Here is a 57,671-nt window from a genome sequence, read left to right on the forward strand (position 1 = left end):
AGCTTATAACGCAATCAGTACCTTTAAGTTAGAAAAATCGGATGAACATCAAATTACCGTAAAGTATTCTTCCGGAACAGCCAAAGTTGAGTTTGACAGATTGAGTATTGAATTCTTCAACCATTTCAAACATAAGGTCAATAATTTTAAAATCGAAATTGAATACATCACAGATTTGACCATCAAAAAAGAAGTGATGACCAAAAGGAAAATCTTCGAAAAGTTTGTGGAAATCAATCCGCTTCTGAAAGATCTGGATGATTTGATGAGATTCGATTTGACTTAAATTATTTTAAAATGTAATAAAGCCTGTTTCTGAGTTGTCCTAATAACAGAACTATAAATTACCACAAAAATTCAACAATGAGAAGACTGCTTTTTATTATTACATTGATATCAGGAATTTCCGCATTTGCTCAGAAAATTACAACAGAAAACCAAATTTATGCAGCAATGGATGCTCAGGCAGAGTTGTTTTTGAAGAACTCAAAAGCAAATTCTTTCTCCATCGGAATTGTAAAAGACGGAAAGACTTACACCAGACATTACGGCGAAATCGACAAAGGCAAAGGTAACAAAGCGAATAATTCTACATTGTTTGAAATTGCTTCCGTTACCAAATTGTTTACCGGAACTTTGGTGGCAAAAGCTGTTTTGGATGGCAAAATAACATTGGATGACGATATCAGAAAATACATCACTGGTTCTTATCCGAATCTTCAATTCAATGGAACGCCTGTTACAATCAAGGATTTGGTTTCTTTGAAATCCGGTTTCAACAAAGATTTGCCTGACAGAAGTGAAGTTATGAAGGTAAGAAATGACAGTACTGCTTTCAAAGTTGAAAAACTGGAAAAAGCTTATACGAAAGAGCAGTTTTTCAAAGATTTGAAATCAATCAAAGTAGAGACTTTGCCAGGGACGGTTTATAATTATAATAATGGAACTTTGCAATTGACTGCTCATATTTTGGAAAATGTTTACGGAAAAAGTTATGAGACATTATTGAAGGAAAATATTTTAATTCCATTAAAGTTAGATCATACAAAACTTCATATCAGTCAAAATGAAACTATCGCCAATGGTTATGATGGAAACGGTGTTCTGATGCCATTTTTGCCTTACTCGCTTTGGGGTTCTCAAGGTTATTTGAAATCAACTTTAAGTGATTTGACGACATTTTTGAAATTTGAATTAGATAAAAAAAATCCGCTCGTTCAGGAATCACAAAGAGATTTACTCAATAATAAAAATTACTGGAACGCGTATTTTTGGGATGAAGTTACAGTAAATCACAATGGTCGAAATGCCAGAAAACACGGTGGCGCCTTCGGAACACAGAATTTGTTTTGGGTTTTCCCGGATTATAACATCGGTATTTCTGTGATTACAAATCAAGGTGGCGAAAATACCTATGGTAATTTATACAATGCTGTCCAAAATCTGATTGACGATTTGAAACCTTTTGGTCAAAAATTAATCGGAAGAGAAATTGAGAAAAAATGTTTTGAAAATATCGATTCCGGAATTGCTTATTACAAAGAGCTGAAGAAAAACAAACCCCAATTTTACAACTTTTCTGATGAATCTGAACTGAATAATTTGGGCTATAAATTGATGAGAACGGGAGCAGTAGCATCAGCCATCAAACTATTCCAACTGTATGTTTCCGAATTCCCTAACTCTGGAAACGCCTACGACAGTTTGGCTGAATCTTATTTTAATAATAAAGAATACGCGCTTTCCAAACAGAATTATCAGAAGTCTTTGGAACTCAATCCGGGTAATTCCAACGCGAAAGAGATGCTCGTTAAAATTGAGAATGAAACAAAATCAAAATAAAATTTCATTTTAATTTTTTCAGACATTTATCACTAAATGAAAAATTAATTGCACAATCATCGTTCCCATTTCCCATTAATTTATATATTTGTTCAAGATTTCGATGAAAATAGTTGAAATCATCTAATCCAATCAAGCTAAAAAGCCTTTCAGTAAGGCATTAATAAATGGAATCAACTAATTTTCCATATTTCACAACTTCTAGATCTACCGAGTATTTTGGTGGATCATTTAGCTTTTTTGGATCTTATTATAGAAATTTTAGAAACTATTACCGATTTTATTGGTTTAGCTAACTAAATTTCTTTCTCAAAAATCTGTGGAACAATTCAAACTTCCGCAACTCATTTAAAGTTTTTAAACGTTTTTTTGGAAAAGAATTATAAATCAACATTTATAACAGATATACTATTGCATTAATTTAAAATTTATAAAATTAAAAATATGAACCTTAATGAATTAAAAAATGATTGGATTAACGACTTCGCAAATCCAATGATCATAGCAGGACCTTGCAGCGCAGAGAGCGAATCGCAGATGCTTGGAACTGCAAAAAGACTAAAAGAAAGTGGGGCGCAGATTTCCGCTTTCCGTGCTGGAATTTGGAAACCAAGAACCAAACCAAACGGTTTCGAAGGAGTAGGCGTGATCGGTCTTAACTGGCTGAAAAAAGTAAAAGAAGAATATGGTTTCAAAACTGCGACTGAGGTTGCAAATGCACACCACGTTTTTGCAGCGTTGGAAGCAGACGTTGACATCCTTTGGATAGGCGCAAGATCTACTGTTAATCCTTTTACAGTTCAGGAAATTGCTCAGGCTTTGAGGGGAACCAACAAACCGATTTTGGTGAAAAATCCTGTAAATCCGGATTTAGCACTTTGGATTGGCGCTTTGGAGAGATTGTTAGGTCAAGGGATTGAGAATGTTGGCGCCATCCACAGAGGTTTTTCCACTTACCAAAAAACAAAATACAGAAATATCCCGAACTGGCAAATCGCTTTGGATTTCAAAAATCAATTCCCGAATATTCCGTTATTCATAGATCCATCACATATTTGCGGTAACAGAACCGGCTTGGCTGGTGTTGCGCAGGAAGCTTTCAACGTTGGTTACCAGGGGGCAATCATAGAAAGTCACGAAGATCCGGACAACGCCTGGAGCGATGCTTCTCAGCAAATTACGCCGGAAGTTTTGGCAGAAATGATCAATAATCTTCAGATTCGTAATTCAGATATTTCCGGTTATGAAGACGAAATGGGAAAACACAGAACACTCATCAGTGATATGGATTTCCAATTGATCGAATTACTTTCTCAAAGAATGAAGATTTCTGAAAAGATCGGAACTCTGAAAAAGGAAAACAACATCGCGATCTTCCAGCCGGAACGTTGGAAAGTGATCACAGAATATGCGAACCAAAAAGCTTCTGAAACGGGAATGTCTCAGGAATTCATTGAGAAAGTTTTCAAAGCGATCCACGAAGAAAGTATTGAGGTTCAGAATAATATTATGATCGACAGATAATATTTGTGCAGCTATTTCCGCCTTTCGCTCTCAAACCTAAAGAAGTGGCTCGACGAAGTCAATTTTTTTTTGCAGATGATCTGTCTTCAATAGAAAGTAAAATCAAAGCAAAAAAGGATTTCCGCTCAAGTCGGGCTGCAGATTCGAGATAAAAACAAGTTTTGTCAATAAAAACAACCAGGCCTTTCAGAATTTCAAACTCTGAAAGGGTTTTTATTTGTCAACACGATAAAAGCTTTAACTTTGTAAAACATTAAAATCTATTTTTTGAAAGGAATCATCATCAAATCTACAGGAAGCTGGTATCAGGTTTTGGAAGAAACAGACAAAACTGTTTACGAAGCCAGAATCCGGGGTAAATTCAAACTTATAAAAACCAGACTTACAAATCCATTGGCAGTAGGAGATGAAGTAGAATTTTCTTTGGAGCAGGATGATGTAGCTTGGATCACAAAGATATTTCCGAGAAAAAATTACCTTATCAGAAAATCTGTTAACCTCTCTAAAGAAGCACATATTATTGCTTCGAATGTAAATGTTGCCTGCTTTATTTATACTCTGAAATTTCCTGAAACATCCTTAGGATTTTTGGATCGTTTTTTAGCGTGTTGTGAAGCTTATAACATTCCGACTTTGATATTATTCAATAAAATGGATACTTTGAATGACGAGGAAAAGCAAATAGTAGAAAACATTGAAGCGATGTATCAGAACATTGGTTACGACACTTTGAATATTTCATCTTACACCAAACTCAATCTCAATTTTTTGATTGATAAAATTAAAGATAAAACATCTGTCTTCTTCGGACATTCCGGTTGCGGAAAATCAACTTTGGTAAATGCGATGCAGCCGGATCTTCATATCAGAACCGGAGAAATATCAGAATCTCAACTCAAAGGAAAACATACGACGACTTTTGCTCAAATGCATTTTTGGGATTTTGGAGGCTCTGTCATTGATACGCCGGGTGTTCGGGAATTTGCAATGATTGATGTTCAGAAAGAAGAAATTCAGCATTATTTTCCGGAGATTTTCAAAGCGGGTAGGAGTTGCAAATATCACAATTGTATGCACATCAACGAACCAAAATGTGCCGTTCTGAAAGGATTAGAAACCGGAGAACTGGAAGAAACACGATACATCACTTATCTCAAACTGATGGAAGAAGCGGATGAGATGAATCAAATATAAAAAACAAAAAGTCCAGAAAAAATATTTTCAGGACTTTTTACTTTTAAACCAGTGATTATTTGGTCTTTTATTCTTGGCTATTTGCAACTTCATCCACTTTCTCCAAATAATATTTCTTTTGCTCATCGGTTGCGAAAGAGTAGTTGAAAGAATTTTTAACCAAAGTAATAATGTCTTCTTTTGACAAATTCAAAGCTTCCTGAACAGCTTCAAAATTTGCATTCATATAACCTCCAAAATAAGCAGGATCGTCTGAATTAACCGTTGCTTTGATGCCTTTGTCCAATAATTTTTTTAAAGGATGATTGATCATTACATCTGTGTTTCTCAACTCAAGATTGGAAAGTGGGCAAACCGTCAAGGCTAAATCTCTTTTTACGATTTCAGTAACCAGATCTTCGTCTTCCAGACATCTGTTTCCGTGATCGATTCTGGCAACTTTAAGGATATCAATTGCCTCCCAGATATATTCAGTTGGACCTTCTTCGCCGGCGTGAGCGACTGGAATGTAGCCTTCTTTTACGGAAGCTTCGAACACATTTTTGAATTTTGTTGGCGGATTTCCCATTTCGGAGGAATCCAGTCCAACAGCAGTGATGAGATCTTTATAAGGAAGTGATTGTTTCAAAGTTTCAAATGCTGATTCTTCTGACAAATGTCGCAGGTAACTCATTATAAAAAGTGAGTTGATTCCCCACTTTTCTTTGGCGTCAATTCTGGCTTTTTGCAATCCATTAATGACTGTTTCGAAGGTAATTCCACGTTCTGTATGGGTTTGCGGATCGAACATAATCTCTGTATGAATCACATTGTTTTCGTAACATTTTTGATAATAAGCCATCGCCAAATCATAGAAATCCTGCTCGTGGATCAAAACGCCTGCTCCTGCATAATAAATATCCAAAAAATCCTGCAGGCAAGAGAATTGATAAGCTTTTTTGACTTCATCAATCGTTTTGTAAGGAATCTCGATTTGGTTTCTTTGGGCAATTTCGAACATTAATTCGGGTTCAAAACTTCCTTCGATATGTAAATGTAATTCAGCTTTTGGAAGTGCGGCAATAAAATCTTTCATAGTTTTTTGATTTATTCAAATGTAATAAAAAAGGCTTTAGAAAATGATTCTAAAGCCTTAATATAATATAAAAGTTAACTTCTATTTATCTATGGATCCCATTACCTTTTGAGCAAATGAGTTAAGCGCATCTTTTTCGCTCATTCCGTTGTTGACGTTTGCGTGAACTTCCAGCGCTCCGCAAATGTTTGTTATCAATTCTCCTGCAACGTTCAGGTCTTTTTCAGAAACATTTCGAAATTCTGAAAAACTTTCCAAAACTTCCAAAGTCGCTTCCAGATTTTCCGGCGTTTGGTTTTGATAAAACTGTCTTATGATGGGTAATTTCATTTTATATAAATTAAAAAATTAAATGATTAAAAATTAATTAATTCTTTATTTCTGAAAATAATGTAGTTAAGCTATCTGCCTTATTTGTTTGAACCTGGCTTTTCAAATTTCCACCTTCAAATACTGCAAACGTTGGCAAATTGTCAACAGTTGCAAGCTTTCTGCTTTCCGGCAATTTCTCTGCATCTACGTAATAGAAAGGAATCTCATCATTTTCTGAAGCCAGTTTTTTGAATTTTGGTTTCATAATTCTGCAGTTTCCACACCACGTTGCACCATACTGAACCATCACTTTATCATTCTCACTTACAATTTGTTGTAAGTTGTCTTCTGTAAGTTCTATGTACATTTTTGCAATTATTAATGATTAATTATAAATGATAATTGATTATGAAAATCAATTAGTTTTTGCTGAAGTATTCTGCAACGCCGGTTCTGTTGGCATTCATTGCTTCTTTGCCTTCTTCCCAGTTTGCAGGGCACACTTCGCCGTGTTTTTGTACGTGAGCATAAGCATCGATCAAACGAAGATATTCTTTCACATTTCTTCCAAGAGGCATATCATTTACAGATTCGTGGAAGATTTTTCCAGTTTCGTCGATTAGATAAGTTGCTCTGTAAGTTACGTTTGAACCTGTGTAAACCTCGTTTCCTTGTTCATCGTAATCCAAATCCTGATCTACGATTCCAAGGATGTTTGCCAATTGTCTGTGCGTGTCAGCCAAGATTGGGTAAGTTACACCTTCGATACCGCCGTTGTCTTTTGGCGTGTTCAACCAAGCGAAATGAACTTCATTTGTGTCGCAAGATGCACCGATTACAACTGTATTTCTTTTTTGAAATTCCGGTAAAGCTTCTTGGAATGCGTGTAATTCTGTAGGGCAAACAAAAGTGAAATCTTTTGGATACCAGAACAAAATAACTTTTTGCTGATTGTTTAAAGCTTCTTCAAAAACATTGATCTTAAGATCATCACCCATTTCGCTCATTGCATCAATCGCAACATTTGGGAATAATTTACCTACTAATGACATAATATTAAAGTTTAAATTGTTATTTTTTGATAGTGCGAAATTACAAAGATTTTGTGAATTGAATATTAATTATCGATTTATAAAATCTATCGATTTGAAAGATTTGAAACTAACAGTGTTATTCAGGGATTTTTTGATATTGATGTTCTTATTAATAATATTACTAATGATTCAGTTTCAAAATATTACTCGAATTTCAAACAAATAATTAACATTATAATTGAGCAAAGTCAGAATTTTTAAAGATTTTGAAAATAAAAAACACCACTTTCGTGATGTTTTATGATAAATATTTAAAAGAATAATTAAAATTGCTCTACACAATCCTTGATCCTTTTCATTGCTTCTCTCAAATCCTTTTCCGAAGCTGCATAAGAAAAACGGATACATTCCGGACTTCCGAAACTTACACCACCAACACAGCCAACGTGCGCTTTTTCAAGCAAAAACATTGCGAAGTCGTCAGCATCTTTAATTTCAGTTCCATTCAGGTTTTTTCCGATGAAATAAGAAATATCCGGGAAGAAATAGAAAGCACTTTTTGGAAGATTGCATTTAAAACCTTTGATGTCTTTCATCAATTCAAAAACAAGATCACGTCTTTTATGAAATTCTGTGATCATATATTGCAACTCAGAAGGATCCATCTGCAAAGCAGTGATGGAAGCTCTTTGTGCCACAGTATTTGCGCCGCTCGTCATTTGACCCTGAACTTTGTCGCAAGCGCTTGCCAACCATTCCGGACAAGCAGAATATCCGATTCTCCAGCCTGTCATTGCAAATGCTTTACTCATTCCGTTAATTACCGCAGTTTGCTCGTAAACTTGCGGGAAACTTGCGATAGAAACGTGTTCGCCTTCATAATTGATGAATTCGTAGATCTCATCTGAAATGATGGTGACGTGAGGATATTTGGCTACCACATTGGCAATGGCTTCCAGTTCTTCTCTTGTGTAATAACTTCCCGAAGGATTACAAGGCGAACTATATAATAAGGCTTTGGTTTTCGGTGTAATTGCTTTTTCTAATTGTTCAGCTGTAAATTTGAATTCAGTATCAATAGAAGTTTCAATAAATACTGAAGTTCCGCCAACCAGTTTTACCATCTCGTCATAACTTACCCAATAAGGAGCAGGAAGAATCACTTCATCGCCATCATTTACGATAGCCGATAAAACGTTGATGATAGATTGCTTTGCACCGTTGGAAACACAGATTTGATTCGGTTTGTAATCAAGATCGTTATCTCTTTTCAGTTTTGCGGAAATGGCTTGTCTTAATTCCAAAAATCCCGGAACAGGCGAGTAGTGGCTGTAATTTTCATTAATGGCATCAAAGGCAGCTTGTTTGATTTTCTGAGGAACATCGAAGTCCGGTTCTCCCAAAGTCAAGCTTATCACATCGATTCCAGCGGCCTTCATATCTCGCGCTTTGTTGCTCATCACAAAAGTCTGAGAATAACTCAGTCTGTTCAATCTATCAGAAATTTTACTCATAAATACTCTTTTTTAATATATCAGATCAATTTTCACAAATATAATTTTTTAATCTAAAAAAGATAGGCTGTTTTTGAAATATTGTATAGTAATTTTTCAAAAAATGAAATGCTAACCGTTTTCTTGAAATTAATTTAAAAATAAGTATTTATACTCAACGAATAATGTTCATAATTAATTATTTTTGCGAATAATTTTTCTTACAAAAGATCAATTAAAGAAATTAATGGATTTTAGAAGAGACTTTTATAGCACGCATGAATAAAAAATTTACAATTTACCTAGCCGTATTTCTATCGCTTTGTTTTGGTTTTATCAATGCACAGGAACTGAATATTAATCTTCTTGAAAAAGAAATTATAAGATATAACAGGGAGGGAAAACAAATACTATCTCAAAAAAAACTTTCTGATTTATTATTCTCAGGCAATCTCTCCAAAGAAGAAGAGGCTAATGTTCTTTTTTATCTGGCTGCAACATATCGCAGTGTAAACGATTATATGACCTGCATAGATTACCTTAATAAATCCTCCGCTATTGCAAAAGAGCTTCCTAAGCATAATATCCTGCGAATGAAGCTGGATTATGAATATGCTTTTGCCTATTTCGATAATCAGCAATATGATCAATCAAAGAAAGTGATGGACCGCATCGCTGTCCAGAACTATTCTCACATTATTCCGGAAGATCAATCCTATATCCTGATGCAGGAAGGCTATCTTTTTTTAAGAGATCAAAAGTATGATAGAGCAGAACTGAAATATGAGCAGGCTTTTGAAATTATGAAATCGGCAAATTACTGTAATCTTCCTATTGTAATGATAAGAATGATGGATCTCTACAATCAGAAAAAAGATATGATAAAGGTAAAAAGCCTGTATATGCAAAGCCTTAAAATATCGAAAAGCTGTGGCATTTTGAAATATGAGACCTATGCTGCATCTGAAATGGAAAAAATTTACAAAGAAAATAACTTGCTGGAAGAAGCTTATGCTGTTGGATTGAAAGTAGATTCTTTAAGAAAAATTGAAGACCTGGAAAACAAAGTTTCGGAGATGCATGTTATCGACAAAAAATATGTAGAAAGAAAAGAAGCGCTTCTGAACAAGTCTGTTTTTTGGGAAAAAATAGCGGCGACAATTGTTGCTTTTGTTTTATTTTCTCTGATTGGTTATTCTTTTTCCAAAAGTAAAAACCTAAAAATCGAGAAAGAAAGGATGGAAGAAGAAATAGAACAGATCAAACAAGATCTGACTTCCTATTCCGAAAGTTATTATTTCAATGAAAAGTCTGTCAGCTTAGAATCCACAATTATACATTCTGAAAAATTGACAGACCGACAAAAAGCTCTATTGAAACTAATGGCAGAAGGATTGTCTAATAAAGAAATTGCTGAAAAACTATTCATAACGGAGAGTACAGTTAAGTATCATATCAAGAATATTTACAACATACTAGAACTGAAAGACAGGAAGGATTTCTTCAAAAAAATCAGCCTGAACTAATCTACAGACCTACTACATCCTGTAAAACAGGACTGTCCTTAGGGGTGGTTTTTGCCTCTATATCAGCATCCTGACCGTTAGTATAGTTTATTTTTATAAAATTAATAATAATATTGCATTATAATTAACCAATATACAAATTATTTCTTTGATGACCAAATCTTATTTTCAAAGAATATTTCCATAAAATTTTAAAGTTTAAAAATGTGTTTTCTTATCACATGTTAAGATTTGATAGTTAAACAAACGTTTAAATTTGCAATGTTAATTTTTAATTAGATAACAACAGATGAAAAAAAGTTTATTTTTCCTGTTTGCAATATTCATTGCAAACATCTTCTCTGCGCAGACAGAATTGGTAAGATGGAATAATTCAAATTACTCTCCAAGTTTTAATCAAAGTCACATTACAGTTAGCAACCTTACCGCTACAGTTCCTCTTTCTTATGTGCAATATCCATCGATAAGTGGATTCAATGCCTTTCAGACAAACAACTGGCCAACCAAGAACGATCAGGCTTACGACCCAAATAAGTACATACAATTGAAGGTAAGCCCTTCGCAGGGATATAAGCTTAATCTTTCAGAATTTAATTTTAGCTGTGCATCACAGGGCGGTGACGCAAAGATCAGGGTAGATTATTCTATCAACAGTAGTTTTTCCGGTCCTGTAACTGTACTGCCGGAAACAACTATAAACAGCGGTATGTCAAATTTTTCCATCACCAACTTTCCTTCGCCGATTGCAACTGATGGTCAAACACTTTATATCAGAATTTATTTTTATAATACTTGGAATGCTGTTCATTTGTTTCTAAAAGACGGACAGAATTTCGGACCACTTTTTAAAGGTACGGTTGAATCCAGTTCTACAGTTCCTACAGCTTATAACGATGTAGCTAACACGAGTATAAACAATGATATTGACATCAATGTTTTATATAATGATGATTACAGCAACAAAGTTGGGACTATTTCTTTTACGAAACCTGCCCACGGAATTGCTACACTCAATAGTGATAACAGCATCAATTATCTTCCAAATAAAGATTATACGGGAGCAGATTCATTTTCGTACCGTATAACTAATGAATATGGTGTTTCCAACTATGCTACAGTTGCTGTAAATGTTTCTGCACCATCACAGTCGGCACTTATCTGGTGGGATAAAAATACCTATTTTGGAACACCATTCCAGTCATTTATCAATTCTACCGAAATGACGACTAATGGTGGCGTTACAAAGTCAATCGGAAATGAATCGACACCAATATTTATTTTCAGCGGAATTTCGAATCCAAGTTTGGATACTTCTAAGTACGTACAATTTGTATTGGATAATACGAGCACGAAAAAAACTATTGAACCTAAATCTTTCAGCTACATTTCAAGAGGGTACAATCCTGGTAAATATGAGCTGAGATATTCTAAAAATATAGATTTTTCTAATAGCGTAGTTGCAGCATCCGGTACATTTGCTGCCAGCGCTTCTTACAGCACAACCACTCTTAATATTACAGATTTAAAGATTAATCCACAAGAAAAATTATATCTTCGTCTGTATCTTTATGACTGTAACTCAAGTTTAGTAATGCAGTTTTTGCCACAAGGCATCGGACCGGTTATCAATGGTATAGTTTATAACTACGTTTATGCTTCGAACGATACAATATGGCTGGATTCTTCCAACCCGCACTGGAGCAATGGAACACCAACTGCTACGAAAAATGCAATTATAGATACCAACTACAGTACCTCACTATATGGTACTTTTGAAAGCAATAATTTGACAATCAACGCAGGTGCTGCACTTACGGTCAACACAGGTGATTACATTAAAGTTAATGGTCAAATTGTAAATAACGCGGCAGCAGCATCTTTCTCAGTGGAAAATAATGCCAACATTTTACAAACTGGAAACGCTCAGAATATCGGTAATATATCCGTAAAGAAAACGGCCGTAATTCCTAAGATGGGTTATAATTATTGGTCTTCACCAGTGATTGGTCAGAATCTTTACCAATTCTCAGAAGGATACAATCAGGCAGCTACAACTGGTACAGGAACGCCATGGAACAGATTCTATGTTTACAACGAGGCAAATGATTATTTTGTAACCACTATTGCTAATGAAATCACACTTAATAGTACTTCCGTATTAGAACCTGCCAGAGGTTATGCCATCAGAGGAAAGAACAGTTTTCCCGAAACTGTAACTGTTGAGACCACGCCGGCCAAGTTCGAATTTGTAGGTAAACCACAGAATGGGGACGTTGCAACTTATAAACTAAAATGGACAAACGCGGCCCACGGTTACAATATGGTAGGAAATCCATATCCATCTAATATCAATTTTGACAGTTTTTATGAACTGAATAGTAGCAAAATCTACGGTGTTGCTTATTTCTGGACCAATAATGATGGGCAGGTAATGTATCAGCAGGGAAGTACCTACTCCAGTAATAATTATGCAATAGAAACCGCTGTGGGTGGTACTTCTGCAACTTATTTCGGATTTAATAACAGAAAGCCAAACGGTAACATTTCTGTGGGACAAGGATTTATAATCCAGGCAAAACCAGCTGGGAAAAATGAAACTTTAACCTTCAATAATAGTATAAGAACAGCAGATACTGCCAATTATTACAACAAAACTACATCACAGAAAAACAGATTCTGGCTGGAGCTAAAGTCTCCGTCAAACGTCAACAACGAAATACTGATAGGCTACATCGCCAAGGCTACCAATGGATTTGATAATGATTATGATGCAGATTTGCTCTCTATCGGAAGTGATTCTTTTTGGAACGTTCTGGACAGTCACAAACTTGCCATCCAGGCAAAAGATGAAAATTTCACAAACAGTGATAATGTAACGTTAGGTTTCAAAGCTTCTGTTACTGGTAATTATACTATTTCAATTAATGATAAAGAGGGAATCTTTAACTCGGGACAAACTATTTATTTGAAAGACAAATATCTCAACAAGGTATTTAACATCTCAGACAATCCTTATACTTTTTATACAAGTGCAGGACAATATGAAGAGAGATTCGAAATTGTTTACAAATCTCTGGAAACTTTAGGAACAGATAATGCTGTGAAAAAAGGAATCCAGATTTATAAAGATATTCAGAATTTTATTGTTAATTCTCCTAATAATCTGGACGAGGTAAGCCTTTATGATGCTTTGGGAAGATTAATCTTTGAATCCAAAACTTCAAAAAAAGAAGTCTTGATTAATAAAACCAATCTGCCGGACGGAATGTACATCGTCAAAGCAAGATCTGGAAATACAACAATGACTAAGAAAGTTTTGAAATAAAACTTATTCATCAAATTTACAAACCATCAAAATTATTTTTGATGGTTTTTTGTTATTAATACTATTAAAATTCATAATTTCGCTCTATGTCTTTAGAATTAATTTTAAAATATTTTCCCGATATCTCCAGCGAGCAGAAAGATCAGTTCGCAGAACTAGAAATTCTTTACAAAGATTGGAATGAAAAGATCAACGTCATCTCCAGAAAAGATACAGACAGTCTGTACGAAAAGCATATTTTACATTCCTTGGGAATAGCAAAAGTAATGGAGTTTGCAGACAATACAAAAGTTCTGGACATCGGTACCGGAGGAGGTTTTCCCGGGATTCCGCTAGCCATACTTTTTCCAAATACCCAGTTTACGCTTGTAGATAGCATCGGAAAAAAGATCACAGTAGTTAAAGGCGTTGCAGAAAGTCTTGGTCTCAAAAATGTGACAGCGCACCACATGCGAGCTGAACAGCTGAAAGAGAAATTTCATTTCGTAGTCAGCAGAGCCGTGACGCAGATGCCGGTTTTCCTGACCTGGCTGAGAGGCAAATTCGAGAAAGACCAATTCAATCCAAAACACAACGGTGTGATTTATCTAAAAGGCGGAGATCTTGGCGAGGAACTGGCAGGATTGAGATGTGAGATTTTTCAGCTCAAAAATTATTTCGAAGAAGAATTTTTCGACACCAAAAAAGTCGTTTACATATCAAAAGGCAATTTTAACAACTAAATAAAGAAATGATTATGAAGAAAGTATTTATTTTATCAGTGATTTCAGTGTTATCTCTAGCTGCAACATCTTGCAAAGACAATGACGATTATGTAGAGATTACAGATGTTTACGCACAGAAAACCGACAGCGTAACCATTCCGATGGATACAATGACTTTGGGTGTTACACAAGATTTCAAAGTGTATTCTACATTTACCAGAACGTGCGAAGGGATTTACAGTTACGATTATCAATATACCAATGATTCTGTAAGAACGATTGCTAATTTTGGATACAAAACCAACGAAGCCTGTTCAGACGGAACTTATGTTGACGGCAGCCGAATCAGTTTTAAACCTGTAAAAACCGGAACTTACACTTTCAAATTCTTCACTGGAAAAGATGCTGCAGGAGCTAATACTTTCCTAGAGAAAAAAGTGGTGGTGGAATAGTTTTTTGTAGCTAAATCCCGCGTTCTGTTGCAATCTTTTTGCAGAAAGACTTTTCCATTAAGTAGAACTCGAAGATTACGCAAAAAAGGATTTCCACTGCAATCGGGGCTATGGGTTTCGTCGTAAGATTAAGATTTCTAAAAATCAAAACAATCTGCAAAATCTGCGAGAATATATTTTTTATTGCTTTGCTGAGTTTTATCGCTTTGCGACCTTAAAAATATTTTCAGTAATTTCCAAAAAGATTTTTGCGCCTTTGCGTTAAAAATTTACTGCAGTTATCAAATATATTTTCAAAGTCAACGAAAATTAATTAAATTGAGCCTTTACTCCAAAAGGCTTTTTTTATGCAGTTTCTTCAAAGAATCATTTCAGAATTATTAGAAAATCACAAAGATCTCTCGGGTTTGGATATCGTCTTACCTGGAAAGCGTCCAATGGTTTTCATCAAAAGAATCTTGCAGGAAAAGCAATATCAGGGACTTCTTCCAAATTTTGTCACGATAGACGAGCTCATTGCGGAACTTTCAGATGATTTGGAAATCAAAGGAATTGCACTTTGGCTTTTCGCTTACAGAACTTATCAGAAAGTAGATTCTTCCGAAGATTTCTCAGGCTTCCTCAAATGGTTTCCAACATTGCAAAAGGATTGGGACGATATGATGAAATTCTCAGAAAATGACCAAAAAATCCTGGAATGGATGCTGGACGAAGAGCGCATCAAAAATTGGGGCGAAGATCTTGGCGATGATGACAACGCTAGAAAAAGGAACCTCAATTTCTGGCGGAAAATGAATGAGTTTCTGCCACTTTTGAAATCAGATTTAAGGAAAGAAAACCTTGCCACTGCCGGAATGATTTACCAGGAAACCTATTCAAAATTGGAGAAGTTTGCAAAATCCACTCAAAATTATTTTGTCTTTTGCGGTTTCAATGCTTTGTCGCGAGTTGAGGAGCAACTGGTAAGAAAACTCTTGCAATGGAACAAAGCCGAAACCTATTTCCAAGCCGATCAATATTATATTAATGATGAAAGACAGGAATCCGGAAAGTTTCTGAGAGATACGATAAAGTGGAAAGAATTTGATCTTTATAGAAACTTTAATTGGATTGATGATCAATTTTCTCAACTAAAAAATATCAAAACCTATGAAGTTTCCGGAAATATCGTTCAGGCAAAAGTTTTACCCGAAATTCTGAAGAAAATTCCGAAAGAAGAATTGTCAGAAACTGCTTTGGTTTTGCTGGACGAAAATCTTCTGCCAGCTGTTTTAGACAGCTTGACTTCCGTGGAAAGTGTGAATATTACGATGGGTTTTCCTTTAAAAAATCTATCATTCAGCAACGCCATCAAAAAACTGTTTTACCTTCAGAAACAACAAGAGAAAAAGTCTTCCAGCTATTATTACGCCGACGTTTTACCAATATTGGAAGAATTGCCAAATGACGAGATAGACAGTGCAATCATTCAGGAATTCATTGCAAAGATTGAGCAACGCAATATCGTTTATATTTCAAAAAATCTCTTGCAGGAATTGCTGGGAAACCTAAGTTATTTTCAGCTTCTTCAAAAACCGGAATCTACTCAAAACTTTTTGGATTTATTAATCAAATTCTGTTACGAGTTGAAATTCAAAGAACTGGATGATATTCAGTATGAAAATATCGCACATTTTGAGAAAGTTTTCAAAGTCATCAAGAATCAGTTATTGCCTTATAAAATTGAAATCATAATTGAAACTTTAGAGGTTCTGATCAATCAGTTGGTAAATACAGAAAGCATCGATTTTGTGGGCGAACCGTTGGCTGGTTTTCAAATTATGGGATTGTTGGAAACCCGGCTTCTGAACTTCAAAAATATCATTTTACTTTCTGTGAATGAGGGAAAATTGCCATTAGGAAATACGCAAAATACATACATTCCGTTTGATGTCCGCAAAAATTTTGGATTGAATACTTTCCTTGAAAATGATAGCATTTACGCTTATCACTTTTACAGATTGATTCAGGATTCTCAGAATGTCCATCTGCTTTTCAATGCGTTGAGTTCGGGTGTAAACACTGGAGAGAAAAGCCGTTTCATTACGCAATTGGAAATGGAAAGCCCGCATAACATCGAACATATCATCATCGAAAATACATCCGAACCGATCTCTCAGAAATTAATGAAGATTGAAAAAAATGAAGCCGTAATGCAACTTCTGAACGAATGGAAAAACCGCGTTTCTGCTTCACATCTCGTGACTTATCTTTATAATCCAATCGATTTTTACCTCAATCAAATCCTTAAAACAAGGGAAACGAACGAAATCGAAGAGGAACTTTCTCAAAGAAATTATGGAAATCTCGTTCATTACGCATTACAGTTTTTACACGAGCCAATCAAAGGTAAAATATTATCCATTAACGATTTAGAAGATTTACTTGTAAAAGTGGATGAATCGATAGAAGATGCCATCGAAAAGCTAAAACACCAATCCGAATTCTATGAACGCGGAATGAATTTCATCCACAAAGAAATCGCCAAAAGGGTAGTGCGGAACATTGTAGAGTACGATCTGGAATTGGTAAAAAATGGTTCGGCTTTGGAAATCATCGACCTTGAAAAAGAAATCAACTCTGATTTTTATCTTGATAAAAACGGAAAGGACAAAATCAGTTTCTACGGTTTCATCGACAGAATCGACAAACTCGACGGCATCACCAGAGTTATTGATTATAAAACAGCGAAACCGAAAAATCTGACTATTAATCTTGGCAAAAATAAAGAAGAAAAACTTCCGGAATTATTTTTCCGAGACGATTATAAGCAAGCGTTGCAGTTATCAATTTATAAATTCTGCATCACCAATTCTCTGAAAATAAAACCGGAAAATGTAGAAACTGCAATCTGGTCTTTCGCCGAAGTGAATAATGGTCCACAAAATCTTAATTTTATTGATATTGAAGATTCTGAAGTGGAAGATTCTATCAGAAACCTGATTGCAGAAATTTTGAATCCTGAAGTTCCGTTTGAGGAGAAGGAGAAAGTGAGTTGGTAGCAAAAAAGAAGACTTTCCAGTTACAGAAAGTCTTTATTATTACAATGTATTTATTTTTTGTAACAGCATTTTAGCTTTTAAGAAAATTAATCAAAATCTCGTTCAGTTCATCGGCGTGCGTTACATTCAGTCCGTGCGGTGCGCCGGAAATCACGTGGTATTGATTATTTACAATTCCTTTTGCGGCTTGTTCACCGGCAGTTTTTATCGGTACAATTTGATCATCATCGCCGTGAACAATCAATGTGGGCACAGTCACATTTTGAAGTTCCGGACGGAAATCTGTGTTGGCCCAGCTTTCTGCACATTTTATCGTTGCAATAGGAGTGGCTTGGGACGCAATACTCCAGTCATAGTTTAGTTGTGCCTGACTTACGGATTGGGATAAAATTCCGTAATTGTAAAAATTCTTATGGAAACCTTCCAGGAATGTTACACGGTCTTTTTTCAAATTTTTAAGAATTTCGTTCAGGTCTTTTTCCGGAACACCATCTGGATTATCGTCTTTTTGTTTTACCAAAGGAATGATGGATGAGATCAACGCTACTTTATCAACATTGTCTGCGCCATTATTTGTAAGATAACGAACCACTTCTCCGCCACCCATTGAGAATCCGACTAATACAACGTTTTGAAGATCCAAATTTGAAATCAATTCCTCAAGATCTGCAGTCAAACCATTGTAATCATATGCATCCAGAGATGGTTGTGATTTTCCGAATCCTCTTCTGTCATAAGTAATAACCCTGTAGCCGGCATCTAATAATGCGCCGACTTGTGGCTCCCAGGATTTTCCACTCAATGGCCAGCCGTGAATCAAAATAACAGGTTGTCCCTGTCCGAAATCTTCGTAATAAATACTGTAATTTTTGTCAATGTCTTTTGTGATGTAAGGCATAATGGTAATTTTTTATATTAATATTTGAATATCTTTAACCAAACATCACACCATAAAAAAAGGCTTTCTGCTGAGAAAACCTTTTTTATATTTTAATTAACACTACTTCACAATTTCATTATAATAAAGCATTTTGTCATTTTTATCAAAACTAATAATGATGATTTGTCTGTTCTTTGCTTCATCATTATTGAAGAATTTTGCTCTCGGAGCCAGTCCGCCGTTTTCGGACAATGACGGATTCCAGTATAATGTTTCGCGTGTATCTTTCGTTATTTTTTTGTAGGCATCACTTGTGATATCCGGCAATTCAAATTCGATTGATTTATCATAACCTTTAAGAACTAATTTGTTAACCTTTTCCACATTTTTATCTTCTTCAGCAATCATATTTCCACGTCGTGTGTAGATTGCAACGGCATTACCTACCAAACCATCATTTTTTAAAACTTTCACCATTGCAATGCTGCTGATCGGGAGCGAACTGATCATACTTGCGTCTACGGGCATTTCGTCAAGAAACAAACTCGCCTGTGAACCACGGATACTAGGAATGTAATTTCCGGAGCTGTCCATTGTAAAAGTCAATCCGGCAGCGCGACCCTGCAGCCATTGCAATATATTTTGCGAAGTTTGTGCATCCTGGTTTTCATTTACCAGATCAAAAATGGTAGCATTCATACTGCTGAATCGTCCACTTGAAAGTTCCTTGTCAAGTTCTGCTTTTTTATCTACTTTTTTGGCAGTTACTTTTACTTCTTCAATCAATGTTTCTTTGTTAAAATCATCAATTCCCTTATTGTTCTTTCTATTCTGTAGCGCTTTTGCAATTGCCGGATCTTGTACAATATTTTTATCATTTACTAAGCGATAATTGGTAGGTGGCAATGCAGATTTGTACGGAATACTGTTTACCAAAGCTTCGAAACTAATATTCAGGTTATCAGAATCTGAGGATTGGTTTTTGTCTTTATTAAGGTAATAAGAAACCGTCAGAGGTTCATCAAAATAGATATTGTCCAAATAAATAAAACCTTTATCATCCGTAATTACGGGAACAAAGTTTTTATCTGAGTTTTCTGTCTTCAGTAAAAGATTGATATTTTTATTTGGGATAAATCTTCCGTTATTAGTTACTTTTCCTTTAAAGGAGAGGTTTTTCTGCGGTTTGTAATTGAATTCTGGAACTTTACCTGATAAAAGAGATTCCCAGTCATAACGTTTCCATTTTTCTGAGATTAATAAGGCGTCGAGCGCATCCGAATTAGCCGTTTTTTCAAAATATTGCGCCGGATTGTAGATGGAAGAAGTGAAATCTCCGGTCAGCCACTTTATGCTCAGAATTGTGTTTTCATTTGTGTTTTCAGAAGGGTTATTTTCTCTTACCAAAACTGTGTAATTTGAATAATCCTCGTCTGGTTCTATATCAAAACTATTGAAAGCTCTTGGCTCATTATTCAGAGACAAAGCCAAAGTTGGTTCATCAAGATTTAATTTTTTTGGGTTGACGAAAAAGAGCCTTTGTGCTACAGGATTTTGCTTATCGTCAAAAATGGTAATATTTAAAACCGCAGTCTCATCATTACTTACCTTGTTCGGGATATTGCTTGAAGCTTCACTTGTAGTAGTTTTTATATTTGCTCTGTAAACCAATTGATTATTAATGGTTCCAATAATACTGTAGCCTTGCAATCCCTGAGGAAGATCAGTTCCACTTAGTTTATAATTAATACCTTTAGGATCGCCTGCCAATTGAAGATTAATTCCTGAATTTGCTACTGTAGGCAAAGTTATAGTTTGTTTAACGCCTTTATTATCCTCGATAATTGCTTTGTAAGTTTTCCCGGTTTTAGGCGTGATTGTAAATACACTTACATTTTGATCAAGATTTTTAAAAGTTGCTAATTTCTCATTCGGTTTTTCAGAATCTATGACGTAGCCGCTCCAACTCGTTGGCGGAATCCCTTGCGAGTACAATCTGACAGCAACTTTGGTAGGAATATTATCGATGAAAGTTCCGCTTTCCGGAAAAACGTTGGCGGTCCATTTAAGATTTTTATCAAGAACTAATTTCTGTTCAGAATTCGGATTGTAAATCGGAACCTGTTTCACATAGTTGAACTCCTCGGGAAAATTCGCCATCCAGGTTGTATAGGCTCTTATGAAATATATGTCTTCATTCAGAAAATCATTGAGGACGAATGTTCCGTCGCCTTCACCATTTTTCAGATAGACGTTTTTCTTGTCCACCAGATTTTTGTTGTGGTCATACAATTCAACAAAAAGTGTATTAGAAATGGTTGAACGGCCGTAGCCATTGAAGACAAAAGATTTGAAGTAGATATTATCCCCAACAACATATTTGTCTTTATCCAGAAGAAGATAGACTTTTTCCTGCGTATAATTCTGTTCCAGATTCTGGACTGCTTTATCTATTTTGTCCTGAGCCGTAAGCTGTGACATCCCAACAACATAAAGAAAAAAAATGAAGATTTTTTTCATACCAAAAAGCTTATAATTAATTATGATTTATAAATTATGAATGAATAATTTACAATATTTTATTACCATTGAATCACTGCAGCCCGGCTTGAGTGGAAATCCTTTTTTGCGCTGGGAAAAGCGCTAGAAAAAAGATTGGGGACGGAAGACGGATTAAGCTGCCCAAAAATATAATTAAAAGACAAAACCCTCAACATTTGCCGAGGGTTTTATATAATATTTAACACGGATTAGATTCCGTTCACGATTGTATTAAGTGTTTCAGAAGGTCTCATTGCAACATCTGTCTTTTGGAAATCCGGTTTGTAATAACCGTCGATTTCCTGAGCTTTACCTTGAGAACCGATCAATTCTTCATTGATTTTGGTTTCATTCTCTGTTAATGCTTTTGCAACAGGCGCAAATTTAGCAGCGATTTCCGCATCTTTGGTTTGATTTGCTAAAGCTTCTGCCCAATAAGTTGCCAAGTAGAAGTGCGAACCTCTGTTATCGATAGTTCCCAATTTTCTTCCCGGAGATTTGTCTTCTGCCAGGAATTTAGCGTTAGCTTCGTCCAATGCATCAGCCAAAATCTGAGCTTTTGTATTGTTCTGAGTCTGAGCCAAATGTTCCAAAGAAGCCTGCAACGCCAGGAACTCTCCAAGAGAATCCCAACGTAAATATCCTTCCTCGATGAATTGCTCGATGTGTTTTGGGGCAGAACCTCCAGCTCCGGTTTCGAACAAACCACCACCGTTCATCAATGGAACGATAGACAACATTTTTGCAGAAGTTCCAAGCTCAAGAATTGGGAAAAGGTCTGTCAAATAATCTCTTAAAACGTTTCCAGAAACCGAGATCGTGTCTTTACCTTCTCTTGCTCTTTCCAAAGTTTCTGTCATCGCATCTTTCACATCCAGGATCTTGATATCCAATCCAGTGGTGTCGTGATCAGCAAGATATTTCTCCACTTTTTTGATCATTTCTCTGTCGTGCGCTCTTGCTTTGTCTAGCCAGAAGATTGCTGGTGTATCAGACAATCTTGCTCTGTTGACAGCCAATTTCACCCAATCCTGGATCGGTGCATCTTTGGTCTGACACATTCTGAAGATGTCAAATTTCTCCACTTTTTGCTCAAGCAAAGTGTTTCCATTTTCGTCAAGAACTTTGATTGTTCCATCTGCTTCTGCCTGGAAGGTTTTGTCGTGAGATCCGTACTCTTCAGCTTTTTGAGCCATCAATCCTACGTTTGGAACAGAACCCATTGTTTTTGGGTCAAGCGCTCCGTTTTTCTTCATATCATCGATTGCCGCTTGGTAGAATCCTGCGTAAGAACGGTCTGGGATAATAGCCACTGTATCTTCTTCAGCGCCAGCTTTGTCCCACATTTTTCCGCCATTTCTGATTAATGCTGCCATAGAAGCATCAACGATGATGTCAGAAGGAACGTGGAAGTTGGTAATGCCCTTGTCAGAATTTACCATCGCTACTTTAGGACCATCGGCCAAAGTTTTGTCGATGTCAGCTTTGATATCAGCTTCTTGTGGAATTCCGGCAATTTTATCGTAAAGATTTTGCAATCCGTTATTTGGGTTGATGTCCAATTCCTTGAACGTCTCTTTGTATTTATCAAAAACATTTTTGAAGAAAGTCTCAACGATCGCTCCGAAGATGATCGGGTCAGAAACTTTCATCATTGTCGCTTTCAGGTGCGCAGAAAGAATTACACCTCTTTGCTTAGCTTCTTCAATCGCTTCCTGAACAAACGCTTTCAATGAATTGATATTCAAAACAGAAGAATCAATTACCTCACCAGCTTTAAGTGGCGCAAGGTCTTTCAAAACTTTTTCAGAACTGTCATTTCCGAAGAAAACGATTTTGAATTTGGAATCACTTTCTACTGTTGTAGAAGTTTCTGTTCCGTAGAAATCGCCTTGTTCCATATTGGCAACATCGGTTTTGCTGTCAAATGCCCAGGCGCCCATTTTGTGTGGATTTGCTTTTGCATAATTCTTAACTGCTTTTGGAGCGCGTCTGTCAGAATTCCCTTCTCTAAGAACTGGATTTACTGCGGATCCAAGAACCTTTGCATATTTAGCTTTGATTGCTTTTTCCTCGTCATTTTTAGGTTCAGCAGGGTAGTTTGGTAACGCAAAACCTTTAGCTTGTAATTCTGCGATTGCTTCTTCCAATTGAGGCGCAGATGCAGAGATATTTGGTAATTTAATAATGTTTGCTTCCGGAGTCGTAGCCAGTTGTCCTAATTCTGCCAACGCATCACCAATCTTTTGATCGTCTGAAAGATACTCTGGGAAATTTGCAAGAATTCTGACTGCAAGTGAAATGTCTTTAGCAACAATGTCGACGTCTGCAACAGATGTGAAAGCCTTTACGATAGGCAAAAAGGAATGCGTTGCAAGCATCGGTGCTTCGTCCGTAAGCGTGTAAATAATTTTTGATTTTTCTGACATTATTTAGTTGATTTTATTTCGTTTTGAGTCACAAAAATACGTATTTTATAGTAAATTTATGGCAGTAATACTATGATTTTTGTTGTAATGTCGATTATAACATATTAATTAATAGTAAAAGTTAAATTTTATTAAAGTAGAATCAAAGTTTTGACATTTCATTAAGCAACCATTAACTTTGAAAAAAATATTTAAAGAAAATGTCACAGATTACACTTAAAGGAAATCCTTTCAATACCGTTGGCGAGTTGCCGGAAATTGGAACTGTTGCTCAGGAATTTACATTAGTTAGTTCGGATCTTTCAGAAAAGCATTTGGCAGATTTCACTGGGAAAAGAATCCTGCTGAACATCTTTCCTAGCATAGACACTGGTGTTTGCGCAGCATCTGCAAGAGCGTTCAACAAAGAGGCAAGCGCTTTGGAAAATACTGTTGTCATCAATGTTTCCAGAGATTTACCTTTTGCACTGACTAGATTTTGTGCAGCGGAAGGCCTTGAAAATGTAGAAGTATTATCAGATTTCAGAGGGAATTTTGGTGAGGATTATGGCGTGACTTTGATAGATTCTCCAATGAAAGGATTGCTGAGCAGAGCTGTAGTAATTTTGGATGAAAACGGAAAAGTTATTTATACAGAACAAGTTCCGGAAATAGGACAGGAGCCAAATTATGAAGGAGCAGTGAACGCTTTGAAATAATTTTAAAAATAAATCATCCATTATAACGGGAAATCTATTATTTTAGATTTTCCGTTTTTTTTTTTATTTTATGGAGGTTTTGAAAAATATTTACCAGCATCCCGCATTTTCAGAAGAAGATCTGAAATTAATCTTTGATAAGCACGAAAAATTATCTTTTAAAAAAGGCGATTTTTTCCTGAAAGAGAATGAGGTTTCCAATGCGTATTTTGTCCTGGAATCCGGCGTTGTGCGCTCTTTTGTTTTTGATATCGATAACAATGATATTACCATTAATTTCTTTACAGAATCCGATATTATTATAGAAGCGTCTTCAATTTTTCAAAGAATTCCTTCGATGGAAAATATTCAGGCAGAAACGGATTGTGTTGTTTGGAAGATTGATTATGATGATTTTCAGGAATTATTCTTAACAATTCCAGCACTTGCAGAATGGGGAAGAGCGTGGATGTCGTATCAATTATTTTACCTGAAGCAGCGTTCTGTAGAAGTTATAACCAAATCAGCAACAGAGCGTTACTTGGATCTGATTCAAGCTAAACCCGACGTGCTGAAATTTGCTCCGCTTAAAAATATGGCGTCATATCTCGGGATTACTGATACTTCTCTCAGCAGAATAAGGAAAGAAATTGTAAAAGCCTAAACCTATTATATCGTTAAATAAAAAATCAGCAATATTAATTATTGCTGATTTTCTTTTTTTACTTTCTTATAAAATTAAGATTTGGTCAGATCTTTATTTATGTTTTGTTTCTGTATTTTTTTGTAAATCACATTCGACATTATGATGCTGATTTCATAAAGTAAAACCAATGGAAGTGCTGCAGCCATCATACTCAGAACATCTGCCGGTGTTATAATTGCCGCGACAACCATAATCAAAACGATGGCATGTCTTCTGTAAGTCCGTAGAAACTTTGGTGTCAAAATTCCAATGGATGTTAAGATATAAACTGCGATCGGGAAAAGAAAAACAACACCCATTCCCATCGTGACCTGAAGAAATAAAGTCGTGTAATCTGATAAATCGAAAAGCTGAACAATATTGTCCGAAACGGTAAAGAGTAACCCGAAATTAATCGCGAAAGGTAAAATCAAAAAATAACCGGTCAAAACGCCAAGCATAAAAAGAATCCACACAGAATTGATATAGAAAATGGAGTTTTTTCTTTCTGCAGGCAATAGCGCTGGACTTATGAATCTCCAGATTTCCCACACGATGTATGGAAAGGCCAAAACAATTCCGGAAAATATAGAAACTGCCATCATCACGTTGAACTGCTGAAACAATTGTTTCTGCTGAACACTGAATTTACCAGGCATTATAAAACTATCTGCGCCAGTAAGTTCTCTGGAAAAATGATTGACTACTTTGAAAGTGAAAAAATCACTCCTTGTAGGTCCAAAAAAAATATGATCCATTACCCAATTGATATTGAATCCTACGATGATCGCCAAAACAACGATTGCCAGAATCGACCTTACCAGATGCGATCTTAGCTCCCCAATATGCCCAAGAAAGGACATTTCTTTTTCTTCACTCATTATTATTTATAAAAGATAAATGATTATTGATAAATGATTTTAAATTTAATTTTTTAATTCGCAACCTAATATTCTAAAACTCTCCAAAGCTAGAATTTAATTAATTCCTTCGTCCAGCAATTTATGAATATCTATGATACCAAAATATTGATTTTCGTCTGTAACTACCAATTGCCCGATATTATATTCCTTTAAAATCTGCATTGCTTCTTTTGCAAGTTTATTTTTATCGATGGTTTTAGGATTTTTACTGATGATGTCAGCAGCTTTCACTTTCGAGATATCATCCTGATTCAGTAGCATTCTTCTAATGTCACCGTCTGTAATGACGCCGATTATTTCATTATTTTCTACCACTACAGTAATGCCATGTTTGGATCCGCTTACAGAGATAATAATATCTCTTATTGATGCTTCCGATGTAATTTCAGGTTTATTGTTAGAAACGAACTGTTCCACTTTCGCCGTAAGATTTTTTCCAAGACTTCCACCCGGATGAAACTTTGCAAAATCAATTTCTTTAAAGTCTTTCAGTTCCATAAGGCAAACAGCAAGTGCATCACCCAAAGCCATTTGGACAGTTGTAGAGCTTGTCGGAGCCAGTTTATTTGGACAGGCTTCTTTATCCACGTGGGTATTTAAAACAATGTCAGCCGCTTTTGCCAGTTTACTTTCGGTATTTCCTGTCATTGCGATGAGTGCGGTGGAATATTCTTTTAAAAATGGCAGAAGATTGACAATCTCCGGCGAGTTTCCGGAATACGAAATGCACAACACAACATCCTGTTTTTGAATCACTCCAAGATCACCGTGAATGGCTTCTGCCGCGTGAAGAAATTGAGAAGGTGTACCTGTGGAATTGAGCGTAGCAACTATTTTATTGGCCACGTGCGCAGATTTTCCGATGCCGACAACTATTAACTTTCCTTTGACTTCATTGATTGTTAAAACACTTTTGATAAAGCTGTCATTTAGTCGGTTTCGAAGGTTTGTAAGTTCACTTATTTCAATATCAAGCGCCTGATGCGCATTAAACAGAATTTCTTTCGGATCCAAAATTTTAAAATGTTTAATTATTTTGTTTAATAATATTAATTTTGTATCTTCACTTCAATAATTTGAAATCAAGAAATGAAGTTTTTAGGCTTCATTTTTTTATCTATAAAAGCTAAGAAATTACTATCAATAATTTGTATAACCTTCAATAATATGCAAATTTAGCAAACAATATTAAAGGATGAACACAAAAGACATCAACTTATCTGCCGAACTTAAAAAATATTTTGGATTTTCTAAATTCAAAGGCCAGCAAGAGCAAATAATAACTGAACTTCTAGATGGTAAAGATGTCTTTGTTCTGATGCCGACTGGTGGCGGAAAATCACTTTGTTATCAGTTGCCTGCACTTATTTCGGAAGGAACGGCAATCGTAGTTTCACCATTGATTGCCTTGATGAAAAATCAGGTGGACGCTGTAAACGGATTGTCATCCGACGAAGGCGTTGCTCATGTTCTTAATTCCTCACTTAATAAAACCCAGACAAAACAGGTGATGGACGACATCACTGCCGGGAAAACCAAATTACTCTACGTAGCGCCGGAATCATTGATAAAAGAAGAATATGTTGATTTTCTTAAAAATGTACAAATCTCTTTTGTAGCGATAGACGAAGCTCACTGTATCTCCGAATGGGGACACGATTTCCGCCCGGAATACAGAAATCTGAAAGGTATTATTGATAAAATTGCAGATGTTCCCGTAATTGCACTTACCGCCACTGCAACACCGAAAGTTCAGGATGATATTCAGAAAACCTTGGGGATGAACAATGCTTTGGTTTACAAAGAAAGCTTCAACAGAGCCAATCTATTCTACGAAATCCGTCCGAAAGTTAACGTCGATAAGGAGATTGTAAGATTTATCAATCAGCATAAAGGGAAATCAGGAATCGTTTATTGTCTTAGCAGACGAAAAGTAGAGGAGTTCGCTCAGCTTTTACAGGTGAATGGCGTGAATGCTTTGCCTTATCACGCAGGTTTGGATCAGAAAACAAGAGTTCTTCATCAGGACAAATTCTTGATGGAAGAGGCGGATGTCATCGTTGCAACTATTGCTTTCGGGATGGGAATTGATAAACCGGATGTAAGATTTGTTATCCATTATGATATTCCAAAATCTCTGGAAAGTTATTACCAGGAAACTGGCCGTGCAGGAAGAGACGGAGGAGAAGGCTATTGTCTCGCATTTTACGATCCGAAAGACATTGAAAAGCTTGAAAAATTCTTGGCTCAAAAACCTGTGTCCGAAAGAGAAATTGGTCTTCAGCTTCTGAATGAAGTTGTTGGTTACGCCGAAACATCCATGAGCAGAAGACAGTATTTGCTTTATTATTTTGGGGAAATTTTTGATCCTGTCACAGGTGATGGTGCTTTGATGTGCGATAATTCGCGCAATCCACCGACTTTAAAAGATGCAACCAAAGACCTGAAAAAAGTCCTTGAAATGATAAAAGTTTTGGGTGAAAAGTTCAAAACCAAAGATTTAATTTCATTGATTACCGGAAAAGAATCTGCAGTTACCAAATCTTATAAATTGGAACAAACTGAATATTTTGGCTTTGGAAAATCTGAAAGTGATAACTACTGGAAATCCATCATCAGACAGGCAACAGTCCAGGATTATCTTAAAAAAGACATCGAAACGTACGGAGTTCTGAAAGTTTCTGAAAAAGGACAAGAAGTCATCAGCGGAAAATCAAAAAACATTTTCCAGATTGCTGAAGACAGAGAGTATGATCTTGCTCAATCCAAAACAAAGGCGGACAATGAGCAGGTTCAAATCCAGGCTGGAGGCGGTTTGGATCAGTTATTATTCGGGCAATTGAAGGAACTTAGAAAAACGGTCGCCAAAAAATACGGAATCCCGCCTTACACGGTTTTTATGGATCCAAGTCTTGAAGATATGACCGTTCAATATCCAGTTTCTGTCGAAGAAGTGGCCAAAATCTATGGCGTTGGCGAGGGTAAAGCGAAAAAATATGGTAAAGACTTTGCCGAATTTATCAAAAAATATGTTGAAGAAAACGAGATCGAAAGAACTCAGGATACTGTCATAAAGCAAGTTGCTAACAAGTCCAGTCACAAGGTTTTCATCATTCAGAATACGGATAAGAAAATTGATCTGGAAGATATTGCGAAAGCAAAAAACATATCGATGACGGAACTTCTTTCTGAGATGGAAAGTATCATTTACCAAGGGACAAAACTGAATATCGACTATTACGTTAACGAAAACTTTGACGAAGACACAGTAGAAGAATTTATGGATTTTATGAAAAATTCTGAAAGCGACAGTATGAAAACGCTTCTTGCAGAATACGGAGATGATTTGACGGATGAGGAAGTTAGAATCTTAAGGATTAAGTTTATTAGTGATATTGCGAATTGATTTAAATCAAAAAGAGATGAATTCTGATTTTATTAATAAAAAAAAAGAAATTCTTCAGTGGATTTCCGATTTGCAAGACGGAGAAATTATTTCAGAATTATTGGAACTAAAAAATAATCTGGCTCCAGTCGACTCTGTAAATGAACCAAAAACCGAATATGCTTTGAAAAATGATTTTGAAGAACGGTGGGCAAAAGGTATTTCTCACGAAGAAATGAGAAGAAGAACGAAAGAATATATTAGTGGTTTACCTTGGAAAATGTAATTCTTTATTCTTTTGAATTTGAGGATCAAATCAATGATATTATTGATGTATTATATGAAAAGGGTTATCTGGGTTTCAAGGAATCTGCTTTGGAATATGGCGATAAAATATACGATTTCATCATTAAAAATATTGATAAACGAATCTCAAGATTCTCACCCAAGAATTTCCGAAAGTTCGGAGAATTTTATATAAAATTCAAGGCTAACGAGAACACATCTTGGTATATTTTCTTTGACAGAAAAGACCATCGTTTTCTCGTCAATCACATTTTGAACAATCACGCAGAACAATTTCCGGAATTATTTTTAGAATGAAAAAATCAATTCTTTTCATATTGCCAGATCTGGAAACCGGTGGTGCAGAGCGCATCATCACAACAATTGCAAACCATCTTCCCAGAAATAGATTTTCACCGTCAATTCTTTTACTAAGGAAAGAAGGCGCTTATCTTGATTTTCTAAAACCCGATGTTGAGATCATAGACATCCAGACACCAAGAATCAGAAATTCTTTAAAACCTATTCTTCTGGAAATCAAGAGAAGAAAGCCGGACATCGTCTTTTCCGGGTTTGGAGAAGTGAATGCTTATTTATCATTATTCATCAAGCTTTTTCCGAAAACTAAATTCATTGCAAGAGAAACCAACGTAGTTTCACAGCATGTGACTAGAAAAGAGATCAGGTTTTTCTACAAATTTTATAATAATTATGTCAGAATCATCGCGCAAAGCAATGATATGCAGACAGATTTGATCAATAATTTTGGAATCAGAAAAAATAAATTAATTAAAATTAATAATCCGGTTGACATAGATTTCATAGAGGAAAAATTAAAACAATCCGAGAAACCAACGGAGTTTTCCCCTCAATACAAACACGTTGTATCAATAGGAAATCTCTCTTCCCGAAAAGGTTTTGATAATCTTCTGAAAGTTTTTTCAAGACTTAAAAATCAAAATATTCTGCTTCATATTCTGGGCGACGGAAAAGACCGAGAGTTGCTTCTACAAATGAAAGAAATGCTGGGGCTTGATCATGTTATTTTTCATGGCAAAAAGAGCAATCCATATCAGTATCTCAAATTTGCAGATCTTTTCATTCTATCATCCAGATACGAAGGTTTTCCAAATGTACTTTTGGAAGCCGGAACTTGTGGTGTTTATTCTCTGGCGAATAATTGCCCCGGCGGAATTGATGAAATTATTATTGATCAGGTAAACGGTGAAATATCAAATATTGAAAATTATGATGATTTTGCTGAGAAGATCAAACACGCCGTGCATAGAAATAATAACAAAGATGATATTAAAACCTCCATCAAATCACGTTTTTCTAAGGATATTATCCTGAAGAAATATGAAGATTTGCTTTGGAATTTATAAACACATTTTGATCAATAAATTATGAAAAATATTTTTTTATTGGCTATTACAACTGTAATTTCAATTTCCTGTAATTCTGTAAAATCTGGAGACGCTGTTTTGAATGCGGCAGTTCCTTACAAAGAAGCGAAAAATTATTTTGTGAAAAATAATATTGATGCAGCTATTGATAGTCCAAAGTTTGAAAACCAACAGAAATTTGATCAGGTTTTCGGAATGGCAACTACGATGGGCGAAAACGGAAAGCCAACAACAATTGATTTTTCTAAGGAATTTGTAGTAGCTCAGATAGAAGATCCATCAAATCAGAAAGTTGAGCTGAAACCAGTTTCTATCAGGAAAAATGCTAATATTCTCGAAATTAAATATAGAAAAGTTGTTGGCGAAAATCAATCATACATCTCTCAGCCTGCGATGATATTGATTATCGATAATAAATATAACGGAGACGTTAATTTTGTAGAAGTACAATGGATCTTAAAACAAATTCCTGAAAATTACTTCAGGAATTTTTCTTTTGCAAATTCGAAAACACGTTTATCTATCGGTAATGGGAATGGATTTTCTCCGTCCAGAGGGAACCATTCTGTTTTTTCGATACAAGGATCAAGGATTAGAAGATCCTGTTCATTCAGTATTTCAGCCAGATAATAAATTGTAATTAATTGCTCATTATCTCTAAATCTGGAAACTAAAAAATCGTCTTGGGTATAGAAATGTTCTGTAACGTTAATATCAAGATTCAATTCTTCCTGGAATTCTCTTTTCAAACATTCAATCGTGCTTTCCCCGAATTCTAAGCCTCCGCCTGGTAACTTTATTAAGAAATCTCCTGCATATTCCTCGTGAAGGGCAAGGATCTTTTTGTCTTGAATACAAAGTGCGTAAACGCGAATGTTGATCTTATCTATCATAGCTGTGGTTTGGAATGTCTAATTTATGGAAAATTATTTTTTCCAGGCAATCATCATTTCTCTTTTTCCTGGCGGACCTTGTTTTTTCTCCACTTCGAAGCCTAATTCTATCAGATTCCTTCTTACGCTTCCTTTTGAGGAATAAGTGGTCAGTAAACCTCCGGACTTCATTTTGGATGCAACAATTTCCAAAAGTTCCATTTCCCAAAGATCAGGCTGGACTCTTGCTCCGAAGCAATCAAAATAAACAAGATCAATTGGTGGTAATTCTGTGTTTTTTAGGTCAAAAAAATCTTTTTTAATTTTTGTAAGGTTAAAATCCTTAATCAGTTCATGAGATATTTCCCAATCTAACTCGTGGATTTTCAGTGACAAATCTTTTACCAAATCATTCGAAAATAAATCCGAGTACGACAATTCTGAGGCTTCTTCTAAAAAAATCGGATATTTTTCGATTCCAAAATAATTGATTTTGTGATCTTCAATATTTCTCAAATATTCATCAAATGTTACTAAAACGTTAAGACCTGTTCCAAAACCGAGTTCTAAAATGTTAATTTCATATTGATTTGTCAACATTAGTCCATTATTGATAAATACATGTTTGGCTTCCTGCAAAGCGCCGTGTTTTGAATGGTAGGTTTCTTCTAATCCATTGATTAATAAAGTTTTACTACCGTCGCTTGTGGTTATTAGTTGCCTTTTCAAAGTATTTTTTTACAAATTTAACATAAATTTTGATTATTAAATAATTATTATATATTTGTAATACCTCAACTAAAATTTAAAAAATGATAATTCAAAAATCTACCAACCCAAGAATTTCCACATTTGATCCTAATAATTTCTCATTCGGGAATACTTTTATAGATCATATGATAATTTGTGAATACGAGAACGGAAAATGGGGGGATCTTCAGTTGATTCCTTATGGTCCAATCGGTTTCACCCCTGCTATGATGGGGGTCAACTACGGTCAAGCTTGTTTTGAGGGAATGAAGGCTTACAAGGATAATGATGGTCAGGTGTTCCTTTTCCGTCCGGAAAAGAACTTTGAACGTATTAACAAATCCGCAAAAAGATTAGCTATTCCTGAGATTTCTGAAGAGATGTTTCTGGATGGGTTAAAAGCTCTTGTGGATATAGACAGAGAATGGATTCCGCAAGGCGAAGGAATGTCATTGTATCTAAGACCGGTTTTATTTGCAACCGAAGAAGCTCTGAAAGCAAGAATTGCAGAAAAATATATGTTTGCAATCGTTGCAACTCCGGCAAAAAGTTATTACACAGCGCCGGTGTCAGTGAAAATTGCTGACCACTATTCCAGGGCAGCAAGTGGAGGCGTAGGTGCAGCGAAAGCGGCCGGAAATTACGCAGCATCTTTTTACCCTACGCAATTGGCAATAGAAGAAGGTTATGATCAGATTATATGGACAGACGATTGTTCTCACGAGTACTTCGAAGAAAGTGGAACTATGAATGTTTTTGTAAGAATCAATGATACAATCTATACACCTAAAACATCTGACAAAATTTTGGACGGAATCACCAGAGACAGTTTTCTGAAACTGGCTGAGAGAAGAGGTATAGAGGTTGTGATTGGGAATGTGAAAGTAACAGACGTTGTGGAGGCTCAAAAAAATGGAACTTTGAAAGAAGTTTGGGGCGTAGGTACAGCAGTGGTGACCAGCATTTTTGAGGCATTAGGTTATCAGGGTGAACATCTGATGTTACCAAAACTTTCGCCGGAAGAAAGTTTTGCAGAGCAGTTGAAAAATGATCTCGTAAATATCCAAACCAATAATGCAGAAGATCCTTTTGGATGGAGGGTTTTGGTAGAAGAAAATGTCTATAGCTTATAAGAATTAAATAAAAAGTAAATTGAAAAGCAAAAACCGGAAATTCTCTTCCGGTTTTTGTATTAATGACGTTTAAGTGTTTGAAATTTCTTAATTTTGCAAAAGTTTTTCAGGAATGGTTTTCTCTGTCTTTTAGAAAAACTTATATAAAATGAAAAAAATAATATACATCATTTCTATTTTTGCTATCTCGGCCTGTGCTAAGCAGAATCCTGTGCAAAATCCAGGCGAGCAGTTTATATCCGAAAGTGAAATGGAAGTTTCCAAAAACAGAACGAAAGAACTGAATACGATGGAAAGAAATCAAATTCTGGATTGGATCAAATCGCAGAATGTAAAATATTATCCGATGGGAATGAACTATTGGGTGAATATTGAAGGTCTGGAAAAACTTCCCCGCAAAAATAATGGTGAAAAAGTCTCTTACAAATATGACATCTACGATTTTGACAGAACAAAGCTGTATGACTCATCTATTCAAAATGAGAATGTAGAATTTGGGCATTTTGCAGAAATGGATGCAGTAGAAGATGTGATCCGATATTTGAAAAAAGGAGAGGAAGCGGAAATTCTTGTTCCTTCGGTTTTGGCTTACGGAACTTACGGAGACAATAAAAAAATATCGAATGATATGCCTCTCATTATCAAAGTAAAAGTATTATAACAAACGATTATTATAAACAATGAAAAAAATTATAGCACTTTCTATAACATTATTAACATTATTAAATTGTAAAACATTGGAAATAGACAAAGAAGTTTATAAAAGTCTGCCAGACGGGCTTTATGGAAATTTTGTAACAAGCAAAGGAGATATTTTGGTAAAATTCGAAGATGAGAAATCTCCGGTAACTGTTGCCAATTTCGTAGGTCTTGCAGAAGGTAAAATCGAGAACAAAGCAAAGAAAAAAGGAGAGCCATTCTATGACGGAACCATCTTCCACAGAGTGATCAAAGATTTTATGATCCAAGGTGGAGATCCGCAGGGAACCGGAATGGGAGATCCTGGATATAAATTTGCTGATGAGAAAAACGACCTTCAGCACACAGGAAAAGGAATCCTTTCTATGGCGAATTCGGGACCAAACACCAATGGTTCTCAGTTCTTCATTACAGAAATCGCAACGCCTTGGCTAGACGGAAAACACACGATTTTCGGAAAAGTTGTAGGAGGAGTAGCGACTATTGATTCTATTGCAAACGTAGAAAAAGGACCTCAGGACAAGCCTAAAACTGATGTTGTTTTGACAAAAGTGGCGGTTTTCGGTAAAGGTGATGCTTACAAACATTACGATGCTGCGAAAATCTTCGCTGAAGGTAAGGCAAAAATCGAGGAAAAGAACAAAGCGTATTTGGCAAAAGCTGAAGAAGAAAAAGCCAAAAAACTTGCTGAGTTTGCTGCGAACCAAGAAAAATTAGTCAATGATATGAAAGCCGGAATGCAATCTACACCTTCAGGCTTGTATTATAAAATCACTAAAACTACAACTGGTGCAGCGCCAACAGCGGGACAAACAGTTGCTGTACATTACGCTGGCAAGCTGATAAATGGTGAAGAATTTGACAACTCTTTCAAAAGAAATGCACCAATCGATATTCCAATCGGCGTTGGACAAGTGATCAAAGGTTGGGACGAAGGTATCCTTTTATTAAAAGAAGGTGAAACGGCGACATTGCTTATTCCACCAGCTTTAGGCTATGGAGAAAGAGGAGCAGGCGGTGTAATTCCACCAAACTCTTGGCTGGTTTTTGATGTTGAATTGGTAAGTATTCAAAAATAATCTAAGCTTAGATTTAATCATAAAAAAAGGAGTGAAATTAATTTTTCACTCCTTTTTAATTTAAAAGCTGATCTTTAACTTTCATTCATTTTCCGGATTTCTTCCAGACTTTTGTCCTTATAGAAATCCTGAAGTTCTATAATTGGCTCATTGATGTCCTGCAGTTTGTGAAGCTGATGATTTTCCGGTAAGTGCTGCTGCATCTCGCGCAGAGAAAAAAGATCATTGGGTGTGCAATTCAGCGAAAGACACATTGCAGTCAGTTGCCGAAAATTAACCTGAACAGCCTCGCCATTCAGCATTTTATTCACAGAATTGCTGCTGATACCGATCTTTCTAAGAAAAGCATGTGGAAAAATAACTTGCCTTGCAGTCATTATAGGTTTTAGATTTAGTACAATACTGCTCTGTCTGGGCGTAAGATCGCCGCGTTTTCTTCTCAACATATGTTTGGTTTTTATTAAAAACTAAGATAAGAAAAAAAATCAATCTCTCTAATAGAAGTCCGCCACTCTCCAGTAGAGGTTCATCGCTATCTGATAGAGGTTCGTCTACCTCCAATAGAGACTGGTAACTCTCCAGTAGAGATTCACCGAGATCTAATACAGGTTTGTCATTCTCTAATAGAAGTCTGTACGTATCTAATAGAACTTGCACGAGCTCTAATATAGATAACTTTTTAGCCATTGGAATGGAAGAGAAGGCTACAGTCCATAAAAAGAGGAGTAAAAAACTAATTTCACCCCTCTTATACAGTATGTTCTGAATGTTATGATAGCAATTGGTAAGCTTTCTTTGCTCCGGTTACACAATCTTGATAATCTTCTTCGGTAATGTTCTCATCGATAATAGATTTGAATTCCTGCCAGTAAGGTCCTGTATTCTCACCATAAAGACCAAAATAGTTGAATTCTACATCCTCAAACTCCGGATTTCTTTTCAATTGTTTTGCAATCACATTTCCGCCTAGTGTGGAACCCTCCATCACGTACAATGCACCAAAAGCTTCCGATTCATTTTCCAGATTTTGAGTTGGAGCTTCAGTTTTTGTTTTGATATTCAGATTGTTTAAATCAGTTTTAAGAGCATTAATTTTGCTTCTTAATTCTAATTTCAATTCCGGATAATTTTTAAGATTTTCCTGAATCTGAGGTTCGTATCTGCTGATTAATTTATAATTGTGGATCAAAAGCGTTTTGTAATCATCCAAAGTGTAGGATTTGTCGAAGATCTTTTGAGATTTTAGTTTTGCTTCCGTATCATCGTGTTGTTGTTTCGTTTGTTCCTTAAGAAATACTGAAATCATAATCAGGTTTTTGAAATTTTAATATAAAAGTCGTTCCTCTTCCGGTTTCACTTTCGTAGGTGATCTCACCGCCCATCTTCTCCATCAGATGTTGAACAATACTCAGTCCCACGCCATTGCCGTGGAAAGCTTTTGCATTACTCATTCTGCTGAAGATCTTGAACATTTTGTCATCATCTTCTTTATTAATACCTATGCCGTTATCAGAAATCTTGTACATTACTTTATTCTCAGAAACTTCCCCAATAATTTTAACCTTAGGTTTTGAAGATTTTGAAGAATATTTGATGGCATTCCCAATCACATTCCCAAATACCTGATAGACCATTGTTGGATCTCCCAAAACTTCTGGCGTATTTTCTATAATAATTTCTGTATGAGGCGAATCGAAACTTATTTTGGAGTCTTCTGCTAATTTATTTATTAAGGTATCAACTTCAATTTTGTTGAGTTCAATCTCTGATTTTTTTATTTTACTAAGTTCCAGAACATTCTTGATCATATCACTCATAGAATCGACCTGACCGATGATCGTATCCAAAAATTTCTGAGAATTTTCATCTGGCTGCTGCAGTCTTTTCATCAGCTGTGCATTCAGTTTGATCACCGTCAGAGGCGTATTAAGATCGTGAGAAATCGTGTAGGAGAAAGAATCCAATTCTTCATTCAGTTCCTTTAATTGATTGTTAAGATCAACGATTTGGGAAGATTTGGTATGAGATGCTTTCAGGATGACAGAGGTGATCCATTTTGCAGATTCTATTTCTCTTGTTTTCCAGGGGAGAGCTGTGTCTTTCACATATTCTTTCCACACTTCGAATGATTTTCTAGGCGAAAATTTAATGATTTCAACACCATCTTTGATTTCGGAAATCGTTTCCTTTTCAGGATTTCCTGCCCATTTTATTTTCTGCCCTTGCTCTTTTCTCATCCAGATCAGCATATCGGAAGTATTATTTCCCAAAACGCTGATGATAATGCCACAGCTAATCTCCGAATTGTCCAGTTCTAATCCGCTGGTTTTGCAGAATGTATCTGATATGAAAATATTTTCTTCAAAATCCTGATTATTGTCTTTGCTCCAATTGATAATCTTTTCAATATCAGAATGAGTCGGAACATTTCCGTGGGTCAGAATTTCATTATTAATTTTAATAATCATTCCTTCTGCAGCACAGGTTTTCATAATATCTTCGATATTATTTTCCAGGGCTAATGCAAAATTCTCCTCGCTCAATAGATTTTGACGAAGCGAAATATTGCTTAGATTGCTCCTTTGATAATCCTCCAGCGTTTGCAGAGACCTGTAAGAACTATAGGCATTGGCAGCAGTTTTGGTAAGTGTGTCTACCAATAATCTGGATTGCAGATCCAAATGTTTTGGCCCGGCATTTTGACAAGCAACCATTCCCCATAATTGCCCATTGACGATAATAGAAGTGCTGAAGCTGGATTCTACACCAGTATTTTTAAGATATTGGCGATGAACAGGGGAAGAGGATCTGGTAGTGCTGTAAGTCAGATCTATTTTCTCTTTCTGATATCCAAAAACAGGGTAGGTTTTCCCGGAAACGTGAGAGGTGATTCTCACTGTATTTTTAAGATAAAGTGCTCTCGCCTGCGCCGGAATGTCAGATTCGGGATAGTGGAGATGAAGGTAACTTTCCAAACCTGGTTTTACATATTCTTCTATTACTTCACCGCTGCCATCGTACAAAAATTGATAGATCATCGCACGGTCAAAATCTATAATGCTCTGAACTTCTTTCAATAGGATTTTCCAAATATTCTCAACATCAGACATTTTAAGAATGTTCTGTATAGCTTTGTATTCCTGATTGATCTTGTGATTTGGGAATACTTTTTCTATCTCATAAAAAGTAAATCCGTTGTGTGTATGAATTGCAAGCGTATATTCGTTTTGATGAAAGGTAATGTGCTGAATGGCAAGTTCCTGATTGTCGGAAAAATTATTCCAATTAATATCAAGTTCCAGTTCGTCAAATAAAACTTTGATTTCCTTTCCTAAAATTGTGTTAGGATCTTGAGAAAAAAAATCTAAAATATTTTCACTGTAGAAAGCTATTTTAGAATCTTTTACTCCGATCAAAAATCCATATTCCTGAACTTCTCCACAGATATGAATCGGTTCCTGATCGCAGTTTATATATTCCTTGGGATACATAATTTTTCACTGTATTTTTAATAATAATCAACTTAAAAACAAAGTAAAAAATATACTTATGTTAATTTTGCAAAGATATGAATAAAATATGAGCTTAGCTTATGTTTTAGATCACATTTATTTGTAGATTACTATCATATAATCTTTTGAAATTAAATAAATTATAACTGGAATTTCTAATTTAAAAATAAAAAAGACATCTGTTTGAATAGACGTCTTTTAGAATATATTGTAGTTTATTACTTCATATCGTACATCATTAATGCAGTGATCAGTTTTGGTTCAATCAATGTACATTTTGGAGGCATTTTTATTTCTTTATCAGAAATTTTCAGTAAGTCGTTGAAGCTGATAGGGTAGATCCCAAATCCAACTTTAAACTCTCCGGAATCTACTTTTTCTTTGATGTCAATAATTCCTTTTGTGTCTGAGGTTCCCTTCAGATAGGTAATTTTGTCTGTATGTTTGGCGTTCTCTATTCCGAATATCTTTTCGAAAATATATTTGTCAACCAAGTGGTGATCCAGGTCGTTTTCGTTTTTGTGGTCTTCACGAATGTTGTGTTTCACGTGCAGACTGTAGAATTTGCCACCCAGATACATACTGATATGGAATTTTTGAGAAGGGAAATATGGTGCTTCTCCTTTATCGTGAATCTGGAAATCTTCTTTTAATTTTTCAAGAATTTCTTCATTCGAAAGACCATTAAGATCATTCAGAAGACGGTTGTAGTCATTAATCTTGATAGATTGGTTGGAGACGATGAAGCTGTAAACAAAGTTGTAGTGCTCCGTTCCGTGAGATCTTTTGTACTTGTCTCTTTGTTTTTTTGCATACTCTGCAACAGAGCCTATTCTGTGATGCCCATCTGCGATGTAAAAAGAATCAATAGGATCCAACACTTCTTTGAACTGCTGAAGCTTCAGTCGGTTATCGATTTTCCAGATCTTATGCTTTACGCCTTTTTCGTCTTTGTAATTAATGATCGGAACATTCTTCTGCTCGTGATTCATCAGCAGTTCCACTTTAGAATTGGAATGATAAGTCAGTAAAACAGGCTCTGCCTGGATGTTAACTTTCTCCAGGTAATGCGCCATTTTCATCCGGCGCTCTGTGATGGTAGATTCGTGCTTTTTGATCTTTCCGTCCCAGAAATCATCTACACTTACCAGTCCCAAAAGCCCTCTGAAAGTTGTTTTATCAGATAATGTCTGCTCGTAAAGGTAGTAGGCAGAATCATCCTGAGTCAGTTTTTTCTCTTCTAATAATTCCTCATAGTTCGACCTTATTTTTCTGAGATTTCTGTCAATATCTTTAGATTTGCTTACCACTGCAGGTTTTATCATCTGGATATAAGAATTGTCCAGCTGGGATTTTTTGTTGATTTCTTCCTGTGTAAAATTATCCAAAGAATAAGTAGGAAAAATATCAACGAAATCGTGGTTCGGTCTGATTCCTTTAAAAGGTTTAAATACTGGCATATTTATATTTGATCTTTCAGTTTAATAATTTGTATTGCGAGTTCTTCTCCGATTCTGTATTGAGCGTCAATCGTATTGCCGCCAACATGCGGAGAAAGCGACATTGCAGGATTCATCAGGATTTCTACTTCCGGCGTTGGTTCTTTTTCAAAAACGTCCAAAGCAGCTCCGGCTAATTTTCCATCTTCAATTGCATCAATCATCGAGACTTCATTGATGACGCCGCCTCTTGCAGTATTCACGATGAAAACACCATCCTTCATCATTGCAAATTCATTTGTATCGATAATGTATTTTTCAGTTTTCCCTGTATTAAGGCTTATGAAATCCGAGTTCTCTAAAACTTCATTTAAAGCTACTGATTTAATTTCGAAATTCACGGTTTGCCCATCGAAGAAACTAATTTCGATATTGCTTGTTTTCGGAGTTCTGTTGTAAGCTAAGATTTTCATTCCCAAAGAAATACCGATCTTAATGACCTCGATTCCTATGTTTCCCATCCCGACAACGCCAAGCGTTTTTCCGGAAAGTTCAGAAGCATTATTGAATGATTTTTTAAGCGCATTGAAATGGGTTTCACCTTCCAAAGGCATCAATCTATTGCTTTCGTGGAGAAATCTGGCTAACGAAAAGAAGTGTGCAAAAACTAATTCTGCAACAGATTTGCAGGAAGCATTAGGTGTATTGATAATGTAAAGACCTTTATCTATGGCGTATTCCACATCAATATTATCCATACCGATTCCGCCACGTCCAACTATTTTGAGGTTTGGGCATTCATCAATCAGTTTTTGTCTTACCTGCGTTGCGCTTCTCACAAGAAGAACATCCACATTGTTTTCATTAATGAATTTACTGAGATGTTCCGGCGACACACGGCTTTCAAGAACCGTAATATTGGCTTCCTTCAAAAGTTGAATTCCAGATTCGGAAATCCCATCATTGGCTAATACAATCATGATTAATTCAAAAATGCTTTTATAATTGGTTTCCCTTGAATTTTTTTGAGTTAAATTTCAAGGTGTGCTAAGATACGATATTTTATTAAATTAACATTCATTTAACAAAAAAACGTCTTCAGACAAATTGAAGACGTTTATAATTTATATTGAGAAATATTAAATACTTTTCATCACATTTACCAAAACCTGCACACTTTCGATTGGCATTGCGTTGTAGATGCTTGCTCTGTAACCGCCAACACTTCTGTGACCGTTCAGTCCGCTGATTCCTGCAGCTTTCCAGGCTGCATCAAAAGCGTCTTGCTTAGATTCGTCTGTCAAAGTGAAAGTCACATTCATAAAAGAACGGTCTTCGATGGCAGAAACGCCTTGGAAGTTTGGATTGTTATCTATTTCGTCATAAAGCAATTTAGCTTTAGCATTGTTTCTGGTTTCAGCAGCTGCAATTCCACCATTTTCTTCCAAATGCTTTAAAGTCAGATAAGATGCATAAACTGCAAAAACAGGTGGCGTGTTGGACATTGATTCTTTGTCGATATGAACAGCATAATCCAAATAAGTTGGAATCGTTCTTCCTGTTTTTCCAAGAATTGATTTTTTTACCACAACCAAAGTTGCTCCAGCCGGACCCATATTTTTCTGAGCACCTGCATAGATCAAATCAAACTGAGAAAAATCCAGTTCTCTGCTGAAAATATCAGAGGACATATCACAAACCAAAAGCGTATCAACTTTCGGGAATTCTTTCATTTGCGTTCCAAAGATCGTATTGTTGGATGTGCAATGGAAATAATCGTATTCTGAACCAACTTTATATTCTTTAGGTATGTAAGAATAGTTAGCTTCTTTTGAAGTCGCAACTACATCTACATTTCCAATCATTTTAGCTTCTTTGATTGCGCCCGCCGCCCAAGTTCCTGTATTAGTATAAGCTGCTTTTCCGTCAACAGAAAGAAGGTTGTAAGGAACCATCAAAAACTGAAGACTGGCGCCACCTTGCAGATACAATACTTCATAATCATCGCCAAGATTCATCAGTCTTTTTACGATAGCACGGGCTTCATCCATTACCGCTACGAAATCTTTGCTTCTATGAGAGATTTCCAAAAGTGATAATCCTGAACCATTGAAATTAAGAATAGCTTCTGAAGCTTTCTGAAAAACTTCCTGTGGTAAAATACTTGGACCTGCGCTGAAATTATGTTTTTTCATTCTATAGTTTATTTTGTTTTGGTAATAATCTGGTGTAGATATTTGGTTATTCGTTGTGAAGGAATGCTTTTTTAGCCAGAAGTTGTTCTTCGGTTTCCACATTGTCTTCATCCGGAACGCAACAGTCAACAGGGCAAACTGCAGCACACTGAGGCTCCTCGTGGAAACCTTTGCATTCGGTACATTTATCGGTTACAATGAAGTAGTAATCATCTGCAACAGGTTCCTGCGCAGCATTTGCATCTACAGAAAGTCCGGATGACAAAACCACCATTCCTTTCAAATCGGTTCCTTCGGATGCTTTCCAGTCTACTGCTCCTTCATAGATGGCGGTGTTCGGACATTCCGGTTCACAAGCGCCACAATTTATACATTCATCAGTTATCTTGATAGCCATTGCTATTTTATTTTTAATTTTGTGCAAAATTACAAAAAAAAAGCCAGCTATGCTGAACGAAAACAAAATTTTGGGACTCGAAAAATTAGGAAATTTCATTAATGATTTCATTCAAAAAGATGAAGATTCTTATAACGAAAAAGAAGAACGATTGGCTTATCTGATGAAGCGTTCCGAGATTGAAAATCCTTGGTTTACAATCGAAAATCAACGCTATAATCTGAAACAATGGGCAGGACTTTTCACGAAAGAAAATATTGAAAACTGGTTGTCAAAATATCAATTATCAAGCACGCCGAAAAGGGTAGGACTAATACTTGCGGGCAATATTCCGATTGTTGGGTTTCACGATATTATCTCGGTGGTTTTGAGCAATCATATTCCAATCATTAAATTATCGTCGAAAGATAAATTGATGTTGCCATTTTTATTGGAATTATGGAATGATTTTTCCGATAACTCAATTGAATTTGAAATCGTAGAAAGACTGGAAAACTTCGATGCGGTGATTGCTACAGGAAGTAATAATACCGCAAGATACTTGGAATATTACTTCAAAAATCACTTGAGTATTATTAGAAAAAACAGAACATCCATAGCAGTTTTGAAAGGCGATGAAACCGCAGAAGAACTTCAGCTTTTGGCAGATGATATTTTCAGATATTTTGGGTTGGGTTGCAGAAATGTAACCAAACTTTTACTTCCAAAGGATATGAAGGTTGACGGAATATTTGAGAATTTTGCTAAATATCAGGATGTCATCAATCATAATAAATATGCGAATAATTACGATTACAACCGCGCCGTTTACCTATTAAACCAAGACCTTTTCTGGGATAATAATTTTGTGATGCTGAGAGAAGATAAGAAGTTGTTCAGTCCGTTGTCAGTCGTTAATTTTTCACGTTATGAAACGTTGGAAGATGCGAAACAATTTGTGGAAGATAACAGAGATGAGATTCAGGCAATTGTGGCGAAACCAGAATTGGGATTAGAATCTATCAGGTTTGGAGAAACGCAGAATCCGTCTTTGGACACTTATGCGGATAATGTCGATACAATGGCTTTCCTAAGTGTGATTTAATTTGGAATCATGCTGAAAAATTTCATCACGTTTTTATTTTTTGCTATTGTCTTTGCAATATGTATTTTCATTTTCGTCAGTGTCAATTTTATTATATTATCAAATGATCCAGTACAAAAAAATTATACGAAAATCATCATTGCAAAAATTTCATACACAGTAATCGTTGACTTCATCGCTATTGGTTTTTCATACGGCTTATATCTGATCATAAGGAAATTAACATTGCTGGAGGCAGACAGAAAAGATATGTTTCAACTTCTTGTAACCATTTTTACAACAGCATCTATCATATCTTTAGCTATATTTTTGTTGTAATAGGCTAAAATCCAACAAACAATAATAAAACAAAAGACCGTAACAAATATTACGGTCTTTTTCAATTCTAAAATAGAAGTAATTATCCTAAGGTTGCCCGCTTCCGCCAGCCGCACCGTATATATGACCTGTTGTAAAACTTCCGGTATTATCTGCAAACTGCACAAAGATAGACGCCAATTCAGCTGGCTGTCCAGGTCTTCCCAATGGCGTGTCACCACCAAATTCTACCAACTTTTCCTGCGTCTGTCCGCCGCTTACTTCCAACGCTGTCCAGACTGGTCCAGGCGCTACACCGTTTACTCGGATGCCTTTTGGTCCCAATTGTTTTGCTAATGATTTTACATAGCTCGTAGTTGCGGCCTTAGTCTGTGCGTAATCATAAAGATCCGCAGAAGGATCATAAGCTTGTACAGATGATAATCCGATGATGCTGGAACCCGGTTTCAAATGGGGCAGTGCTGCTTTTGTGATCCAGAACGGTGCGTAGATATTGGTTTTCATCGTTCTGTCAAAATCTTCTGTGCTGATATCCAGTATAGATTCATTGCTTTTCTGATGTCCTGCATTGTTGACCAAAATATCAAGTCCTCCCAATTGGCTCACGGCTTCTGAAACCAACCGCTGGCAAAATGCTTCATCACGGATGTCTCCGGGAATTGCTACTGCTTTTCGGCCGGCTTTTGTAATCAAATCGATAACTTCTCTTGCATCCGATTCTTCATCCGGGAGGTAATTGATTGCAACATCGGCACCTTCTCTTGCAAAAGCAATGACTGCTGCACGTCCAATCCCGGAATCTCCACCTGTAACAAGCGCTTTTCTGCCAGCAAGTCTGCCGGATCCTACATAGCTTTCTTCGCCATGGTCAGGAACCGGATCCATCTTCGCCGCTAATCCGGGAAATGGCTGGAACTGTTTGTTGAAAGGTGGTTTGGGGTGTTTTGTAGTGGGATCTTCCAGGTGAGATTCTCCTTGGTTTGTAAAAGCTTCTTGTTGCTGGTTTTCCTGATGATCTGTAGATTCCTCAGGCGTTACGATATCCAGTAATTTGTCCAGTGCTTCTCTTCTTGTGATTTGATCGTCCATATGAATTGTGATTTGGTGAAATAATTTTGTTAAGTTTTATCATAAGCAATCCATATTCCAGTTTGTTCACAAAACTTTTTTAATTGTGATCATTCGTTGATTTTCAGAGAAGTTAGAGATTATTAATTTTTGTTTTTATCGTGAAATTTGAAATTACTTTTCCGGCATCACTCTGTAGGTCGGATCGTCATGAATATTCACTTCAATAAAGCCGCTGGCATTATCCAGCAGCCGAATGCTGTCCTGGCTCAGATGTTTCAATACGACTTTTTTGTTGTTCGATTTATATTTCTCGATGACTTTTTTCAGAGCCTCGATGGCAGACATATCCACGATCCTAGATTCTTTGAAATCTATGATGATCTGTTCCGGATCATTCGCTGCATCAAATTTATCTACAAATGCGGTCGTGCTTCCGAAAAACAGAGGACCATATATGGTGTAGGTTTTGATCCCATCTGCATCTACAGACTTTCTCGCCCGGATTCGTTTTGCGCTGTCCCATGCAAATACAAGTGCTGAAATGATGACCCCAACAAGAACTGCCAAAGCGAGATTATGCAGAATAATGGTAATAATTGCCACGAGAATCCCCACGAAAATATCCGATTTTGGCATTTTGGTAATGATGCGGAATGACACCCATTCAAAGGTACTTATAGCAACCATCATCATCACGCCTACTAATGCTGCCATCGGGATTTGTTCGATGACCGGGCCGCCTGCAAGAATGATGACCAAAATAGTCAGTGCGCCTATGATTGCCGAGATCCTGGTTCTGGCACCTGCGTTGATATTGACCAGCGTCTGCGCTACCATTGCACAGCCACCCATTCCTCCGAAAAAACCATTGGTAATGTTCGCAATGCCTTGTGCGCAAGCCTCTTTGTTAGAACTTCCTTTCGTGTTGGTAATCTCATCTACCATATTGAGCGTAAGAAGAGATTCTACTAGACCCACACCAGCCATAATAGCGGCATACGGAAAGATGATCTTCAGAGTTTCTATATTGAATGGAATATTAGGGATGTGAAAAGAGGGCAGCGAGCCACTTACAGATGCAATATCAATTACCTTTTTGGTATCTGTACCTAGAAAATAAACCAATCCCGAAACTATAATGATGGCAACCAATGATGCTGGAACGGCCTTCGTAATCCTTGGAAAAATAAATACAATGGCAATGGTCAAAAGCGTCAGTCCTGCCATAATAGCCAGTGCAGGACCTTCCATCCAGGAGCTTACACCGTTTTTCACGACTTTGAACTGCGCCACCTGCGCCATAAAAATAATGACAGCAAGACCATTCAGAAAACCGTACATCACAGGTTGTGGTATCAGCCGCACAAACTTACCAAGTTTTAATACACCGACTAAGACCTGAATCATTCCAGCAAGAACGACGGCTGCAAAGAGATATTGGACACCGTGGGACGATGCCAGGGCGATGAGAACCACTACCGTAGCACCGGCACCGCCGGAAACCATTCCCGGTCTGCCGCCCAAAAGTGCAGTTACAATTCCCATAAGAAATGCAGCATACAAGCCCGTAAGTGGAGAGAGGCCTGCAAGGATGGCAAATGACAGAGATTCTGGGATCATCGTCATTGCGACTGTGAGTCCTGCCAGGACTTCATTTTTTATATTAATATTTTTTAAGGACTGAAAATTTGAAAAGGTATATTCCATTTTTGTAATATCTATAGATTATTCCAAGGTTTGGTTGTTGAAATAATGAGGGTAAACTTGTGCTTTGAAATCAGTAATACAGCCCAAAAAAGATTTTGGACACCGAAAGAGTGAGTCGCCTGCTAAACTAAGGCGGTGTGATTTGGGAAGATGCAGTTCGGGAAGCTTTCATAAGATGCAGCAAATGTAAAAAATCGAAAGAGAATCCACAAGCTGAGGCTCTGCAAGTCTCTGGTTTTAACAGAAAACGGATTTGTATGATTCCGTATTTTTTTAACGTAAGTTTATTTGTTGTATTAATATTTTAAATATATTTGTGATACACACAAATGATATTCTTATGATTCCAGAATCCCAATTCTGCCTTTCTTTGGCAGTCATTTCACACCCGCAAAATACCTTTCAAAAATCTTTCCGACTCAAATGTCATCCCATCAGTATGTAATAATGGTGTGATGTGAAGTCTCGTTGGGCGATGGTAACTCTTATAATATTCCTTTGGTGTGTGCTCAAAATAATTTATTAATAACTTAAAAAAACCATCAACACATGGCTTTAGAAAATTTAATCAGTGTAGAATTCACTAATTCAGAACTTGAAAAACTTGACGATGCTATCAGTATGATAGAATCATTACTACAAGGTAAAACCATCAATCTGACTCCCGAGCAGAGACAGCAGTACGGCAGCATCGCCGAGCAGAACAAACTCTTTGTCAACAAAGCCAAAAACTATATGGATCAGTATGCGCAATACGTTCCTGTTTTTCTGGACAAGGCAGAATATGAGAAGGACTTTGCTGCAAGGCAACAACTCGAAAGCCGTATGCAGAGACTAAACTCAGTGACAGAGCAACTTTCGGATACCAAGATTCTTCTGGATTTTGATAATTATCATAACTCCATCACTTTCTACCGCAATGTGAAATATCTGGCAGGGGAGAATGTGCCAGGCACCACAGTGATCTATGAAGATATGAAACAGTTCTTTACTGCGGGCGCGCCCATCCCGCCGCCAAGTACCGAGGTTGACAAAACCCAGTAAGGGGTGGTTCGGGAGGGGGGTATCCCACGTTCCAAAGTCCCTGCTACAGGTGGGGTAAGTGTCTGAAGCAGGTTCCGAAATGCCTGCAACCACTTGCACAAGTATCCGGAACCATTTACCCAAGTGCCTCCAGGTACTTCGCAACTGCCTAAGACCACTTGCACAAGTGCCGACTGACACTTGACCAACCACCTTTTGATACTATGCAGACCACCTTTAGCCACTTTTGAAGTGGGTGGAGGTGGTTTTTTTGTGGAGCATGTTGGAAATTGTGGTAATTTTAGGATCTAAAATGTTGTCTACTACACTTGAGAAATATAAAAAAATAATGTAAAAAATGAGCAGAAACGAACCTATTCAAACAGACGCCCAAAATTTAGGAGATATTGGAGAAAGTATGGTTCAACTTATATTAAGAAAATTTAAATGGACTGCTGATATAATTAAAAGTGATTTCGGTGAAGATATAGATTGTAATATTTTTATTGATAATATTAGAACAAACTATCATCTGAGATGTCAGGTAAAATCTACAAAAAAAGATAGTGATTATGTAAAAGAACTTCAAAATGGTGATTACAGTGTGTCTATTAGTTCTGGTTTATTAAAAGCTTGGCTAACCAGTTACTTTCCTGTATTTCTAATTATCTATGAAGAAGATTCTGATGTATGTTACTGGACTGTTCCAACCAAACAAATTATCGAAAATCCTTCAAAGCTTGAAAAGAAAAATCCTACAATTAGAGTTTCAAAACAAAATTTATTTAATCAAAATTCAAAGGAAACTATTTTAGAAGAAGTTAGAAAATTCTATCATAAAATTTTAAGATTAGATGAAGCGACAATTTCTTGTGATGTTACACCTGTTTTAATGCCAAACTATCGAATTATACCTTTTCATAATTTCTCAGACTTCATATATGATAATGACAACCTAAAATCAAATATATCTGGAAACTATATTGAATTACTTCCATCTTGGATGGCAGTTTTAAAGCGATTAGATCCATCCTACATTCTGCCATCGATAAAAGTTAGTTCGCACAAAGCAAATTTATCTGAATTCTTAGAAGACCTACGAACAAAACTAAAGGATTTTAAATATCAATTAAAACAAAACGAATGGATAGCATTTATTGTTAGTCCAATTAAAATTGTTTCAGAAAAATCCTCCTGGGTTAATGAATTAACATATTGGACTAGTTATTCCAAAATTGATAATATAAATCTTGTATCTGATTTTGATTATAACTTTAAATTTCCTCCGGGTTTTCTCAGCCAAGTGAGTAGAAGAGCAAGAAGTTGGGATTATTATCATCAAGTAAATCCCGCAAAAGATATTGCGGTACAATTTTTTGGTTGTTGTGAAATTACTCCTTCTATTCTAAATATTAATAATGTTCATCAAAGAAATATTGAAGGACAAATGATACTTTGGGAATGTAACAAAGATGAATTAGATAAAATAGTTGAAATTATTCAAACAAATGATTTATCACTACAAATAATAAATGAAAATAATGAAAGCTGTCTAATTGCTATAACAACTGTAATGTTTGATCCATTTATGGGTATCTACAGTGTTGCAATGGATTGGGAAAGCTTTGAGAATGGAAATGTCAGACATAAATTAGAAGAGAATAAACTGTTAGATTCCATTCCAGGCAATGAATATAAAGGTGAGATACCTGAATTTTTATCTAAAGCAATGAATAGATTTAATAATAAAAACTATTCAAAAACTATAATAAGTGAACTAGAATCAATTCCAGGATTTCCTTTAATACATACTGACAGAAGTATTGAAGTTTCTAGATTTCAAATGGTTCAGCTTGAAAAAGTAGATGAAATTGATGAATCATTAAAAGAAATTATTCCAATCGATAAAAAAAATTTCCAAATATATTTTGAATTAATTGATTCAACTTGGTCAATCCCAATATATGTACTAACAATATCTTGGTCTCCTGAACTATCAAACTCCTCAAAAGATGATTATGAAGAAATTGAAGATGACTTATTACTAATATTCAATAAGGTTTTACCATCATCAAATACAGATCTTCTTCAGTTTAAAAATACATTCGATATATTACATATTGCAGGAGAAATAGGTTTTGAAAAAACTTTGGAAGATTAAGAATGATTTTGAAATCTTTCTTACAAATTACAATATTTTAAAAACACAGATCCTCATCCGTGTTTTTTTCATTCCAACCTCCAAGTAACAAACCCCAACAATTGGCAACTAATAAAATGTTGCGTAAATTACGCTCCGGAAAAATAAAAGTATAGTATGAAGAAACTATTTATTTCAATTTCACTCTTATTTATGATGAATGCAATGGCACAGAAATTTGAAACACAAAGCACCACAGATAAAAACGGCTACACTTACGAAACCGTAAAGAACGATCAATCCGGCGTTCGTGTTTATACCTTAAAGAACGGACTCAAAGTCTATCTCGCAAAGAATGATGACGCTCCCAGAATCCAGACTTATATCCCCGTAAAAACAGGATCCAACAATGATCCAAGCGACAATACTGGATTGGCGCACTACCTGGAACATATGGTTTTCAAAGGGACTTCTCATTTGGGAACTAGCGATTGGGAAAAAGAAAAAGCAATGCTGACGCAGATCTCAGATCTTTACGAGCAGCACAAAGCGGAAAAAGATCCGGAAAAGAAAAAAGCACTTTACAAGAAAATCGACGAGGTTTCTCAGGAAGCTTCCAAATACGCCATCGCTAACGAGTACGACAAAGCGATCTCTTCTCTTGGCGCCACAGGAACCAACGCCCATACGTGGCTGGACGAAACTGTTTACAAAAACAACATCCCATCCAACGAACTCGAGAAATGGCTGAAAGTGGAGAAAGAACGTTTCTCAGAATTGGTTTTGAGATTGTTCCATACAGAATTGGAGGCAGTTTACGAGGAATTCAACCGTGCTCAGGATAATGATGGAAGATTGGTAAACTACGCAATGATGGAAGCCCTTTTCCCGAAACATCCAAACGGTCAGCAGACGACTATCGGAACTTCAGAACATTTGAAAAGTCCGTCTATGGTGGCGATCCACAAATATTTTGATACGTATTACGTGCCTAATAATATGGCAGTCGTATTGGTCGGCGATCTGGATTTTGATAAAACCATTAAGATGGTGGATCAATATTTCGGAACCTTCAAATACAAAGAACTTCCGATGAAGAAAATGGTATCGGAAGAGCCAATGACGAGCGTGGTTTCCAGAACGGTAAAAAGTCCGTCCACACCAAGAATGACTTTAGCCTGGAGAACGGATTCTTACGGAACTCAGGATGCAAGATTGGCAGATGTTGTAGCGGAAATTTTAAGCAACAATGGTGATGCAGGTTTGATCGATCTTAACATCAATCAAAAACAAAAAACGCTTGGTGCCGGCGCTTACGAATCGGCATTCAAAACTTATGGTGCTTTCGTATTGAGCGTGGTTCCAAAAGACGGACAAAGCTTTGATGATGCAAAGAAACTGTTATTAGACCAAATCGAATTGGTGAAGAAAGGACAGTTCCCCGATTGGATGCTGAATGCGATCATCAATGATATGAAAGTCCAGAGAATGAAAAACTGGGAAACGGCGGACGGATTGGCGACGACTCTGTATTCGACTTACATCAACAACAGAACCTGGGAACAAGAGCTTGACGAAATCAATCAATACGAAGGCATTTCGAAAGCTGATGTGGTGAAATTTGCCAACGATTTCTTCAAGGATAATTACGTGGTGGTTTACAAAGAAAAAGGCGTGAATGACAAGTTGGTTCGTGTTCAGAATCCTGGTATCACACCAATCAAACTAAACAGAGAAGCACAATCGCCGTTCCTGAAAGAGATCATCAATGCAAAATCGTCTGACATAAAACCTCAATTCATTGATTTTAATACAGCTATTGCGACCTCAACCATTAAAGATAAAAAAGTAAGCTTCGTTAAAAATAAATATAATGAAGTGGCTCAGGTCAATTATGTATTTCCTTTTGGAACCGATAACGATAAAGAATTGGCGCTGGGCGTAACGGTTCTTCAATATCTTGGAACGGACAAATACACGCCGGAACAATTGAAGGAAGAGTTCTACAAATTGGGAATTACCAACCAATTCAGAACGACCAATGACCAGATGATCATTGCCTTGAGCGGACTGGAAAGCAATATGAAAAAAGGCGTGGAGCTGATGAATCATTGGATTAATAATGTGAAAGCAGATCAAGCCATCTACGACCAAACCGTAAAAACAATCCTTGAATCCAGAGATGTTGCCAAGAAAGACAAAACCAGAATTATGGCTGCTCTGACGAATTACGCCAAATACGGGAAAGAATCCAGAATGACGGATATTATTTCCAAAGAGCGTTTGCAAAGCATTAATGTAAATGAGCTGATGTCCAAAATCAAAACCCTGAACCAGTATCCTTACGAAGTTTTCCTTTACGGAGAAGAGCAAAAAGGTCTGGAAAAAGCTGTGAAACCATTTGTGGAAAATACAAAACTTCAGCCTGCAAAAGCGAAAGATTATCCAGAGTTGGCGACCGATGGCAAAGTATATTTCACAGGTTACGATATGGTGCAGATGGAAATGTCCAAAGTGGCAAAAGCAGGAAATGTAAACCTGGCGAACTTCGGGAAAGCGAGTGTTTTCAATGAGTATTTTGGACGTGGATTATCATCCATTGTTTTTCAGGAAATCAGAGAAAGCAAGTCATTGGCATATTCAGCGTATGTTTCTTATGCTAATGCAACAGAACTCAACAAACCAAATTATGTTGTGAACTACATCGGAACGCAGGCCAATAAATTGCCTTTAGCAGTAGCTGCAATGAGCGAACTGATGGTAGAGCTTCCGCAAATCCCAGCTCAGTTTGAGAATGCAAAAGGATCTGCCCTGAAACAGATTGCATCCAACAGAATCAACAGAACAACAATCTTCTACAATCAGCTTTCTCTTAAGAAATTAGGCGTGGACCATGACATCAGAAAAGATGTGTATGCAGAGATCCAGACCCTGACATTACCGGAACTGACCAGTTTCTACAACACCGAAGTGAAGCCGTTGTCTTACAACACCGCCATCATCGGGAAAAAAGAAAACCTGAATATGGAGTCCATTAATAAAATGGGAACTTTTACGGAAGTTAGCCTAGAAGAGATTTTTGGATACTAATTTCTGATAAGTTTATAAAATGAGAAAGGATGGGCTAAGGCTCATCCTTTTTTTATTTCTGAAAATTGAAAATGATCTTAATTATTTTTTAGCAGATCGAGGAATTTGAAATAATAAAACCAAAGACCAAACCTGTAAAATTGTTTGGATAATATTGATAATACCGAGCACAGGATCATTTTTTAGATTAATAATGATAAAAGGTAACCCAAGCATACCTAAACCTAATATTATCACAAGTACATACTTAATCCATTCTAAACCTTTACTTACAAAATATCCAATTCCGAAAATAAGAACAACCGAAATTACAGCTATAAAAATTTTGATACCACTATCTAAAGTATCAGATTTCCAGATTATGTTTCCAATTCCCAAAGCTCCCGAAAGGTAGATTAGGTCAGCAGCTTTTTTATGATTTGGATGAATGATGATTTCTTCTGTTTTCTTTTGATTTGTTAATGAGATTATTCTTTCACTTTCTTCATTTGTGAATTCTCTGCCACGAGATTTCAAAATTTCATAAGCATACATTTGAGCTTCCACTACAAATTTGCTTTCTGGCTTTATATATTGTTCTAATTCCTGGTCAGATTTACTTTCTAAAAGTCTCTTGCTAACACTCATTGAAATATGATTTATAAATAATTAAACTAAAAAATACAGGATAAATCATTTCACTTCCTGTTCTGTCTAACCGCCCGAATCAACTTCTCATTCCTTTTCTCCGCTCTTTCATTACTCAAAGACATCGCCGCCCAAATCGCCGCAGGAAGCCAGCCTAAAACTGTGATCTGTAAAATAAAACAAATCACTGCAGTAATGATCTTCCCTCTGAAGAAGAAGGATAGAAAGGGGAATATAATTGCTAATAACATAGACTTAAGATTTTGATTAAATGTGATTTAGTTTGCCATCAGCAAGATAATTAAATCAATCTAATCCTACCAATTATAAATTAAAGTTAAATTATAAAAAACACAATTGTAATTTAAAAAGTACTTTTGTGTTTTTTGATAAAAATTATTTTGATATTTTTTGAATTTGTAACAATATTTTCCATTAATTTGAGTTTACTATTCACTTGTGTATTAAGATGCTGAAATTATTCTGTTCTTCGCTGATAATGTTCTGTTTTGTAACAATTACAGCACAAAATAATTTTAGTTTTTCTAATGATAATTACAGTGGAATCAATTCTGCGGTGCTGTCTCCAACGCAGCCTTTTCTCAATCCAAATCCTTGGGACATTAATCTCATTTCTGTAGATGCTTTTTTTCAGAATGACTATGGTTACATCTCTCAGCAGAATCTTTTTGGTTTGCCATCATCCGAAATAGAAGTTGCAAATCCCAAAAAGAACATCACAGGAACCAATCAACCCAACGTTTTTGATTTCTATAATAAAGAAAACGCCAATCTGATGTTCAACACGGATCTTTTAGGTCCATCATTCTCGATGACTGCGAATATCAAGGAGAAAAAATATGTCTATGGAATATTCAGTCGTCTGCGAGCGCAGGCTTCGGTTCTTAAATTGGATAATTATCTTCGCTTTGGGAACGAAATGATTTTCCAGCCATCATTGTATGAGCTGAAACCTTTTTCTACAAACGCAATGAGCTGGAACGAGATAGGCTTCAATGCTGCCACCACAGTCTTTTCTTATGCCGACAAACAATGGATTCTTGGGATCAATCTGAAGTACGAAATGGGTTTGGATGCTGCCAATGTTATCAACCATCAAAATATAGAACTTACTGCAACGCAACCGGCATTGGGAGACAATCCAGACCTGATGAACATCTATGCTTCCAATTATAACGTTTCTGCGAATTACATTACCAATTATAATTCAGAAACAAAAACGTACGACTATAAACAGAATGGCTCCGGACTAGGACTGGATTTGGGAATTACAATGCTGGATCAGGAACCTCGTGAAGAGGAATATAATTCTAAATTTTCCTTTAATATTCTGGATCTTGGATTTGTAAATTTCAAGCAGGGCAATAATCATAGCTTTGCCAACGGCAACACGATTTGGCTTCAAAATAACCCAAATTTTGATGATCAGGAATTTGAAAGTCCTGAGCAATATCTCAAATTATTAAGCCAGGAAGCTTATGGGAATGAGAATGCATCGTTTTCCGGCTACGGTTTCAAAATCGGTTTGCCGACAAGCATTAATATTAATTACAGCCAAAGGATTAAAGAGCATCATTTCGTGAATTTCAACTGGATTCAGCGGGTTCCTGTCTTTGAAAATTCTTTGAAACGAAATAACTTACTTAATGCCAATTATTCTATTCAGAAAGAAGCTTTAGGTTATGGGATTTCTACCACTTTGTCAGAATACCGGAATCTACAGTTTGGCGGTTATTTGCGACTTGGACCGCTGATTCTTGGGAGTGAAAATGTATTTCCTTTGTTATTTAAGCAGAAGAAGCTTCACGCTGCGAATGTTTATCTGGCCATCAAGCTTTATCCGTTTTGGGATAATGCATTCAAACGGCACAGAAGACAGAAATGTGATTGTGAAAAGTAAATAATGGATTAATATCCGTGCAGGTCTATATCACCAGTTCTTTGCAGAGTCACTTTCTTTCCCATTTTCTTTTGGATCACCCGGAAATGCTGCAGTTCGTCATACGTCAAAATATTAATAGCAGTCCCTTTTTCACCTGCACGACCAGTTCTGCCGATTCTGTGAATGTAATCCAAGGGCGAGCGCGGCAATTCGTAATTGATGACGCAAGGCAGATCATCAATGTGGATTCCACGACCAATCAAGTCGGTTGCAACCAAAATCTGAGCACCGTTCACTTTGAATTCTTCCAGATTATTTCTACGTGCACCCTGGGATTTCTGACTGTGGATGGCTACCGCTTTTATTTTATTTTTCTTCAGTTTTTCAACCAGATTATCGGCGGATCTTGTTGATGAAACAAAGATTAAGGCCTTTTCAACTTTCTTTTCTTTAATCAAATATCTTAAAAAAGGACCTTTGTTTTCGGGGGAAACGTGATAAGCCAATTGCTCGATATCATCAATTTCAACTTCCTCTTTTTTGATTTCGATTAATATCGGATTGATGGACAGACGTTCCTTCATTTCAGAAACTTTGTCATCTAAAGTTGCGGAAAATAAAGTGGTTTGTTTCATTACAGGCATCAGATCGAAAAGCTTATTCATTTCTTCTCCAAAACCTAACTGGAACATTTTGTCAGCTTCATCTATCACCAAATGCTGAATTCCGGAAATACTTAAAGCGTTATGATCAATCAAATCCAATAAACGTCCGGGCGTTGCAATCAAAACTTCCACGCCGAACATGCCTTTCATCTGCGGATTGATTGAAACACCTCCGTAAACTGCCATTGTGCGGATCTCACGTTTCAGATTATCTGTAAAAGCTCTGAAAACTTCATCTATCTGAATCGCTAATTCACGGGTTGGAACCAATATCAAAACCTCAATATTACGGTCTTTTTTAACTTCCGTATTCTGTAGTTTTTCTAAAATAGGCATCACAAAACAGGCTGTTTTCCCGGAACCTGTCTGCGCAATTCCCATCAGGTCTTTTCCCTGCAAAATTACAGGAATAGCCTGTTCCTGGATTGGAAAAGGTTTCAGATAACCTAATTTTTTAACAGAACTGATAATATTGCTTGATAATCCTAACGACTCAAATGACATAAATACTTATTTGTGGCAAAGGTAAGCTATTGATCTTGGTTTGTGTTTCTGCTACATGCAAAAAAAACTTTGTCAAAGTACCGGACTCTGACAAAGTTGGTATTTTAAAAATATTTAAATTTATTTTACAATTAATTTATAAGAGTTGCCATTGATTATAGCTATATAATTTCCGTTTTTCATGCCTTTTACCAAAACTTGTTTCTGCGAATTAAGTTTGTCTTTTCGGACAAGTTTACCGGAAATATCATATAAAAAAACCAAGTCATTTTCTTTTGCGTTTTTGAAATAAAAGAATTCTGAGGAAGGATTTGGATAGATTTCTATTTTTGATTGTTCAGAAACTTCATTCGTTGAGAGTAGACAACTTGGATTATAACTATCACCACTTATTGTCCAGCCTTTGCTTGTTCTTAATTTTGTTCTCGCAGCTACTGCATCAGTAGAGGAATATTTCAGCGGGGAAAGAGGACTGATATCAATACCATTAGGTGTATCTGAATTATTTGCCCAACCAATCAGCGTTTTATTATAGTTATCACAAGACATTTTGGAAAGATTAAAAATATAAATTGCGTTTGTTAAACTTTTAGATTCCAGTTTCCAATATTTTGGTTAAAATCACTTTCTAAAAACATAAATGTTGCTTTCTTAACTTTAGAAACATTCCAGCCACCTATATTTTGATTAAATCTATATGCCCGCTGAAACATTCCACTCATTTCTGTAA

Annotated in this window: 49 protein-coding genes (2 of these 49 cut by a window edge); 23 read left to right on the forward strand and 26 right to left on the reverse strand. The window is 36.2% G+C overall.

Going from position 1 to position 57,671, the window contains the following annotated elements; translation table 11 throughout:
* The 4 genes from OPU68_RS04225 to rsgA all read left to right on the forward strand — a co-directional run.
* A protein-coding gene (locus tag OPU68_RS04225; RefSeq protein WP_498472746.1) for a DUF8439 domain-containing protein crosses the window boundary here: on the forward strand, positions 1 to 286 show its 3' portion. The gene continues 140 nt to the left of window position 1, outside the view; 286 of the gene's 426 nt are visible here — the last part of the coding sequence; its start codon lies off the left edge, out of view; the stop codon is at positions 284 to 286.
* Between the two features lie 77 nt (positions 287 to 363).
* Positions 364 to 1,842: a serine hydrolase gene (locus OPU68_RS04230; protein WP_498472747.1), complete on the forward strand. Its 1,479-nt coding sequence runs from the start codon at positions 364 to 366 to the stop codon at positions 1,840 to 1,842.
* Between the two features lie 444 nt (positions 1,843 to 2,286).
* Positions 2,287 to 3,366: a chorismate mutase gene (locus OPU68_RS04235; protein WP_498472748.1), complete on the forward strand. Its 1,080-nt coding sequence runs from the start codon at positions 2,287 to 2,289 to the stop codon at positions 3,364 to 3,366.
* 267 nt (positions 3,367 to 3,633) lie between these two features.
* Positions 3,634 to 4,560 (forward strand): ribosome small subunit-dependent GTPase A, encoded by a 927-nt coding sequence (rsgA, locus tag OPU68_RS04240; RefSeq protein ID WP_498472749.1) that lies wholly within the window; start codon positions 3,634 to 3,636, stop codon positions 4,558 to 4,560.
* Positions 4,561 to 4,627: 67 nt separating this feature from the next.
* On the opposite strand, the gene OPU68_RS04245 is transcribed toward rsgA, so the two are convergent.
* The 5 genes from OPU68_RS04245 to OPU68_RS04265 form a co-directional block, all read right to left on the reverse strand.
* Positions 4,628 to 5,635: an adenosine deaminase gene (locus tag OPU68_RS04245; RefSeq protein ID WP_498472750.1), complete on the reverse strand. Its 1,008-nt coding sequence runs from the start codon at positions 5,633 to 5,635 to the stop codon at positions 4,628 to 4,630.
* Between the two features lie 81 nt (positions 5,636 to 5,716).
* Complete coding sequence (locus tag OPU68_RS04250; RefSeq protein ID WP_498472751.1) at positions 5,717 to 5,965, reverse strand: DUF6952 family protein; 249 nt, start codon at positions 5,963 to 5,965, stop codon at positions 5,717 to 5,719.
* A gap of 37 nt (positions 5,966 to 6,002) precedes the next feature.
* The gene (locus OPU68_RS04255; RefSeq protein ID WP_498472752.1) at positions 6,003 to 6,314 is read right to left on the reverse strand and encodes a thioredoxin family protein; all 312 of its coding nucleotides are present in this window, start codon (positions 6,312 to 6,314) and stop codon (positions 6,003 to 6,005) included.
* A gap of 52 nt (positions 6,315 to 6,366) precedes the next feature.
* Positions 6,367 to 6,999 (reverse strand): peroxiredoxin, encoded by a 633-nt coding sequence (locus OPU68_RS04260; RefSeq protein ID WP_498472753.1) that lies wholly within the window; start codon positions 6,997 to 6,999, stop codon positions 6,367 to 6,369.
* A 305-nt stretch (positions 7,000 to 7,304) separates the two neighbouring features.
* Complete coding sequence (locus OPU68_RS04265; RefSeq protein WP_498472754.1) at positions 7,305 to 8,495, reverse strand: pyridoxal phosphate-dependent aminotransferase; 1,191 nt, start codon at positions 8,493 to 8,495, stop codon at positions 7,305 to 7,307.
* A gap of 257 nt (positions 8,496 to 8,752) precedes the next feature.
* On the opposite strand from OPU68_RS04265, the gene OPU68_RS04270 reads away from it, so the two are divergent.
* The 5 genes from OPU68_RS04270 (at position 8,753) to OPU68_RS04290 (ending at position 17,522) form a co-directional block, all read left to right on the forward strand.
* Positions 8,753 to 10,000, forward strand: a complete 1,248-nt coding sequence (locus OPU68_RS04270; RefSeq protein ID WP_498472755.1) for a LuxR C-terminal-related transcriptional regulator — start codon at positions 8,753 to 8,755, stop codon at positions 9,998 to 10,000.
* A gap of 289 nt (positions 10,001 to 10,289) precedes the next feature.
* Positions 10,290 to 13,325: a DUF8693 domain-containing protein gene (locus OPU68_RS04275; protein WP_498472756.1), complete on the forward strand. Its 3,036-nt coding sequence runs from the start codon at positions 10,290 to 10,292 to the stop codon at positions 13,323 to 13,325.
* 86 nt (positions 13,326 to 13,411) lie between these two features.
* Complete coding sequence (gene rsmG, locus OPU68_RS04280) at positions 13,412 to 14,047, forward strand: 16S rRNA (guanine(527)-N(7))-methyltransferase RsmG (protein WP_498472757.1); 636 nt, start codon at positions 13,412 to 13,414, stop codon at positions 14,045 to 14,047.
* Between the two features lie 14 nt (positions 14,048 to 14,061).
* A complete protein-coding gene (locus OPU68_RS04285; protein ID WP_498472758.1) occupies positions 14,062 to 14,481 on the forward strand; it encodes a hypothetical protein in 420 nt (139 codons plus the stop codon).
* Positions 14,482 to 14,828: 347 nt separating this feature from the next.
* Positions 14,829 to 17,522 (forward strand): PD-(D/E)XK nuclease family protein, encoded by a 2,694-nt coding sequence (locus tag OPU68_RS04290; protein ID WP_498472759.1) that lies wholly within the window; start codon positions 14,829 to 14,831, stop codon positions 17,520 to 17,522.
* 70 nt (positions 17,523 to 17,592) lie between these two features.
* Here the strand turns inward: OPU68_RS04290 and OPU68_RS04295 are convergent, their stop codons facing one another.
* The 3 genes from OPU68_RS04295 to OPU68_RS04305 form a co-directional block, all read right to left on the reverse strand.
* Entirely contained in the window at positions 17,593 to 18,420 is an 828-nt protein-coding gene (locus OPU68_RS04295) for an alpha/beta fold hydrolase (RefSeq protein ID WP_498472760.1), read from the reverse strand.
* A 102-nt stretch (positions 18,421 to 18,522) separates the two neighbouring features.
* On the reverse strand, positions 18,523 to 20,922 hold the full coding sequence (locus OPU68_RS04300) for a hypothetical protein (protein ID WP_498472761.1): 2,400 nt from the start codon (positions 20,920 to 20,922) through the stop codon (positions 18,523 to 18,525).
* A 230-nt stretch (positions 20,923 to 21,152) separates the two neighbouring features.
* On the reverse strand, positions 21,153 to 23,372 hold the full coding sequence (locus OPU68_RS04305; RefSeq protein WP_498472762.1) for an NADP-dependent isocitrate dehydrogenase: 2,220 nt from the start codon (positions 23,370 to 23,372) through the stop codon (positions 21,153 to 21,155).
* A gap of 200 nt (positions 23,373 to 23,572) precedes the next feature.
* On the opposite strand from OPU68_RS04305, the gene tpx reads away from it, so the two are divergent.
* Together tpx and OPU68_RS04315 are read left to right on the forward strand one after the other, a co-directional pair.
* Entirely contained in the window at positions 23,573 to 24,070 is a 498-nt protein-coding gene (gene tpx, locus OPU68_RS04310) for a thiol peroxidase (protein WP_498472763.1), read from the forward strand.
* Between the two features lie 70 nt (positions 24,071 to 24,140).
* Positions 24,141 to 24,713 (forward strand): Crp/Fnr family transcriptional regulator, encoded by a 573-nt coding sequence (locus OPU68_RS04315; RefSeq protein WP_498472764.1) that lies wholly within the window; start codon positions 24,141 to 24,143, stop codon positions 24,711 to 24,713.
* 74 nt (positions 24,714 to 24,787) lie between these two features.
* Here OPU68_RS04315 and tatC read toward each other — a convergent pair whose 3' ends face one another.
* Together tatC and OPU68_RS04325 are read right to left on the reverse strand one after the other, a co-directional pair.
* Positions 24,788 to 25,615: a twin-arginine translocase subunit TatC gene (gene tatC / locus OPU68_RS04320; RefSeq protein ID WP_498472765.1), complete on the reverse strand. Its 828-nt coding sequence runs from the start codon at positions 25,613 to 25,615 to the stop codon at positions 24,788 to 24,790.
* A gap of 96 nt (positions 25,616 to 25,711) precedes the next feature.
* On the reverse strand, positions 25,712 to 26,671 hold the full coding sequence (locus OPU68_RS04325; RefSeq protein ID WP_498472766.1) for a KpsF/GutQ family sugar-phosphate isomerase: 960 nt from the start codon (positions 26,669 to 26,671) through the stop codon (positions 25,712 to 25,714).
* A 181-nt stretch (positions 26,672 to 26,852) separates the two neighbouring features.
* Here OPU68_RS04325 and recQ point away from each other — a divergent pair, with 181 nt between their 5' ends.
* From recQ to OPU68_RS04345, 4 genes are read left to right on the forward strand one after another with little or no spacing between them, the layout of a single operon-like run.
* A complete protein-coding gene (gene recQ / locus OPU68_RS04330) occupies positions 26,853 to 29,063 on the forward strand; it encodes a DNA helicase RecQ (protein ID WP_498472767.1) in 2,211 nt (736 codons plus the stop codon).
* Between the two features lie 16 nt (positions 29,064 to 29,079).
* Entirely contained in the window at positions 29,080 to 29,328 is a 249-nt protein-coding gene (locus OPU68_RS04335) for a hypothetical protein (protein ID WP_498472768.1), read from the forward strand.
* A complete protein-coding gene (locus OPU68_RS04340) occupies positions 29,316 to 29,645 on the forward strand; it encodes a hypothetical protein (protein ID WP_498472769.1) in 330 nt (109 codons plus the stop codon). The genes OPU68_RS04335 and OPU68_RS04340 overlap by 13 nt, the downstream gene beginning before the upstream one ends.
* The gene (locus OPU68_RS04345; protein ID WP_498472770.1) at positions 29,642 to 30,712 is read left to right on the forward strand and encodes a glycosyltransferase; all 1,071 of its coding nucleotides are present in this window, start codon (positions 29,642 to 29,644) and stop codon (positions 30,710 to 30,712) included. The genes OPU68_RS04340 and OPU68_RS04345 overlap by 4 nt, the downstream gene beginning before the upstream one ends.
* A gap of 497 nt (positions 30,713 to 31,209) precedes the next feature.
* Here the strand turns inward: OPU68_RS04345 and OPU68_RS04350 are convergent, their stop codons facing one another.
* Together OPU68_RS04350 and mnmC2 are read right to left on the reverse strand one after the other, a co-directional pair.
* Complete coding sequence (locus OPU68_RS04350) at positions 31,210 to 31,626, reverse strand: NUDIX domain-containing protein (RefSeq protein ID WP_498472771.1); 417 nt, start codon at positions 31,624 to 31,626, stop codon at positions 31,210 to 31,212.
* A 33-nt stretch (positions 31,627 to 31,659) separates the two neighbouring features.
* Entirely contained in the window at positions 31,660 to 32,334 is a 675-nt protein-coding gene (mnmC2, locus tag OPU68_RS04355; RefSeq protein WP_498472772.1) for a tRNA (5-methylaminomethyl-2-thiouridine)(34)-methyltransferase MnmC2, read from the reverse strand.
* 83 nt (positions 32,335 to 32,417) lie between these two features.
* Here mnmC2 and OPU68_RS04360 point away from each other — a divergent pair, with 83 nt between their 5' ends.
* The 3 genes from OPU68_RS04360 to OPU68_RS04370 all read left to right on the forward strand — a co-directional run bounded on the left by OPU68_RS04360 (position 32,418) and on the right by OPU68_RS04370 (position 35,266).
* A complete protein-coding gene (locus tag OPU68_RS04360; RefSeq protein WP_498472773.1) occupies positions 32,418 to 33,488 on the forward strand; it encodes a branched-chain amino acid aminotransferase in 1,071 nt (356 codons plus the stop codon).
* 148 nt (positions 33,489 to 33,636) lie between these two features.
* Positions 33,637 to 34,149, forward strand: a complete 513-nt coding sequence (locus OPU68_RS04365; protein ID WP_498472774.1) for an FKBP-type peptidyl-prolyl cis-trans isomerase — start codon at positions 33,637 to 33,639, stop codon at positions 34,147 to 34,149.
* 19 nt (positions 34,150 to 34,168) lie between these two features.
* Positions 34,169 to 35,266: a peptidylprolyl isomerase gene (locus OPU68_RS04370; RefSeq protein ID WP_498472775.1), complete on the forward strand. Its 1,098-nt coding sequence runs from the start codon at positions 34,169 to 34,171 to the stop codon at positions 35,264 to 35,266.
* Positions 35,267 to 35,340: 74 nt separating this feature from the next.
* Here OPU68_RS04370 and OPU68_RS04375 read toward each other — a convergent pair whose 3' ends face one another.
* The 7 genes from OPU68_RS04375 to OPU68_RS04405 form a co-directional block, all read right to left on the reverse strand.
* Positions 35,341 to 35,712, reverse strand: coding sequence for a helix-turn-helix domain-containing protein (locus OPU68_RS04375; RefSeq protein ID WP_498472776.1), 372 nt, complete (start codon positions 35,710 to 35,712; stop codon positions 35,341 to 35,343).
* A 323-nt stretch (positions 35,713 to 36,035) separates the two neighbouring features.
* Positions 36,036 to 36,572: a biliverdin-producing heme oxygenase gene (locus OPU68_RS04380; protein ID WP_498472777.1), complete on the reverse strand. Its 537-nt coding sequence runs from the start codon at positions 36,570 to 36,572 to the stop codon at positions 36,036 to 36,038.
* Positions 36,553 to 38,757 carry an ATP-binding protein gene (locus tag OPU68_RS04385; RefSeq protein ID WP_498472778.1) on the reverse strand — a complete coding sequence of 735 codons (2,205 nt, stop codon included), beginning with the start codon at positions 38,755 to 38,757 and terminating at the stop codon, positions 36,553 to 36,555. The genes OPU68_RS04380 and OPU68_RS04385 overlap by 20 nt, the downstream gene beginning before the upstream one ends.
* A gap of 239 nt (positions 38,758 to 38,996) precedes the next feature.
* A complete protein-coding gene (locus OPU68_RS04390) occupies positions 38,997 to 40,238 on the reverse strand; it encodes a DUF1015 domain-containing protein (RefSeq protein ID WP_498472779.1) in 1,242 nt (413 codons plus the stop codon).
* A 2-nt stretch (positions 40,239 to 40,240) separates the two neighbouring features.
* On the reverse strand, positions 40,241 to 41,197 hold the full coding sequence (locus tag OPU68_RS04395; RefSeq protein WP_498472780.1) for a D-2-hydroxyacid dehydrogenase: 957 nt from the start codon (positions 41,195 to 41,197) through the stop codon (positions 40,241 to 40,243).
* 159 nt (positions 41,198 to 41,356) lie between these two features.
* Positions 41,357 to 42,412, reverse strand: a complete 1,056-nt coding sequence (gene serC, locus OPU68_RS04400) for a 3-phosphoserine/phosphohydroxythreonine transaminase (RefSeq protein WP_498472781.1) — start codon at positions 42,410 to 42,412, stop codon at positions 41,357 to 41,359.
* Positions 42,413 to 42,458: 46 nt separating this feature from the next.
* Complete coding sequence (locus OPU68_RS04405; RefSeq protein WP_498472782.1) at positions 42,459 to 42,809, reverse strand: 4Fe-4S dicluster domain-containing protein; 351 nt, start codon at positions 42,807 to 42,809, stop codon at positions 42,459 to 42,461.
* 49 nt (positions 42,810 to 42,858) lie between these two features.
* Here OPU68_RS04405 and OPU68_RS04410 point away from each other — a divergent pair, with 49 nt between their 5' ends.
* A complete protein-coding gene (locus OPU68_RS04410) occupies positions 42,859 to 43,893 on the forward strand; it encodes an acyl-CoA reductase (RefSeq protein ID WP_498472783.1) in 1,035 nt (344 codons plus the stop codon).
* A 405-nt stretch (positions 43,894 to 44,298) separates the two neighbouring features.
* Here OPU68_RS04410 and OPU68_RS04415 read toward each other — a convergent pair whose 3' ends face one another.
* Both OPU68_RS04415 and OPU68_RS04420 read right to left on the reverse strand, forming a co-directional pair.
* Positions 44,299 to 45,300: an SDR family oxidoreductase gene (locus OPU68_RS04415; protein ID WP_498472784.1), complete on the reverse strand. Its 1,002-nt coding sequence runs from the start codon at positions 45,298 to 45,300 to the stop codon at positions 44,299 to 44,301.
* Positions 45,301 to 45,453: 153 nt separating this feature from the next.
* Entirely contained in the window at positions 45,454 to 46,989 is a 1,536-nt protein-coding gene (locus tag OPU68_RS04420; RefSeq protein ID WP_498472785.1) for a SulP family inorganic anion transporter, read from the reverse strand.
* A 549-nt stretch (positions 46,990 to 47,538) separates the two neighbouring features.
* Between OPU68_RS04420 and OPU68_RS04425 the strand changes: the two genes are divergently transcribed.
* The 3 genes from OPU68_RS04425 (at position 47,539) to OPU68_RS04435 (ending at position 53,242) form a co-directional block, all read left to right on the forward strand.
* Positions 47,539 to 48,033, forward strand: coding sequence for a hypothetical protein (locus OPU68_RS04425; protein WP_498472786.1), 495 nt, complete (start codon positions 47,539 to 47,541; stop codon positions 48,031 to 48,033).
* 337 nt (positions 48,034 to 48,370) lie between these two features.
* The gene (locus OPU68_RS04430; RefSeq protein ID WP_498472787.1) at positions 48,371 to 50,173 is read left to right on the forward strand and encodes a DUF4365 domain-containing protein; all 1,803 of its coding nucleotides are present in this window, start codon (positions 48,371 to 48,373) and stop codon (positions 50,171 to 50,173) included.
* Positions 50,174 to 50,329: 156 nt separating this feature from the next.
* Positions 50,330 to 53,242 (forward strand): M16 family metallopeptidase, encoded by a 2,913-nt coding sequence (locus OPU68_RS04435; protein WP_498472788.1) that lies wholly within the window; start codon positions 50,330 to 50,332, stop codon positions 53,240 to 53,242.
* 81 nt (positions 53,243 to 53,323) lie between these two features.
* On the opposite strand, the gene OPU68_RS04440 is transcribed toward OPU68_RS04435, so the two are convergent.
* Positions 53,324 to 53,869 (reverse strand): hypothetical protein, encoded by a 546-nt coding sequence (locus OPU68_RS04440; RefSeq protein WP_498472789.1) that lies wholly within the window; start codon positions 53,867 to 53,869, stop codon positions 53,324 to 53,326.
* A 50-nt stretch (positions 53,870 to 53,919) separates the two neighbouring features.
* Positions 53,920 to 54,120, reverse strand: a complete 201-nt coding sequence (locus OPU68_RS04445; protein WP_498472790.1) for a YqaE/Pmp3 family membrane protein — start codon at positions 54,118 to 54,120, stop codon at positions 53,920 to 53,922.
* Positions 54,121 to 54,338: 218 nt separating this feature from the next.
* Here OPU68_RS04445 and OPU68_RS04450 point away from each other — a divergent pair, with 218 nt between their 5' ends.
* A complete protein-coding gene (locus tag OPU68_RS04450) occupies positions 54,339 to 55,790 on the forward strand; it encodes a DUF5723 family protein (protein ID WP_498472791.1) in 1,452 nt (483 codons plus the stop codon).
* Positions 55,791 to 55,798: 8 nt separating this feature from the next.
* Here the strand turns inward: OPU68_RS04450 and OPU68_RS04455 are convergent, their stop codons facing one another.
* The 3 genes from OPU68_RS04455 to OPU68_RS04465 all read right to left on the reverse strand — a co-directional run.
* Positions 55,799 to 56,941, reverse strand: coding sequence for a DEAD/DEAH box helicase (locus tag OPU68_RS04455; RefSeq protein WP_498472792.1), 1,143 nt, complete (start codon positions 56,939 to 56,941; stop codon positions 55,799 to 55,801).
* 120 nt (positions 56,942 to 57,061) lie between these two features.
* Positions 57,062 to 57,490, reverse strand: a complete 429-nt coding sequence (locus OPU68_RS04460) for a T9SS type A sorting domain-containing protein (RefSeq protein ID WP_498472793.1) — start codon at positions 57,488 to 57,490, stop codon at positions 57,062 to 57,064.
* Between the two features lie 32 nt (positions 57,491 to 57,522).
* Positions 57,523 to 57,671, reverse strand: partial view of a BspA family leucine-rich repeat surface protein gene (locus OPU68_RS04465; protein WP_498472794.1) — the final stretch only. Its footprint extends 1,030 nt past the window's final position; the window shows 149 of its 1,179 coding nt (coding positions 1,031-1,179); its start codon lies beyond the right edge, outside the window; its stop codon occupies positions 57,523 to 57,525.

It is taken from the genome of Chryseobacterium sp. TB1-D10 (genome assembly GCF_059803555.1).

Coding starts and splice junctions, on each gene's coding strand:
- OPU68_RS04230 (WP_498472747.1), top strand. CDS start 364: ATGAGAAGACTGCTTTTTATTATTACATTGATATCAGGAATTTCCGCA.
- OPU68_RS04235 (WP_498472748.1), top strand. CDS start 2,287: ATGAACCTTAATGAATTAAAAAATGATTGGATTAACGACTTCGCAAAT.
- OPU68_RS04245 (WP_498472750.1), bottom strand. CDS start 5,635: ATGAAAGATTTTATTGCCGCACTTCCAAAAGCTGAATTACATTTACAT.
- OPU68_RS04250 (WP_498472751.1), bottom strand. CDS start 5,965: ATGAAATTACCCATCATAAGACAGTTTTATCAAAACCAAACGCCGGAA.
- OPU68_RS04255 (WP_498472752.1), bottom strand. CDS start 6,314: ATGTACATAGAACTTACAGAAGACAACTTACAACAAATTGTAAGTGAG.
- OPU68_RS04260 (WP_498472753.1), bottom strand. CDS start 6,999: ATGTCATTAGTAGGTAAATTATTCCCAAATGTTGCGATTGATGCAATG.
- OPU68_RS04265 (WP_498472754.1), bottom strand. CDS start 8,495: ATGAGTAAAATTTCTGATAGATTGAACAGACTGAGTTATTCTCAGACT.
- OPU68_RS04270 (WP_498472755.1), top strand. CDS start 8,753: ATGAATAAAAAATTTACAATTTACCTAGCCGTATTTCTATCGCTTTGT.
- OPU68_RS04275 (WP_498472756.1), top strand. CDS start 10,290: ATGAAAAAAAGTTTATTTTTCCTGTTTGCAATATTCATTGCAAACATC.
- rsmG (WP_498472757.1), top strand. CDS start 13,412: ATGTCTTTAGAATTAATTTTAAAATATTTTCCCGATATCTCCAGCGAG.
- OPU68_RS04285 (WP_498472758.1), top strand. CDS start 14,062: ATGAAGAAAGTATTTATTTTATCAGTGATTTCAGTGTTATCTCTAGCT.
- OPU68_RS04290 (WP_498472759.1), top strand. CDS start 14,829: ATGCAGTTTCTTCAAAGAATCATTTCAGAATTATTAGAAAATCACAAA.
- OPU68_RS04295 (WP_498472760.1), bottom strand. CDS start 18,420: ATGCCTTACATCACAAAAGACATTGACAAAAATTACAGTATTTATTAC.
- OPU68_RS04300 (WP_498472761.1), bottom strand. CDS start 20,922: ATGAAAAAAATCTTCATTTTTTTTCTTTATGTTGTTGGGATGTCACAG.
- OPU68_RS04305 (WP_498472762.1), bottom strand. CDS start 23,372: ATGTCAGAAAAATCAAAAATTATTTACACGCTTACGGACGAAGCACCG.
- tpx (WP_498472763.1), top strand. CDS start 23,573: ATGTCACAGATTACACTTAAAGGAAATCCTTTCAATACCGTTGGCGAG.
- OPU68_RS04315 (WP_498472764.1), top strand. CDS start 24,141: ATGGAGGTTTTGAAAAATATTTACCAGCATCCCGCATTTTCAGAAGAA.
- tatC (WP_498472765.1), bottom strand. CDS start 25,615: ATGAGTGAAGAAAAAGAAATGTCCTTTCTTGGGCATATTGGGGAGCTA.
- recQ (WP_498472767.1), top strand. CDS start 26,853: ATGAACACAAAAGACATCAACTTATCTGCCGAACTTAAAAAATATTTT.
- OPU68_RS04335 (WP_498472768.1), top strand. CDS start 29,080: ATGAATTCTGATTTTATTAATAAAAAAAAAGAAATTCTTCAGTGGATT.
- OPU68_RS04345 (WP_498472770.1), top strand. CDS start 29,642: ATGAAAAAATCAATTCTTTTCATATTGCCAGATCTGGAAACCGGTGGT.
- OPU68_RS04350 (WP_498472771.1), bottom strand. CDS start 31,626: ATGATAGATAAGATCAACATTCGCGTTTACGCACTTTGTATTCAAGAC.
- OPU68_RS04360 (WP_498472773.1), top strand. CDS start 32,418: ATGATAATTCAAAAATCTACCAACCCAAGAATTTCCACATTTGATCCT.
- OPU68_RS04365 (WP_498472774.1), top strand. CDS start 33,637: ATGAAAAAAATAATATACATCATTTCTATTTTTGCTATCTCGGCCTGT.
- OPU68_RS04370 (WP_498472775.1), top strand. CDS start 34,169: ATGAAAAAAATTATAGCACTTTCTATAACATTATTAACATTATTAAAT.
- OPU68_RS04375 (WP_498472776.1), bottom strand. CDS start 35,712: ATGTTGAGAAGAAAACGCGGCGATCTTACGCCCAGACAGAGCAGTATT.
- OPU68_RS04380 (WP_498472777.1), bottom strand. CDS start 36,572: ATGATTTCAGTATTTCTTAAGGAACAAACGAAACAACAACACGATGAT.
- OPU68_RS04385 (WP_498472778.1), bottom strand. CDS start 38,757: ATGTATCCCAAGGAATATATAAACTGCGATCAGGAACCGATTCATATC.
- OPU68_RS04390 (WP_498472779.1), bottom strand. CDS start 40,238: ATGCCAGTATTTAAACCTTTTAAAGGAATCAGACCGAACCACGATTTC.
- OPU68_RS04395 (WP_498472780.1), bottom strand. CDS start 41,197: ATGATTGTATTAGCCAATGATGGGATTTCCGAATCTGGAATTCAACTT.
- serC (WP_498472781.1), bottom strand. CDS start 42,412: ATGAAAAAACATAATTTCAGCGCAGGTCCAAGTATTTTACCACAGGAA.
- OPU68_RS04405 (WP_498472782.1), bottom strand. CDS start 42,809: ATGGCTATCAAGATAACTGATGAATGTATAAATTGTGGCGCTTGTGAA.
- OPU68_RS04410 (WP_498472783.1), top strand. CDS start 42,859: ATGCTGAACGAAAACAAAATTTTGGGACTCGAAAAATTAGGAAATTTC.
- OPU68_RS04415 (WP_498472784.1), bottom strand. CDS start 45,300: ATGGACGATCAAATCACAAGAAGAGAAGCACTGGACAAATTACTGGAT.
- OPU68_RS04420 (WP_498472785.1), bottom strand. CDS start 46,989: ATGGAATATACCTTTTCAAATTTTCAGTCCTTAAAAAATATTAATATA.
- OPU68_RS04425 (WP_498472786.1), top strand. CDS start 47,539: ATGGCTTTAGAAAATTTAATCAGTGTAGAATTCACTAATTCAGAACTT.
- OPU68_RS04430 (WP_498472787.1), top strand. CDS start 48,371: ATGAGCAGAAACGAACCTATTCAAACAGACGCCCAAAATTTAGGAGAT.
- OPU68_RS04435 (WP_498472788.1), top strand. CDS start 50,330: ATGAAGAAACTATTTATTTCAATTTCACTCTTATTTATGATGAATGCA.
- OPU68_RS04440 (WP_498472789.1), bottom strand. CDS start 53,869: ATGAGTGTTAGCAAGAGACTTTTAGAAAGTAAATCTGACCAGGAATTA.
- OPU68_RS04445 (WP_498472790.1), bottom strand. CDS start 54,120: ATGTTATTAGCAATTATATTCCCCTTTCTATCCTTCTTCTTCAGAGGG.
- OPU68_RS04450 (WP_498472791.1), top strand. CDS start 54,339: ATGCTGAAATTATTCTGTTCTTCGCTGATAATGTTCTGTTTTGTAACA.
- OPU68_RS04455 (WP_498472792.1), bottom strand. CDS start 56,941: ATGTCATTTGAGTCGTTAGGATTATCAAGCAATATTATCAGTTCTGTT.
- OPU68_RS04460 (WP_498472793.1), bottom strand. CDS start 57,490: ATGTCTTGTGATAACTATAATAAAACGCTGATTGGTTGGGCAAATAAT.